The sequence below is a fragment of the Alteromonas sp. MmMcT2-2 genome, assembly GCF_022348305.1.
Lineage (GTDB): Bacteria > Pseudomonadota > Gammaproteobacteria > Enterobacterales > Alteromonadaceae > Alteromonas > Alteromonas macleodii.
The window spans coordinates 1-57,671 of the sequence record NZ_JAKRFA010000020.1; the positions used below are offsets into that span (position 1 = coordinate 1).

Sequence of the window (57,671 nt, forward strand, 5' to 3'; positions counted from 1 at the left end):
CTCCAAGCTGAAAGTAAACCACCTCCGCAGCCATTTATTGGTGTGGTCTACAGAGGATTATGTCTTTTTAGAGGGGAAAATCCCTAGAACCCCTAGATGGTCCAGAAGCCGAGCGTCGCTTTTACCTTTGGACAATGGGATTGACCGGCTATCCGTTGGTAGATGCCTGCATGCGAGCACTTAAGTATACCGGGTACTTAAACTTTCGAATGCGCGCCATGGTAACCAGTTTTCTGTGTCATCACCTAAATGTACACTGGCTAAAGGCAGCGCATTATTTGGCAACACAGTTCTTAGATTTTGAGCCAGGTATTCATTACCCCCAAATACAGATGCAGGCTAGCGTAACCGGCATTCACACCGTGCGGTTATACAACCCTGCAACACAATCTTCAAAATTAGATCCTGAAGGTGTATTTATCAAAAAGTGGGTGCCAGAACTTGCTAAATTACCCAGTGAAGCTGTTCACGCCCCTCACTTATTGCCGCCCCTAGAAGCGCAAATGTTAGATTTTGACGTTGAACGCGACTACGTTGAACCGCTCGTTGATATAACAGAGAATAATCGCATCACGGCAAAACGCTTATGGGACTATCGCGAGCGAGATGATGTGGTTAAAGAAGCGCATCGCATTGTTAAACGCCACACCATGCAAAATAGTCCGAGTCGTGCATGGCTGAAAACAAAAATTAAATAAACCGGCTAACGGTTATTTTTGCGAAGCCATTCATTCAGTAGTTTAATTTGTCCACATTTGTAAGCTGCGTACATAAGCCGCATGGCATTTGACATAGCTTCACTGTCAGTCCAGCCAGTTTTGTCGCGTATTTCGTCATAACATGCCTTTGCTTCAGGGCTAACATAGCCTCTTACAAGTTTCTTACCTGCGTCTTTTTGCCTTTCTCTGAATCTTCGTTGTTTATCAGCGTTGGCTTTAGCTCTATCTGCGGCACTCTTTTTAATGCTTTTTTTCGTTGTTTGTTCTGTCATAGTTTTCACACAATGTTACGTTACTGTAGAGCTTGTATTTAGAAGTAGTACAAAAATCACACGTGTAGAACGATGTTTGTACAAGCCAAAGTTGCTAAACCTATATTAGCATGCGTTTTTCTTCAGAAAAATGACTGTTCAGAGTTGTTTGGCGTACAACTGTTCGCTAAATTAGCAGCGTCACTTTAATAACAGCAACGAGTTGGGAATGTCAGAGAAGAAAAATAGTTTTAACAAAGAAGATTTATTGGCGTGTAGCCGTGGTGAAATGTTTGGCCCAGGTAACAGTCAACTTCCCGCACCTAACATGTTAATGATGGATCGCGTAGTTTCAATTACAGAAGATGGCGGTGAACATGGGAAAGGCGAAATTATCGCTGAATTAGATATTACCCCCGATTTATGGTTTTTTGATTGTCACTTCCCAGGTGATCCGGTAATGCCGGGATGCCTAGGCCTAGACGCGATGTGGCAGTTAGTTGGTTTCTTCTTAGGTTGGAGCGGCGGCCCTGGTAAAGGCCGAGCTTTAGGTGTAGGTGAAGTTAAATTTACCGGTCAAATCCTTCCAACCGCTAAGAAGGTAACGTATAAGATCACGATGAAGCGCGTGATAAAGCGTAAACTTTTCATGGGTATGGCAGATGGTTCAGTAGAAGTTGATGGCCGTGAGATTTACGTAGCGAAAGATTTGAAAGTTGGCTTGTTCCAAGATACCTCAAACTTCTAAACTGCCTTTATAGAGCTATAAGGTCAATTAACGTTGACCAACAAAAAAGCCCCTTTTCAGGGGCTTTCCTTTTTGCATAATCAGTTCATAAAAGAGAAGTGTTATTTAACACTTAAACCTAAGTGTCTGTCTTCTACTGCCTCGCGCCATCCACCTAACCACTGTGAACGTGCATCGTTTTGCTGAAATGGACAATTTTCCTTTGAACGACCGCTAATGCCAGCTTGATAGCCTTTCGAATGGGCGCGTGTCAGTTTATCTCTTTTTTGTCTTTTCATTGATTAGCCTCTTTTGTTTGTTGAAAGTACAACAAATCATTTTCTCGAGCGCTCTACATCATTTCGGTTGATAGTGCCGGAAAAGTGATTGCGTACAATACTGTGATAGTGCAATTAACTAAATGGTTCAAGAAAAATAAAAAATAAAAGGGCTTGACAAAATTTAAATAAATGAAGTTTCTATGAAATTTATGTTACATTTTTTATGCATAAATATGTCTTTTTTTACGTTTTTTAGGCATAAAAAAAGCCACGCATAGGTGGCTCTTTTAATATTGATTACATATTGTCCAAAGGGTCAGCTATTTCTTTATACGTCTACGCATAAATACTGCAGCAAATAGACCAAAAAATGCGAGTAAACCTGTTGCAGCTCCTTTTCGCTCATAGGGCTGTTCGTCCTCAGGAATTTCACATTCATCTATGGAACCATTCGATAATGGAGACAGTTTAACCGCCACTACGGAGTCGATTTCTTCTGTTTCACCGTCTGAATTAATTATATCGTTACCCGTTACATACTTGTTCGTAGCTTTAATTCTCGCATTCGCAATGATCTCATTATCATCGTTGATATCTACTGCTTCAATTAGCTCATATGGGTTATCACAAGAAACTAAATCATTTAAGTTAGTAAACTCTTCAGTATCAATGTTGTACATAAATGCCGCTGTATCGCGAAGCGTATCACTCGTTGCATCCACGTCTGCCTTACCCACTACGATATTATTATTGTTAATGGCATTCGCAGTCACACCAGCACTCACGAAGAAGCCATCAGGGTAATGCTGTTCTTGGGTATCAAGGTTGTATACAAACAAACGAGAGCGTGCGATATCGCTTTGTGAACGAAGCACTGCACCCGTCACCCAATTTTCATCATTAATTGCGATAGCCTGGCTAATGATATTTTCTTCGCGTGGAAGAAGTTCAATGGTTTCACCGTCTCTGAAAACCGTTGCAACTCGTTCACTTTCAGTCCTGCCTGATGTATTTGGGCGCGTTATCGTAATGCGATCTCCAGTAAGGCCTTCACCGACTGCGATACCTTGGTTATTTATGTCATAGGCATACGTGAAATAGTGGCGTGTATCGTCTTCATCAGGTTCAAATAATAACGGGTAGGTATCGGTGCTGATTACATCGCCATTGACATCGATCTGCCAAATGGTAGCGTTAACCTCAGACAGCAATACGAAGCTCGGTAAGTAATTTGTAGATGAATTAATGAAGTAGCTAGAAATACGTGGAACAGCAAAATCGCCATTATAAATAGTAAACAGGCAGCGACCTTCAGATGTGTAACCACGAGACTCATCGTCTGTACACGTTTCAACAGCATCGGCAACATCATCGCGGAAACTAACAGTACTGAAACCTGCAACCTGTAAGTTTGCGTTTATTGCTCGAGCTGAAGAGAACCCTCCTACAGTGTCATCAACAGCTGGAAGTACTTTAGTCTCTCCAGATGCTTGAACAAAGGCTTGTTGTGCTGACTCTGGATACGTGTAGTTTAATGTATCGCCATCTTCGTTCTCATATGGGTCTAGAACAACCAGTCCCGAAGAATCACCGACAATAAAGTTACCGTTCAAGCTGTCACGACCAGTCGATTCAACAGATCGCGTATAGTCATCAAATTTGTCTGTAACTTCATCAAGACCTGGTACTAATGATATATCTTGAGTGTCGGTTGCATAGGTTCTATACGACGCTAGCTTCTGTCCCGTTGTAAGATTTGGGTTCGATAGAAGATAGTTTACTACCGTGGTGTAGTCTATGTCTGTAAAAACACCCTGGCGTGCGTCATCTTCGTTTTCTAGACTCTCACCGAACTGGTCAAAAAAAGTCGTGTCTTCTTCAAGCTGCTCTGCGTCGATTGGTGGATTGAACTCCAGTTGAACGACAGACAACATTTTGCCTGAGTTATCAATCGAACGAGCAAAATTGTTTCTAGCGGTATCCTGTAAAGGAAGAGGCGTCACTGAATAGGTCGCGGCGAATGCCGAAACACTTCCTGTTGCCAACAGAACGGCGGCGGCAAGCTGAGTTCGTTTCATTTAAAATCCTATTTACTGCTGATTATCTTCCAGCATACTTTCTAGTTCATCCCAGCGCGCATATTTCTGGGAAAGTAATTCTTCTTTATCTGCCAACTCGGCTAACGCCTTGGCAGTAATGTCACTGTCTTGTTTGAAAAAGTCCGGGTCGTTCACTTTTTCTTGCATAGCCTCAAGCTCTTCCTCAAGTGTTTCTAGTTCTTTCGGTAAGGACTCAAGTTCACGCTGGTCTTTGTATGATAGCTTTTTCGTCTTACGGGGAGAAGACTTAGCACTAGGACTGTCTGAAGCTGAATTAGTTTCATTCTTTACCTTGGCTTTTTCTTCCTTTTCGATTTGCTGACGTTTTTCCTGTTGCTCTTTATACCAGTTTTCTACGTCAGTGAAACCCCCAATAAATTCGCGAAGCATTCCATTACCCTCGAATACCACGCTACTATTTGCTACGTTATCAACAAATTCCCTATCGTGACTGACTAAAAGCACGGTGCCGGTATATTCGTTGAGTAAGGTTTCGAGCATTTCCAAGGTTTCAACGTCTAAGTCATTGGTAGGCTCATCCAGCACCAAAACGTTGCTCGGTTTAAGCATCAGTTTTGCTAGCATCAGGCGGTTTTTTTCTCCACCTGATAGCGACTTAACCGGTGCATTAACGCGTTCAGGCGTAAACAAGTAATCTTGTAAATAGCTGATCACATGGCGTGGGTGGCCATTTACCATCAGATCGCGTTTACCGTCGCCTACCGCGTCTATCACAGACTTTTCTAAATCCAGCCCGTGGCGGTGCTGGTCAAAGTAAGCAACTTCAAGGTTAGTGCCTTGTTTGCAGTTGCCGCTATCGGGCTGGAGTTCGCCGAGTAGAAGCTTGATAAGCGTACTTTTACCGCTACCATTAGGACCAATGAGAGCAAGCTTGTCACCACGCAAAACATTCAGGTTTAACCCTTCAACAATAGGCTTGCCTTCAATGCTATAGCTTAAGTCTTTTACTTCAAACACCATCTTTCCAGAGCGCGCGCCCTGGTGTTGATTGACTACCGCATTGCCCTGAACCGCTCTTCTCGCTTTACGCTCCTCGCGTAGTTTTTTCAGCGCTCTTACTCGGCCTTCGTTGCGGGTACGGCGGGCTTTAATGCCCTGACGAATCCATACCTCTTCTTGCGCTAGTTTTTTATCAAATTCAGCGTTTTGTGAAGCTTCAACCTCTAAATCGTGCTGCTTCTTTTCTAAATAAGTTTCGTAGTTACCCGGATAGCTCGTAACCGAGCCGCGGTCTAGATCAATAATTCGCGTAGCCATGGCACGTATAAATGCACGGTCGTGGCTCACAAACACAATTGCGCCTTGGTAATTACTCAAGCTGGATTCAAGCCAGCGGATCATTTCAATATCAAGGTGGTTAGTTGGTTCGTCTAACAGGAGCAAATCCGGCTGTCGAACAAGCGCACGAGCTAGCGCTGCTTTTCTACGCCATCCCCCAGAAAGAGTAGATAGCGATATCTCAGGGTCTAGCTTTAGCATGGTTAGCGTCTGTTCAATTTGCTGTTCAAACTGCCACGCGTCTCTGGCTTCTAACTGTTCTTGTAGTCGCTGTAATTTATTTAAATTCGATTCGCTTGGATCTTCACCAACGATACGGGTTTGATGAAAGTAGGCTTTCAGTGTTTCACCTACGTCAGATAAGCCTTCGGCAACATAGTCAAAAAGCGTCACATCGGTAGTTTGGGGCGGGTCCTGCTCTAGGCGCGCAATGACCGTATTATTTTCAATTATACGCTGCCCATCATCGGCAATAATATCGCCAGCGATAACTTTCATTAGCGTTGATTTACCACTACCGTTGCGACCTACTAAGCAGACGCGCTCTTTAGGCTGTACAACCAGTTCGACACCGTCTAACAGCGGCGGATTCCCATAAATAACAGTGATGTTTTTTAACTGCAAAATGCTCACTGAAGAAACTCCTCTAAATCGGCGGTATTAAAAGGCCAGCCGATTTCTTTTTCATTATCTGCCCGTTTCAAAACGGGGATCCTTGCACCGTACAAATGATAAAGCTCAGTGCTAGTGCGAATGTTAACCTTCTCTATATTAAGCGATGAAAACATAGACGTTTGTTGAAGCTCAACATCGGCTAAGTCGCACAGGCTACATTGCGGCCCGGTGTAAAAATAAATTTTCATGAAGCTAGTACCCAGCACTGATGGATATTGCCTTTACGTGCAAAATCTTCTGGAATTGTGTCTTTGGTAATATTGTCTACTGACAAGCCCAGTTCACTCATGGCTGTCTCATCTAGCTTAAAGCCACGCTTGTTGTTAGAGAAGATGATGATCCCCTGCTCTTTTAAGCACGCTTTAGCATCGGTAAGCATTTTTACGTGGTCGCGCTGCACATCCCACGTATTTTGCATACGCTTTGAATTCGAAAATGACGGTGGGTCGATAAAAATTAAGTCGTATTTGCCTTTATGCGTGCCTAACCAAGTGGTGCAGTCAGCTTGAATAAAAGCATGAGGCGCAGTGAGTTTGTTCAGCGCTACGTTCTTCTTTGCCCACTCTAAATAAGTATTAGACATATCCACTGTCGTTACAGACTTTGCGCCACCTTTAGCGGCGAATACCGACACACTACCCGTATATGAAAACAAGTTAAGAACGTCTTTACCTTGGGACAACGCCTGCACTTTTTGGCGGGTATTGCGGTGATCTAAGAAAAGGCCTGTGTCCAAGTAGTCAGTAAGGTTAACCAGGAAACGAGCGCCATTTTCAAACACTTCCATCATGTCGCCAGTCTGATTAATTTTCTCGTACTGTTTTGTACCTTTTTGTTGGCTACGCACTTTAAGCGCTATCTGTTTTGGTGAAACACCTGTTACTGCTGGCAAATGAAGCAAGACTTCCTGCAGACGCTTGCGTGCTTTATCTTCAGAAACCGTTTTTGGCGGCGCGTATTCTTGAACGACCAGCCAGTCACCATATCTATCTACGGCAACGTTATAATCTGGCAGGTCAGCATCGTATATGCGGTAACAGTTAGTGTTAGCGTTCTTGATCCAGCCTTTCATGCGTTTGAGGTTTTTCTTCAAACGATTAGCAAACTCGTGGTTGCTAGCGTCCTCGCTAAACTGTACCGTGTTTTCTTCATCCAACACATAATTCGCTAAACGACATTCCAGCTTACCGTTATTCATGGCATAGTCTTTGGTGGCGCGAAGCTTTAAAACCCGAAGCAAATCACGATTGCTGCTAAGAAGCGACACATGCCATCCCTTCCAGGCTTCTTTAAAACGCTTACCCCAATCACTAAATAGCGGTATTAACGATGTTAGCTCGCCCAAACGTTCTCCGTAAGGAGGGTTTGAAACGACATAGCCTGGTGTGGCAACGGGCGGAGAAGATTTTGTTGCGTCTTGCTGTGAGAACGAAATATCGTTAAATACGCCAGCAAAATCAGCGTTTGCTTTTGCAATTGCTACCATTTTACGGCTGAAATCACCCGCGTAAATACCACTGCAGCTAGGCTTTTGCGCGGAAATAGCTTGTTCTACCAAATCATCCCAAAGCTTCTCTTCGTGGCCGAGCCACTTAGTAAAGCCCCAATACATACGCTTTATACCTGGCGCAATATTGCGAGCGATGTAGGCTGCCTCAATCGCGATGGTGCCCGAGCCACACATCAAATCGACCAATGGCGCATCAGTATTCTCTGTCCATCCACTACGCATTAGCATTGCGCTTGCGATATGCTCTTTAAGCGGCGCGTCACCGGTTTCTTGTCGGTATGCGCGTTGGTGCAGACTTGCCCCTGCTAAATCTATGCCTAAAATTACATTATCGCGATGTAGTCTTGCATACACAGAAATATCAGGGCTCTTTCGTTCTACTGATGGGCGCGGTAAGCCTTGCTCTACAAATGAATCTACTATGGCATCTTTAACACGAACCGCACCAAATTGAGTGTTTTTTATGGCAAAGTTTGTGCCGATAAACTGTACAGATAAGGTATGACGTGAATCCATCTGCATTTGCCAGTCAATACCCATAGCCGTGTTATACAGTGCATCTGCATCGCCTGCTTTACCTGATGCCAACACCCAAACTACGCGGTTAGCTAAGCGTGACCATAAGCAAAGTTTATACGCATCCTCTTTTGAGCCTTCAAACTGAATAGTGCCAGGCCCTTGCTTAACTTGCGCATCAGGGCAAAGGCGTAGCACTTCTTGTTTTAATAGTTCGTCAAGACCGCGACTGGTCGTAACCAGAATAGTATTCATTCATGTACCTGTTTTTGATGTACGTGCTTAAGAAAAAGCACGTACACGAGAGATTGGTTTGGGTATATTATAACGCGTTTACAATGCGTTTAACGAGCGATGGGCCTTGATAAATAAAAGCCGAGTAGACCTGCACCAGAGATGCGCCAGCGTTCAAGCGTGCTTGTGCCGCTTCGGGTGAGTCAATACCACCAACGCCAATAATGGGAATAGCGCGGTCAAGCGCTATGTTTAGCTTGCGTGTTACTTCTAAGCTCATATCTGTCATAACTGAGCCACTTAAACCGCCCATTTCCTCAGCGTGCTGTAATCCGGCAACGGCATCACGTGAAAGTGTCGTATTAGTAGCAATTACACCATCCATTTTGCTGTTAATTAGCGAAGCAGCAATACTGTCAATTTCCACATCGCTCAAATCTGGCGCTATTTTAATAAACAGCGGCACATATTTACCGTGGGTTTGCGTTAGCGTTTCCTGTGCTGCTTTTAGGCCAACTAACAGCTTATCGAGCGCTTCACCGTATTGAAGGTTTCTTAGGCCAGGTGTGTTCGGTGACGAAATGTTAATAGTGACATAGCTTGCGTAAGGATAAACTTTGTTTAAACAAATCAGGTAATCGTCGAGCGCATTCGCTTCTTCGGTATCTTTATTTTTACCAATATTAATACCAATAGGCCCTTTAAACTGAGCCTTTTTCACTTGTTCGACAAGATGATCAACACCTTTATTATTAAATCCCATGCGATTAATAATGGCGTGCTTTTCCGGAATTCTGAATAAACGAGGTTTTGGGTTTCCTGGCTGCGGACGAGGCGTTACCGTGCCTATCTCAACAAAACCAAATCCCATGCTGGCAAACGCATCAATACAATCGCCGTTCTTATCAAGCCCAGCGGCAAGTCCTACCGGGTTATCGAAGGTCATGCCTGCAACAGTAACGGGCTTCTTAATCGTCGGTGTGCTGTACATCCATTTCAGCGGTGTATGTTGGGTCTTGTTTAACCAGTTAATGGTGAAATCGTGACTTTTTTCAGGTTCACACTGAAGCAAGAATTTTTGCACTAGAGATTGCATGGTTATTATTACCGCTCGCTAATTAAGGGCCTGTTGATCATCAAGGTATATTGCGCTTGTATGAGGTTTGCTTTTACAAACGATGCTGCAAAAATGTACAACAATGTTCAGTCGGCCAATAAAAAGCCCTGATAAACAGGGCTTAAATCATTAAGGTGCGTGTATTCTAATGGTTAGACTTCACGCTTAAAAGCATCAATTCACGTAAAGCGACAGAAAATTTCGCAAATTCGTGCGTTGTACTGGTCTTAAACTCAGACATCATGTGATACCAGCGCTTAAGTAGGACCTGATTGCTTTCAATCCACTCATCAAGAATTTGATCTGCACTACTTACGTCTTCGCGAGAAGCTAGCAGGTTAGCTGCAATGGAACGCTGCTGCCAATCTAACTCTTCACGATACGAGGCGCGAGCTAACGCTTGCCAGTGGTTGCTTACCGCCTGGTTGTTTATCTGGTCTAAGAACCAGTGAAGTTCTAAACGAGAACCTAGCTGATAGTAAAGCTTAGCGACTACATCGGTATCGTGCTTATCTGCTTCAACGATTTGCGCAAGGTCAAAGCTAGAGAACATGTTAGAGAAGCTTGCAACCTGATAAGCGATGTCTTCTGGTACACCCTTATCAATGTATTTCTGCGTAGCGTTTTCAAGCTGAGTAAATTCGCTTTTAACCAAGTAGTTTTGCAGGTTCTTCGATAAAATATCGAAGGTACCACGGTAGCTCGCGATGGCTTCTTCAATGGATTGCGTCTTATTACCGTGGCGAATATACCAGCGCGAAGCGCGACGCATAATTCTACGTGCTTCATCTAACATTTTAAGCTGTAGCTGAGCTGGAATAACGTTATCCAGTTGTTCGATGCGCTCCCACAGCGTCTTCATATTAAAGATACCGTGAACAATTGCGTATGCGTCAGCAATTTCGCTCACACTTGCGCCAGTTTCTTCCTGCATTCTAAACACGAAGTTAAGGCCCATGTCGTTAACCATGTTATTGGTTAACTTAGTCGCAATAATTTCGCTTCTAAGCGGATGCTGTTGCATGTGTGTTGCGAATTTTTCGCGGAGCACTTTAGGGAAGGCTTCTACTAACAACTTACCGTGGTAAGGATTGTCAGTAATTTCCGGAATATTAAGCGAATCTTTAAGTACCATTTTGCCGTACGCAATCAATACACTTAACTCTGGGCGGGTTAAACCTTGATCCGTGGCTACGCGATCAGAAATCTCATCGTCACTTGGAATAAATTCCAATTCACGGTTTAGCTGACCTTCACGCTCAAGACCGTGGATAAAGCGAAGCTGTTCTTTAAGTTGCTTAACGCCAGATAACTCAGTAATAGAGATAGATTGAGTTTGACGATAGCAGTCTTTCAGTACAATTCGACTTACATCGTCGGTCATATCGTAGAGCAACTTATTACGCTGTTTAAGCGTTAGTTCACCGTCGTTAACTAGGCTGTTAAGCAAGATTTTGATGTTTACTTCGTTATCTGAGCAATCAACCCCACCTACGTTATCGACGAAGTCAGTGTTAACTCGGCCACCGTTAGACGCATACTCAATACGACCTAACTGAGTTAGACCTAAGTTACCGCCCTCGCCCACAATTTTAGCTTGTACGTCACGACCGTTGACGCGTAAGTCATCATTAGCACGGTCACCTACGTCTGAGTGAGACTCTTTCTTGCTCTTAATGTACGTACCGATTCCACCGTTCCACAGTAGGTCAACTGGCATTTTCAATATATTGTGAATTAGCTCATTAGGCGTCATGGTTAGCTGACGCGTACCTAACCACTTTTTCATTTCAGGTGTAAGCTTGATAGATTTAGACGCGCGGCTAAATACGCCACCGCCTTTTGAAATCAGCTTACTGTCATAGTCTTCCCAGCTTAGGCTTGGGTTCTCAAACAGGCGTTGACGCTCTTTATGACTTGCTGCAGCATCTGGGCTTGGATCGAAGAAAATATGTAAATGGTTAAACGCAGCGATTAGTCGCGTATGCTCTGATAGCAACATACCGTTACCGAATACGTCACCTGCCATGTCACCCACACCAACAGCGGTAAAGTCAGTGGTCTGACAGTCGATACCAATTTCTCTGAAATGACGTTTAACCGACTCCCATCCGCCGCGTGCAGTAATACCCATTTTCTTATGGTCGTATCCAATACTACCGCCAGATGCAAATGCATCGCCCAGCCAAAACCCAAACTCTTCCGCAATACCGTTTGCGATATCAGAGAATGTAGCGGTGCCTTTATCTGCAGCAACAACCAAATAAGGGTCGTCATCATCAAGGCGAACAACATCCTTAGGAGGAACAATTTCACCATTTACAATGTTGTCAGTAATATCTAACAAGCTGGTGATGAAAGTGCGATAGCATGCTTGGCCTTCAGCCTGAATAGCTGCGCGACCTTCGCCTACAGGTAGGTTCTTACAAACGAAACCACCTTTTGCACCAACCGGCACGATCACCGTGTTTTTAACTTGTTGCGCTTTTACTAGGCCGAGTACTTCTGTTCTGAAGTCTTCTTGTCTATCAGACCAACGAAGACCGCCGCGGGCAACTTTTCCGCCACGCAGGTGCACACCTTCAACGCGAGGACTGTAAACAAAAATTTCAAACTTAGGCAGTGGTAATGGCATGTCAGGAATGAGTTCAGGCATCATCTTAAATGATACATATGATTTCTCATTGCCGGCATCGTCTGCCTGATAGAAGTTTGTACGTAACGTTGCAGACATCATATCCAGATAACGACGAATAATTCGGTCGTCATCCAAGTTACTAACGTTGTCTAACTGTTCCTTAATAGTCTCAAGAATACCTTCCTCTTTTTTCTCATTGCGCTTTTTCTTAGGATTGAAACGCTGGTCAAAAAAGTCTACGAGTAAACGAGCAATGTCTGGATAGTTAGCTAGCGTGTTTGCGATGTAGTCACGGCTGAAAGAACTGCCGGTCTGGCGCATGTATTTCGCATAAGCACGGAGTACTGTAACTTTACGGCCAGTCATATTCGCGCCAAGGATAAGACGGTTAAACGCGTCGTCTTCTAGTGTCTTGTACCACACTTTGGCGAACGCATCTTGAAAGAGAACCTGGGCGTTTTCCATGTCAAAGTGCTGACCACTTTTATGTAACATGGTGAAATCCATGACCCAGTTACGTTCACCTTCTGAACACGTGACTTTATAAGGGCTTTCATCGATTACGCGTAACCCAAAATTCTCAAGCATCGGTAACACGTCAGACAGATGGATAGGCTCGGCACGGTGGAAAAGCTTAAGCTTAACTATCTGGCTGTCAGCGTCTTCTTCTTGTGGACGATAGAACAACATATCCAGTGTGTGGCTGTCGTCTAACATCTCTAGTTTGCCAATATCTACAAGCGCTGCTGACGGTAGGTTATGCTCCATATAGCTGCGAGAGAAAGCATTGTTGTATTTGCGTTCCAACGCTTTACCCGAAGCCTCACCGTGTGCCGCTGAAATAGCTGACGCGAGTCTGTCATTCCAGGTTTTGGTCAACTCAATAATGTTTTGCTCTATTTCCTTCACATCGAATTCCGCGTTGTTGTCGTTGACTCTAGCAATGTAATGCGTACGGGCATATACAGACTCTGAAAAGAACGTAGTAAATTCCACTTCTTCGGTTGCACCCAATGACGCTTTAAGTAGCGCTTGGGTTTCTTTGCGTAACTGGGTGTTATAGCGCTCTCTTGGCACAAACACCATGCACGAGAAAAATCGGCCAAAAATGTCTTTTCGAATGAATAAACGTGAAATTCCACGCTCTTGCATTTGAAAAATACCCATTACGATTTGCGCTAGTTCTTCTGCTGGCGTTTGTAGCAACTCATCTCGTGGGTAGGTTTCTATAATATTTGCAAACGCTTTGTATGCGTGAGTTCCAGGCTCGAAACCAGATAGCTCACAAATACGTTTGATTTTTTCACGTAAAATCGGAAGCTGAGTTACGCTGTTGTTATAGAAAGAGGCAGAGTACAGACCTAAGAAGCGGTGCTCACCAACAACCTGACCTTCTTTGTTAAACACCTTCACGCCTACATAGTCCATATATGCAGGACGGTGTACCCGCGCGCGTGAATTTGTTTTAGTCAGAATCAATGGGTTTTTGCTAAGCGCTTCCGCACGGGCTGATGCAGGCAAGCGAGACAACAAACGCTCCCGGTCGTTTACTGAGTTCTTAAGCAAACCCAAACTGGTGTCGTTTTGAGGGATCCATCTATGGTCCCCTTCAATGGCTTTAACGTCATAATAACGGTAACCCATCATTGTGAAGTTGTGATCGCCTAACCATTCTAAGTAAGCTTTAGTTTGCTTTTTGGCTTCTGCAGATACAGGCCAGTTAAATTTGGCATTGTTTTTAATTACGTCTTGCAAGGTATTTGTCATGCCTTGCCAGTCTTGAACTGCCAAAGAAACTTCATCAACGACAGAGTGCAGTTCTTGTGTTAGTGCATCGATGTCTTTTTTCGATGTTTGTCTATCGATTTCGATAAAGATGACCGTTTCTTTTTTCGCACCTTCAAGCGATTGGCCTGGCTCAGCAAACGCTTCAACTTTGTTCGCTTTGTCGCGCTTAATGCCAATTGGGCTGTGAAGGAATAAATGTGCGGTGATGTTCAAACGATTTAGCAACATGCGCACCGAGTCAACCAAGAATGGCATATCCGACACAATAATCTCAACAATTGTGTGGCTTGAGTGCCAGCCGTGTTTGGCAATTTCCGGGTTAAATACGCGTATGTATGGCGACGTATGTTCAAACTTCGCCAAGCCATTCCATAAACTAAGTGTTGCACCATAAAGGTCGCTGTCGTTGCGATTTTCTAGGTCATCGCTTGAAATATTTTTATACAACAGACGTCCGAATTGCTGCACAAGAGACTTCTGCTTGGTATCTACTTTTTTGTCGATAAGTGCAAATACATTGTCTAGCAGTACTGAGTGTCGCTGTGAGGTGACTGTCATTTGTTAACCTTTTTTGAATGTCGTAATACCAATCCAACTTGGTATAAGTGCCGAGTACCTAACTATTTTCTCTAATAAATGACGCTAATGAAAGCCCATTTTTAACCTTATATTAACAGCATAGATAAGTATGCAGAAAACACCCAAAAAAAAGGGCCTAAAGGCCCTTTTTAATGCTTAGCTATGCAAAAATATTTTATGCATTAGGGTCATTCTTGTTCCACCATAGGAATCTCGCTAGTGCAGGCAGTACAATTATTGCTCCAAGCATATTCACGACGAACATAAATGTAAGCAAAATGCCCATATCCATTTGGAACTTAAGCGAAGAGAACACCCATGTGCTCACGCCTATTGCCAGCGTAATACCGGTAAATAGCACAGCACTTCCACGTTCTTTTAAGGCAGCGAAATATGCTTCTTGAACGGTAGCGCCTTTCTTCAGCATTAAGCTCTTGGTAGAGAGTATATAAATACCATAGTCCACACCTATACCCACGCCAAGTGCGATAACTGGTAAAGTAGAAACGGTGAGGCCAATTTGAAGGTATGTCATTAGGGCTTGCGCCAGTACAGACACCACATACAGCGGAATAACAACAACTAACGTAGCACGCAGCGAGCGGAAGCTAATTAGACAAAGCGCTATAACGGCACCAAATACATAAAGCATCATAGGGTCTTGCGCTGCACTAACCGCTTCATTAGTTGCGGCCATCACACCCACTGGGCCAGACGCTAAGCTAAACTTCATATCGTCACTTTGGTATTCAGCGCGATATGGCTTAACGGCGTCAACGACGCGAGAAATCGTTTCAGCTTTATGATCTTCCATAAACAGGATTATAGGCATGACCGAGCAGTCGCCGTTTAATAGACCTGATGATGTTGGAACACGAGAAATAGCTTGAACTAAGGTTTGCTGGTTGCGCGGAATGACTTGCCACTTGACGTTACCTTCGTTGTAACCTGCATTTACAATTTTCGCTACCGAGGCCAACGATACTGCCGATTGAACACCTTGTACGTTTTCCATTTTCCACTGGAAGTCATCCATGGCCTTCATCACGCTATGCGATGTACATGCCTCTGGCGTAGTTTCTACCAAAATGGAAATGTAATCGACCGTAACTTCGTACTTGTCGGTAATAAGGAAAGTGTCTTGGTTGTATCGCGACGTCTCATGAAGTGCAGGTGCACCCGCGTGCAAGTCCCCTATCTTCATATTCTGAGCTTGGAAATGACCAAACACGAATAGGATAGCCGTAACGATAAGAATTATTGCCGCAGGCTTTTTACGTGAACAAGCTGCGATGACTTCCCAGAATTTCGAATTAGCGTTTTCTTTACCCGCGAATTTTTCGACATATTTCTGGTCAAGTTTTAAGAAGCTCATCAGCACAGGCAGCAGCAACAAGTTGGTAAGAATGATTACCGCTACACCCATACTTGCCGTAATCGCCAACTCGCGAATAATGCCGATATCGATTACCAATAACGTCATAAAGCCAACCGTATCAGATAACAGTGCAATTCCGCCTGGAACCAACAAGTTTCTGAATGCCGCCATAGATGCCCGTTTAGCACCAATACCGGTTACTGCTTGTTTTTCTACCGCGTTTATCATTTGTACGCCATGGCTCACACCAATGGCAAATACCAAAAACGGTACCAGTATTGACATAGGGTCCATACCAAAGCCAATAGAAGTAAGCAGGCCTAGCTGCCAGATAACGGCAATGATTGAGCATACTAATGGCAATAACGTAAGCATGATGCTGCGCGAGAAGAAATACACCATTACGGCCGTAATCGCGATAGCAATGGCGAAAAAGATCAACACGTCTTTTGCACCGTCGGCCACATCGCCAATCATTTTCGCAAAGCCAATTATATGAATAGACGTATTTTCGTTTTCATATTGACCGCGAAGCTGCTCTTCAAGCTCTGCTGCTAGCGCCAATGTATTGAGAGGCTCGCCAGTTTGCGGGTCAATATCGAGCAATTGTGCTGTTACCATTGCGCAGCTGTAATCACTGGATACTTGTCTTCCGACGATGTTTGCCTTTTCTACGTTAGCTGCCACCAACTCTAATGCTTCTGGGCTCGCAGAATTAAAGTCGGCAGGAATGACTGGCCCGCCTGCAAAGCCGCCTTCCACAATTTCAGTAAAGCGGGTTGAAGGAGAGAAAAGCGAAATAACTAACGAACGGTTCACCCCATTAATAAAGAAGAGTTGGTCGTGAACATTCTTTAAGGTATCGAAGAAGTTTTGATTGTAGATGTTATCGTTTTTATCACACACAGAAACTAATATATTGTTAGCGCCACCAAAATCTTGGCGGTGCTCAATGTACGTTTTCATGTATTCGTGATTTAGCGGTATGTTCTTTTCAAAACCTGCGTCTAAGCGCATTTGTGAAGCTTGGTAACCAAGGAAAACTGTGGCTATAGCAAACAAGGCTACGACAATTTTACGGTTTCCGAATACTAATTTTTCAAGAAAATGGGTCATTGTTTTTATACTGCCCTATTTTAAATTCAACGTTTTAATGCCATTCGCAGTAACGGCAATATTCTTACCATTGAACTGTGTTGCATTAAGAAGCGCGGCTTTGTCTTTAATTTGTGAAACGACAATGCCTTCATCAGCTTCGCAATCTGAAAGGTTTGCATAGGGGTCTCGCATACTGGTGGGTAAAGGTCGCTGTGCGCTTACCATCATCCCGTTGTTACCCAAAGCATAAACCTTCGATTCAGAACCAATTAGAATTGAATTTAGTGTGCTGGTTGAGCAAGTTTGTACGTATTCCCACTCACCTTCGTTTCTGTTAACAAATATATTTCCGCGAAGGCCAACCGCTAGAACGGTATTTTCATCAAGCGGCTTAATATCGAAAAACGATCCTGTATAGTCGACGTAATACCGTTCCCACGATTCTCCCATATTGGTACTTTTGGCTAGCAGACCGGCTTCGCCTGCTAGGTAAAGCGTATCACCATCAAGGGTAATTCTGTTTAAGTGGGGTAAAATAGATTCAAGTTCTTGCTGATAGAAGTCTTCATCTTCTTTTCGAATATCTTCAAGGTATTCTTGATCCATTGGGTCAAGCAGACTGGCATGACGTTCTGCCGTCCACGTTTTTCCACCGTCTAAGGTTCGATAGAACAAGCCATAGGCACCTGTAGCAATCCCCTGCTTTTCGTTGAAGAATAAAACGTCTAGAAATGGGCGCTGAAGGTCAGGTTGGAAATTTTGTATTTCCCACGTCTCGCCTTTATCTGAAGAATGAAGAATGACAGCGTCGTGGCCCACTGCCCAAATATTGTCGCCTACAACAGTTGTCGCTGTAAGCGTTGATTGTGTTGGTACGGCTTTTTGAGTAAATGCCTCACCATCCTCTGAAACTAACACGTGACCGCGTTCACCGACAATAACGACAAATGTATCAGCGTCTATGTCCAAAAGAACCGATTGCTCAACCAATGGTGCCATGAATGCTTCTTCGGCGATTGCAGTTGTAGAGTAATTAACTGCGAAAGTGGCGGCAATGCACGCTGCAATGGTTTTTTTCATAATTAACCATTCCCCCTATTTATAATTGTCTGCATACAAAAACGGCTGGCAATTGCCAACCGTTTGTTGTGTAAGGCGATTAGCGCATACCTTCTCGTCGTAACGCCTGAGGCGTAAATTCCACATCTCGTGGGCGTACGGTGAAGTCGTACATCTCTTCTTCGTTATCGAGGCCAATGGCCAGGTAACGACGTGAGTTCAAGTCATGGTACACATCCAGCGTAGACCACTGGGTAGGTACTTCATAATAGTTCACCCCATACGCTACACCAACACGATAAAGTTCGCCACGATTATCATACATATCAGCAACTTGAACTTGCCAGCTATCTTCATCAATGAAGAATACGCGCTTTTGATAAATATGACGGAAACCGTCTTTCAATGTGGCTTCTACTTCCCAAACGCGGTGTTTTTCCCAACGTGTTAGGTCTGGATTAACGTGGTTTGGCTTTAAGATGTCATCGTACTTCGCATTATCTGAATGAAGTGCATAGTTGTTGTATGCAACGAACATTTCTTTCTTACCCACTAACTTCCAGTTGTAACGGTTTGGTGAGCCGTTAAACATATCAAAGTCATCGGTAGTACGAAGGCCATCAGCTGCAGTTCCAGGTGTATCATAAGCAATGTTTGGCGCTAGACGTACACGGCGTTGACCCGTGTTGTAGGTCCATGCTTTACGCGGCTCTTTTACTTGGTCAACTGTTTCATGTACAAGCAGTGCTGTACCCGCCAAACGAGCTGGCTTTGTTACTTTTTGTTTAAACATGAAAAGGACGTTTTCGTCAGTAAGCTTTTCTGGTGTAGCACCTTCTTCTGCGTACTTAATTAATAACTGCTCGTCAAAACCGATTACGTTGTAATCACCGCCATTTGTTACTGCAGCTTGACCTCCATTACGCTGAACCGCTTCACCACGATAGCGAAGTATATGGTTCCAAATTGCTTCAAGACCATTTTGTGGAATTGGGAACGGAATACCGAGAACAGCCCCTTTAATTCCGTTACCGCCGTCTAATAGCTCAGCGCTAGTTGCATTTACCTTAGTTGCATCGTAGATAAACTGTGGATTAGACGCAGAACGACGCGTTGGGTAAACCGGCATTCGAAAGGTTTCAGGGTAAGCTTCGAAAAGCTTTTTCTGACCTTCAGATAGAAAGTCCGCGTATTCTTTGTAGTTTTGTGCCGTGATTTCAAATAGCACTTTATCTTCAGGGTACGGGTCTGGATGGTGATCACCCACTGTGTAGCCCGCTGGTGCTGAAGTAATACCGCCAGTCCACGCTGGGATACTGCCGTCAGCATTACCCGCTTTTTCTGCGCCAAGCGGCGTAAGTTCGTTACCTAATTTGTTTGCGTCTGCTTCAGACACTTTAGCCATAGCGCTTGCACCAGATAAAGCCAGTGACAAGGCAGCTGCAATAATTCCTACTTTTCTAATCATAAAAACCACTCTTAGATTGCGTATTTGATGTTAAATGAAATGAAGTCTCTGTCAGATAGCGCATTAGTTGTACCAATGCCGCCCCAGAACGCACTGTAAGACGCCGTTGCAGACCATTTACTTAAATAGTCGAACGTGAAAGAAAGTGCAGCAGACTTAACATCTTCTGTGAAAAGGAATAATGGATCTGGCGTAGTACCCTCAACGTCATGAGAGAAAGTACCGCGAACGCGAAGGTTCATACCAGCAAATATTGAGTTGTAATCAGCAACCGCCAATAAGCGATAGCCCCACGCGTCGTCTGTCGCAAATGGGTTAGTTTCAGGGCCGTCTGAAAGACCTTGATGTAAGCCTTCACGTGAGTTTCCGTTAATTGGTTCAAGTGACGGTGTGCGAGCAGTACCCGGTGCGTTCAAACGAATTACGTCTGGGTCTGGCATATCAACAACGTTTACATAACCTACTTCACCTAGAAGCACGAAATTGTCAGAGCCAAATTTAGGACCAAATACATGTGACGCGGTGAACTGCATTTGCCATGTATCAGAGAAAAGGAAACCCTCTGCAGTTTCACCTGGGCCAACCGCTCTACCAATGTTATTTAGCTGAGAGATTCCCTCAAGATCTGGACGTAGACCTGCGTTAGCTAACTGTTCAGGCATACCCATGTAAAGTAATTCTACATCATCTATTTGAAGTGGTTCATCTACGCGATAGGCAAATTCACCCGCAAGAGCCGTAGTACCGATATTAGTGTTAAAGCTCATACCATAAAGTTTGATATCTTCTGGGTAGAAGAACTCTGACTGTGTAAATGCACCCAGTTCAGTGATGTTGTCGCGAGTAACGGTATTAGATGCTAGGAACGCGAGATCTGCGCCAATACCTTCAGCAGTAAAGTCTGATGTCTTACCTGAAATAAGCGGGCGTTGGCTGTGGTAATTGATGTGATAGAAACTAAACTCTGTTTCATTCAAATTCTCGGCAAACCACGTCAAGCGTAAACCGTATTGACCCTGATCGTCGGCGTCGTTGTGCGCTGCGTCAGAAAAACCGCGGATAGCCACTTTGGTTGGATAAGCAAGGTAGGCTTGCGAAATGTCCTCTGGATTAGCGCCAGAGCGAAGTAAATCACCGTATCCGTTTAACGCAGTGAGAAGGTGATCTAAGTCGATGTCTGGGTTACCACTGAAACCAAGTTGGACGTTTTGGCGTTGACCGCCCTCACCTGCAAAGTCGTTGCCCGCGAAGTAACTGCCAGAAACAGGAAGCCAGCTGCGCTCCCATTCGTACTGGTAATAACCAGAAATACTCACTGTGTCAGTCAAACCTAAAGACGCGTACACCATCCCTACTGGAAGGAATACTTCTTTAAGTTCTGCACCTGGAGCACGAGCTCGTGTTACATCAACAGGGTTCGTTGTGTTAATACCGTGCTGGATGAATGTACTTTCACCCCAACTGATCACCTGACGGCCTACACGAAGCGTAAGTGGTTTGTCGCCAATCCACCAGTCGCCATAGAAGAATGCGTCGTAAAGACGTACATCGGTACACAGTAGGTCTTCTGCTTCAGGGTCTTGACACAAGTCGTATTGGTTACCCGTTATTGGGTTAGAGTATGGACGGTCGCCGTCCATTTGCTCAAAGTCGTAGAACCAAAAACCACGGGCGAAGAAACCATAGTCGCCAAAATTGATATCTAATTCATGAGTACCTGAAATTTGCGTTGCAAACGCGTCACCTGGATCGTGTGCAAGGTTACCAAGGTCACCATTGGTGGAATAACCGCCATCTGCTAAACCCCACACGTCGCCACTTGGGTATAAAGGATTGAAAGCTGCGTGATAACCGCTCCAGTCGAATTGAGGATGGTTACTGTTACCTATAAGGTCGTAATCTCTTGCCTCTGTTCGAATACTTGTAGCTAATGTAAATGTTGAATCTAAAGAAATATTTACATCACCCACTTGCCAATTCGCAGCGTGTGCTGGTACTGCAGCAGCACCCAGCAGTGAGAGAACTCCCGCTGCTACCGGTGATATCTTAAAAGCGCTAGGCCCGTTTTTCATATTTTTATACTCCCAAGTCGATGTGACTTAATACGTGACATCATGACCAACCATAACGATTAACAAAATCATTACATCATTTTGCCATAACCGCAAGAACTAATCCTACCAGTTAACAAAATTTACAACATTAGTCGTATCAAATAGTTATTGCTTTATTGTGAATATAAAAGGCATTTATAAACTTGCAGGAAAAATGTACAGAAATATTGCAGAACTGTTGCGTTAAGTATTTTGGAACGCTCAATGACAAAAGAAAACGCATAAGTGTCACGTATGGGAGTGGTGAAAGCTCGTATACCAAAGAGTAATTCGTCGCGTACAAAAAAGGCTCTATGCGAGCCTTTCAAAAGATTTTATTTTTTTGTTGGCATCAATAATCATCCTAAAACGACCTTTAATACCATTAGACGTAACAAATTGCCTGAGCCGGTTGGTCGGTACCTGGACGCTTAGGCCTGATTCACTGACCATGACCACATCTGGCATAGATGGAACATAAAGCACCTCACATTGCTTGTAAGGTGCATTTATTGAAAAGTAAAAAACCGAGTCAGTTTGGTTAATGCTTGTCATAAGCAAGGCTTTTACTTACTTTCTCAAACAAATCTTTACTTAAACCTTTGTGATTAAGCAAACGGCCAAGCTGTTGCTTCATATGAACCTGATGCTCGCTTGCAAAGCCCTGCCATTGCGTCAGTGGCGTTACAATACGGGCGGCAACCTGTGGGTTGACCGCATCGAGCTTAAGTAAGTAGTCGGTTACAAATTTATATCCACTGCCATCGAGTGCATGAAACCTTTCGCTGTTATAGAAAGCGAAGCTACCAATAACAGAACGAACACGGTTCGGGTTACTCATTGCGAACTGAGGGTGCTCACATAACATTGTAATAGTCGCAAAGATATCGTCTCGATTTTGTGTAGCGTGGAGAGCGAACCATTTGTCTAACACAAGCGGGTCATGATTCCACGATTCCTCAAACTGAGCCATCAAACTGTCGAAAGTGGTGGCGCTACAGTGTGGTGCGCTTCTCAACGCGCCTAGCGTATCTGTCATATTATCAGCGGTTTCAAACTGAGAAACCACAATATGCTCGTGTTGGGGTAACCGCGCTAAGTGTGCAAGCACGACATTTTTGCAGCGACGTTGATTCACCGCTTCTTGCGTGTAGCGATACGCGCTTTTCTCGATATTTTCGAAGACGTGTTTTAGTTCTTTTTCGAGTGCGCGAGCAAACTGGTCGCAAAACGCTTTTCTCGCTTTCGAAAGTGCGGAAACGTTTATGTTGCTTCGGCTTTGACACAGAGTCTCAAACGAAGGTATGACTAAACATTCACTCAGCAATTCAAGGTTGTTCTGCTCTTGGGCAATAGCTTGCTTGATACCGTTCCAGATTTCATTGCTGATACCAGACCCCGGCGATTCCTCTAATTGCTTCACACAGCGGTCATACAACGTTTGCATTGCATCCCAACGATTAAATGGATCCTTCGCATGCTTAAATATAGTAAGTAAAGACTCTGTCCCCAATGGGTTTTCTACTTTCGCTGGCGCTGAGAAGTTACCCAATACTACAGGTGTTAAATTAGTAGTTTTGGCTTCTACAGTAAAACGCATAGAATCATCTTTTAAAATGACCATGCCGTTTTGAATTAACGACTCGTTGTCTGTATAGCTTTTCCCCTCATCATCAATAATCTCGATATTTACAGGAATATATAGAGGAAGCTTTTCTTTCTGATCAGAGGTTGCAGGTGTGTGCTGCGACAATGTGAAGCTATGCTTAACAATGCCATCATCATCGACCTCAGTGCTGTGCTCGACAGAAATCACTGGCGTACCAGATTGACTATACCAGCGGGTAAACTGGGTTAAATCTAAATCAGTAGCAGACTGCATTGCTGAAATGAAGTCATCACAGGTGACAGCCTGACCGTCGTGTCTTCTAAAGTACTCGTCCATACCACGTCTGAAGCCGTCAGGCCCCAATAATGTGTGGAACATGCGAATAACTTCAGCGCCTTTGTCATAAACCGTCACCGTGTAGAAGTTGTTCATTTCAATGACTTCTTCTGGACGAATTGGATGACTCATTGCACTCGCATCTTCTGCAAACTGGTGTTCTCGCATAACACGAACGTGCTTTATACGATTACTTAACGCCGAAGTCATATCAGCGCTGAACTGTTGGTCTCTAAATACAGTAAGCCCCTCTTTAAGGCTTAGCTGGAACCAATCGCGACAAGTAACACGGTTGCCAGTCCAGTTGTGAAAGTACTCGTGCGCGATAACCGACTCAACATTGAAAAAGTCATCGTCGGTGGCACTTTTTTGATCGGCTAAAACAAACTTACTGTTAAATACATTTAAGCCCTTGTTTTCCATCGCTCCCATATTGAAGAAATCGACGGCAACAATCATGTAGATATCTAAGTCGTACTCTAACCCGAACACATCTTCGTCCCACTTCATCGCCCGTTTGAGAGATTCTAATGCGAAAATGCCTTGAGACTTTTTGCCTTTATCAACATAAAGTTCTAGCGCAACCTCTTTACCGCTAGTGGTGGTGTAGCTATCGGTAAGTAAATCGAAGTCACCGGCAACTAGAGCAAAAAGGTAGCAAGGTTTTGGATGTGGATCGTGCCATTTAACAAAATGCGTATTTTCGTCAACTTCGCCCTTGTCCACTGGGTTGCCATTGGCCAAAAGCATCGGTACTGATTTGTCGGCAACTACCGTCACTGTGTAGACCGACAAAACATCCGGGCGGTCCATGAAGTACGTAATGCGACGAAACCCTTCCGCTTCACACTGCGTACAATAGGCACCACCTGATAAATACAAGCCTTCCAGCGCTTTGTTGTGCTCAGGGGCAATGGTATTGGCAATTTCTAAGACGAACTCATCAAGTTCAGTAACTACGCTTAAAGCGCTATCTGTTACCGTGTATTCATTATCAGATAGATGCGTACCGTTAATAGAAATAGAATCTAGCGATAAATTATCGCCATCAAGTACTAAAGGACTATCGTGCGCGCCATTACGAGTGACGGACAACGTGCTGATAACTTTGGTTTGCGTTGGGTGTAGCGTTATATGTAGGTCAACTGTCGCTATTGAAAAAGCGGGCGGCTGGTAATCCGCCCGGCGTTTAGCTTGAACTGACATAGATCCTCCTGGAAGAAAGCCTACGTGGGTTTAATTGGAACTCTGTGTTAAACCGTATCTTTGCTGTTTACTTCAACATGCGGTGGCGTAATACGTAAAATCTTAATACCTAAATACGCATAAATAACGGCAAGGATCGGGTTGATTACGTTGAAGAATGCATAGAATACGTAATCAAATGGATTGACTAATAAAACACTGTGCATGTAAGCACCACAGGTGTTCCAAGGAATAAGTGGAGACGTAAGTGTGCCGCCGTCTTCAAGGCTTCGAGAAAGATTCAATTGGTCTAAACCGCGCTTTTTGAATTCTTCTTTGTACATACGGCCTGGCATCACGATTGAAATATACTGATCTGCAGTAACAAGGTTGGTACCAAAACAAGTAAGAATGGTTCTGCTCACCATATCCCCTGCGGATTTTGCACCAATTAATATGGCAGAAACTGCACGCTTTAATAGGCCAACACGCTCTAATACGGCACCAAAGGACATTGCACAGATGATCAACCAAATGGTATTTAACATAGAAGACATGCCACCACGAGAAAGTAAGCTATTTAAGTTCTCGTCAGGTGTTGAGAAGCTTACGCCATCGAATAGCGCAGTCCAAACTACCTTCAACGCGCCTACATTCACCGAGTCGTCACCATTTGCCATAGAAGTAACCACATCCCACTGGAATACAACTGCCCAGACTCCACCTAACAAAGCGCCGATAAAAACAGCTGGAAACGCAGGCATCTTTTTAATCGCTAAGGTGAGCAAAACGACAAGGGGAATTAACAAATGCCAACCTAAGTCAAAAGACTCGTTTAACAAAAGTTGCATCTGCTCAATGCGTTCTGCTTTGGCCTCACCCACTTCACTAAAGCCCAGTACTGTAAATAGAATAAGCGCAATAACAAAGCTCGGAATCGTCGTCCAAAGCATGTAACGGATGTGCTCAAATAAATCCGTGCCCGCAACGGCAGGCGCTAAGTTTGTTGTTTCAGATAAGGGCGAAATTTTATCGCCAAAGTACGAACCTGATACTACTGCGCCGGCGGTTATGGCTGCCGACATTTCCATGCCTGCAGAAACCCCCATTAGCGCAACACCCACAGTCGCCGCGGTAGTCCAAGAACTACCTATACTCATTGCAACAACCGCACAAATCAGACAAGCGGCAGCATAGAAAAACGAGGGGTTAAGCAACTCTAAACCGAAATAGATAAGCGTAGGCACGGTTCCGGCTAGCATCCATGTGCCAATAAGAGAACCTACCGCTAACAGAATTAAGCAAGCACCTAAAGACATTGAGATACCGTCTACAATGCCCTTTTCGATAGTTTTCCAGCTGTAGCCATTTTTCATTCCAATGATAGCAGCTAAGCCCATCGCTAAAAGAAGTGCAATTTGGTTTGGGCCGTAAGAAGAGTTATCGGCAAACAAATAAACTGCGCTTCCCATCATTATGACTAACGCAAGAATAGGAAGCATTGCATCGAGAAGTGACGGCGTTTTTATTTCTTTATTCGTCATTGTCGTTTTTTAAAACCTTATTATTGTATTTGTAACGCGTTAAGCGTGCTGTCCGCTTTTTACCAGAATGCTTTAGAAGGCTGAGCGGTAGAACATAAGCGCAATGATAACGGGACACACAAAGCGTACGTACCAAGGCCAAATCTTCCAGAAAATGCTGTGTTCAGCAAACTGATCACCTTGTTTAAGTTCATCGAGTATTGCATCTCTGCGCCACACCCAACCTGCGAAAATACACAAGGCGAGTCCTAGTAACGGTTGGCTATACTCGGTAGTTAATGCGATAACAAAGCCGAACAAGGTTTCAAAATTTAAAATGATGATGCAGCTTAATACAAAGATGACCGATGCCATTAATAACACGGCCTTTTTACGTTGAAGACCTTTACTTTCTACCATAAACGCAACGGGAACTTCCAACATTGAAATTGAAGACGTGACGGCAGCAATCGCCATTAGCGCGAAAAAGGTAAAAGCAACGAAAAGACCTACGCTACCAATGGTATCAAACAGTGCTGGTAGTACTTTGAAAATCAGCGTGTCACCTTGGATTAACGCGCCTTCAGGTGTGAAGATTTCAACGCCGTTGTTTAATGCAACGTACATGGCCGGGATAATAAGCATACCCGCAATAACCGCAACACCGATATCGACAAGCGCTACCGACGCACCAATGCTAGGTAGATTTTCATTTTTACTTAAGTATGAACCATAAACCAGCATGGTACCCACACCTAAAGACATTGAGAAAAAGGCTTGTCCCATGGCGTTAATTAATAAGTCTGGGTCTAGAACGCGAGAGAAGTCAGGTACTAAATATGCTGACCAACCTTCTACGGCACCAGGCTGTAGGCTCACATAAACAATCAGTGCAAGAATGAGAATAACCAATGTAGGCATCAAACGCACCGACCACTTCTCAATGCCGGACTTTACACCTCCGACAACGATAAATGCAGTTAAGCCCATGAATAAGAAGCAGAAAATAATGTTACGCGTAACTGATGAAGTGAGTAGCCAGTCGCTAGCACTCGTAAATCCCACCATGCTTACGGCTGCATCGGCGAAATAAACCAGCATCCATCCGCCTACAATAGCGTAGAATGCAAGGATAAGTGACACGGTAACACAGCCCCAAATGCCCGTTAGCCTTCCGACGAAATTGCCTGATATTTTACCTAAAGCGTCAACCATATTCGAACGTGAACTACGACCGATTATAAGTTCTGCCATAAGTACGGGATAAGCGAGTACAAAAGCCAGCAGTAAGTATACGAGAACAAATGCTGCGCCACCGTTACTTGCTACCTTTGTAGGAAAGCCCCAAATATTACCTAGTCCTACTGCCGAGCCTGCCGCTGCTAGCACGAACCCTATTCGAGAGGAAAATTCGCCTCTGATAGCCATGTTATTTCCCTTTATTATTGTTTTAATAATTTATAGACACAAAAAAAGGGCTGGCCCTAGACCAGCCCTTTTTTCTAATCACTTAATTTCTTGTGATAGCGTAACGGCCTGTTTCGATCATATCGAAAGTAATATTGGCTGCCTCGTCCAAGAATGGATCTAATTCTTCCATATCTTCAGGTAGGTCGTCCAATGTTGTGACAGTTTCCATTCCCAATCGCTGTAAACGTTCGTTAGCACGAGCAAGCGACTTCTCTTCCGCCTCTTTCTTCTCGCCTTCACGTACAGATTTAACTAATGAGATGAAGTTCTTGTCTTTATTTTCCTTATATTCCTTTATGTCGTCTTGGATATAAGAAAACTCAGGATCTTGTAAAATACGTTTGTTGTGCTTCGCTGTTAAAACATCAAGCGCAGCAGTACCGTCTGCAAACGTCGTATAGTTAGCGCGATTGATACTGTCCCATGGCAACGCATTTTCCGCTTGGCTTTCTCCCCATTCAGCTGGTTCAACCGCCGATGGATAAAGAATGTCAGGAATAACGCCTTTATGCTGGGTACTGCCGCCGTCAATGCGATAGAACTTGGCGATAGTAAACTGAACACTACCTAATGGGTTATCGTAAAGGTCATAAATTTTACCTAAACCGCGATGCTGCTGCACTGTCCCTTTCCCGAAGGTTTGTTCACCTACGATGAGAGCACGGTTGTAGTCTTGCATCGCTGCCGCAAAAATCTCTGAAGCAGATGCGCTATATCTGTCAACTAATACGGTTAACGGGCCATCGTAAGCCACTTCGCCATCTGTATCACGGTTAACGCTAACTTTGCTTTGACCGTATCGAATTTGAACCACCGGGCCTTTTTCGATAAATAGGCCAGTAAGTAACGTTGCTTCGGTTAGAGAACCACCGCCATTACCGCGCAAGTCTACGATAACGCCTTTAACGTTTTGCGCTTTCAAGCTTTCTATTTCTTTTGCAACATCCATACTAAGGTTGTTATAAAAACTTGGAATGGTGATTACACCTAGAGGTTCACCCGCGTGAGGACCAGTCTCTGGCACATATACTTCCGATTTGGCTGCGCGATCTTCTAACTTAATTTTATCGCGAGTAAGGCTAACTACCGACGTGGTTTTCGCGTCCGTGGCTCCTTTTTCAACCTGTAGACGAACAGTACTTCCTTTCGGGCCTTTAATTAACTCAACCACTTCGTCCAATCGCCAACCAATCACATCAACAAACTCTTCGTCGTCTTGTGCTACGCCAACAATTTTATCTTCTGGTTTTATTGCGCCAGACTCGTCTGCAGGACCGCCAGGTACAACGCTTTTGATTACCGTGTAATCATCTTCGCTTTGCAAAACCGCACCAATACCTTCGAACGACAAGTTCATGTCCATTTGGAAACGTTCAGCGTTACGCGGAGATAAGTAACTGGTGTGAGCTTCAATTGTACGTGCGAATGCATTCATTGCAGTTTGAAAAACGTCTTCGCTCTTTGCTTGCTTAGTGCGCTTAATCGCTCGCGTATAGCGTTTGGTAAGAAGTTCTTTCGCCTCTTCCCATGTTTTGTCTGCAAGTATTAGATTTAACGCGTCGTATTTAACGCGTTGACGCCAAATTTCATCCAGCTCAGCTTTATTAGCTGGCCATTCAGCATCTTCTCTGTCGTAAAAAAACTTATCGCCTTCTTTTTCAAAGTCGAACGGGCCTTTTTCTAACAGTGCAAGTGCAAATTCATAACGCTCAATGCGTCGTTTTGCGCTTACGTTATACATATCATAGGCAACAGAGAGGTTGCCTTTACTCAGCGCATCATCAAACAATGTGCGGTATTTCTCAAAACCCACAACATCAGACAGCAATAACACTTGTTTATTGTGATCTAATGAATCGATGAAGCGCTGGTAAACTCTAGCTGAGAGTGCATCATCCAACGAAATTTCCTTGTAGTGCGCCCTGGTAAAGAGTGCGCTTACTCGCTTAGCTGCAACACTGTGTTGAGATTCCTGTTGTAAAATGGGAAGCTCGTCTACCTCTGGTGTTGACGTAACTGCGCCTGCTCCTACCCCAACGGTAAGAAAAGCACTGGCGATGGAAATTCGAAGGATGTCTCTCATATTTTACGACCTCTTGGAGCGTGCCAAACGTAAAGCGTCTGCGTTTACTTTAACTACCATGCCTGAGTCTAATTGAACGTGAATGCCATCTTTAGCTACTTCGGTAATTACTGCAGGCATAGGTGCTTTACCTAATTTAACGGTAACTTGCGTACCTTGCTGTAAATCGCTATCTGTCAATTTCGCAGGTGGTGTATTGTTTGGTCTGTTATTTTTCGGTTTAGTTCCGCGCTTAGTATCAGCATGGTCCGAATTTGCAGATTTTTCACCTTTTGGACGATTAAATTGACGTTTATCTTTTCGCTTAGGCTGCTGAGCTAGCTTAGCTTTGCGCTTTTCAGCTGCTTTTGCTTTGCTTTCTTCTAACTGCTGCTGCGCGTGATCAGCGTGTTCTTTTTCAATTGCATCGCCTTCAACGCCGTCTAAATCTACACGGTTTGCACCTTCTTTGATGCTATGAAGATAGCGCCAGCTGTTGGTGTAATGTCGTAGTGTAGAACGAAGTAAGGTTTTGCTAACGCGTTCCTCTTCTTCTAAACGTGTGGCAAGATCTTGAAAAATACCGATCTTAAGTGGGCGGGCCTCGCCTTCAATGCTAAAGCATTTCGGAAAGGTCTCTGCAAGGAAAGCTATCACTTCCTTACTGTTGGTAAACTTCTCTGGTGATTCCATTAACTTTCTAAATTATTCAGGAGATTTCATCGTTACTTGCATCATCCCAAGTTGCCAGCGTGTGGTCAACCCAATCAAGCAATTCGTCGTCATCTATTTCTAATAAATGCTTATCTTGTTGCCAAGATTCCCATGCGTAGTGCAAAATTTGCTCTAAACGCTGTGTTTCAATATCTTCTTCTGCATTGTCATACACCGCATGTAAGATAAAGTTTAAACGTTCAGATGCCTCATCTGGGTCATCATGAAAGTCTTCCATATCCTCATACGTGGATAAAACAACGTGAATATCAACACTGGATTTCATAATTATTTCTGCGAATCCATAAGAATTTGAGCAATTTCAACGAGCCCTTTTTCGTCTTCTTCGGTAAAGCGTTCAAAAACAGGGCTGTCGATATCAAGTACGCCAACCAGCACATCGTTTAGCACTAGTGGAACAACAATCTCAGAGTTTGACGCAGCATCGCAGGCAATGTGTCCTTCGAACTGATGAACGTCTGCTATACGCTGAACAGTTCTGGTACTTGCACTCGTTCCGCAAACGCCTTTTCCAAGTGGAATGCGAATACATGCTGGTTGCCCCTGAAATGGACCGAGTACCAACTGCTCTTCTTTATAAAGGTAAAAACCTGCCCAATTCACCTCTTCGAGGCTATTGAAAAGCAGCGCACTTATATTTGCCATGTTAGCGATAAGATCGTGCTCGCCAGAAACCAAGCTCTTTGCTTGGTTTATTAACTGACCGTACTGTTGTTCTTTCAAACGAATTTCCTGCTATTGAACAATGTTAAAAGACACATTAACACGCGCTTCTATGCGCTCTTGGCCAGGTAAAGACATAGACATGTCTTTGGCAAAAGCTTCGGCGCGCATTACTGGAATCGGCATATTGCCACCAGATTCTGAGATTGCAACAACTTCACCTACTTCAATCTCTAATTCTTTTGCTAATAACTGTGCACGTTGCTTTGCGTCTTTTACCGCAGAAATAAGTGCTTTTTGATAGGCATCGCCTTCACCAATTGAAATAAAGTTGAATTGTTGTATGCGATCAACACCTCGTTTAAGCACGCCATCTAATACTTTGTCATAAGTTTCAAGGTCAGTAGATGTGACGGTGATATCTCGTGACAACGTGAAACCTTCTTGCTGACGGCCTTGAGGCGTATTGATATAGCGAGGTTGTAAGCGTACTTGCATACTCTGAATGTGCTTTTCATTTATGCCTTGATTAAGCAAGAACTTAACAATAGAGCGCAGGTCCGAATCAAGCTGAGTGTTCAGTTTACCTACTGTATTACCTTCTTCTTCAACAACGAGTGTGACTGAATATGCGTTTGGTGTCACTTCTACCGCTCCTACGCCTTGCACATTTATCACCGCTTCTTGTGCGGCCTGTGCAGAAACCATAGGTGCAGATAAGGCAATAAATGATGATGCTAACAATGCTTTTTTAACTACACTTTTAGCTGTCGAATAAGTATTGGTACGCGTGATCATTTTCATAGAGATTCCTTTTTTATGGTGCCTTTTAATTACGTTACCGAAAGGATAAATGTTTAAAACTGAATAGTTTATGAATATACGCAACAAAAGAAATCTTAGCACTGAACTGAAAATAGAAGAGATATAACTTCGCCGAGATGTGCTTTTTATGAGGCAAGACCCAAAAATGGATAAACAATACCAGTCAACTTGATGTTGAACCACTATACCTGCGGTAGCGCGCCGCGATTACGAACATTTTAAATCTCGCTGAGTGGGTAATGATCTATGCGGACTGGTATCAAAGCGCGATGTAAAATTGGTTTTATATGCTAAATGGTTAAAAGCCAACCGTTCAGCTAAGCATCTCGCTGAACGTGTTGACTGAAAAGATTAAAAGGCTCTAGGCTTTTTACTTAAGCACAGTGCGCAACGCTGCAAGGCAGTGATCGATATTACGGGGTTTACATGCGTATCCCATAAGACCGATTCGCCATACTTTACCGGCATGCTCGCCTAAACCGGCGCCTATTTCTAAATTGAAATCTTCAAGCAATTGCTTGCGAACGGCAGCATCGTCTACGCCGTCTGGAATTTTAACTACATTTAATTGAGGCAAACGATAAGCACTGTCTACCGTTAGCTCTAACCCAAGTTCACTTAGACCCTGCGCAAGTTTATCATGACCCAATGCATGACGCTGCCACGCATTTTCTAAGCCTTCTTCTTTTAAAATCAGAAGTGCTTCGTACATAGCGTACATACTGTTGACAGGTGCGGTATGGTGGTAGGCACGCTTGGCGCCCTGCCCCCAATAACCAACAATCAAGTTCATGTCTAGAAACCAGCTTTGCACTTTCGTTTTTCGGTTTTGAATAACGTTAACTGCTCTTTCACTAAATGAAACAGGAGAGATACCCGGCACGCAACTCAAACACTTCTGTGAACCTGAATAAATAGCGTCAATGCTCCAACCGTCAACATCTAACTCGATACCTCCTAGAGAGGTAACTGCATCAACAATGCTAAGACAATCATACTTTTTAGCCAGCTCACAAAGCGCTTTGGCTTCATTGCGTACGCCCGTAGATGTTTCTGCGTGAACAAAGGCAAGGATCTTAATATCCGGATTGGCTTTAAGGGTGTCTTCTACCACATTAAGGTCAGTTTGCTCGCCCCATGTATTGTTGACGGTAATAGCCTCACCACCACAACGCTCTACGTTTTCGACCATTCGATTGCCAAATACGCCGTTAATACACACGAGTACCTTATCGCCTGGTTCTACAAGATTAACAAAACATGCCTCCATTCCTGCTGAGCCCGGAGCAGAAATAGGCATAGTAAGTGCATTGTCAGTTTTAAATGCATATTGTAAAAGCTGTTTGGTTTGGTCCATTAACTCAATGAATAATGGATCGAGATGACCCAGGGTGGGTCTCGCCATGGCGTTTAGAATTCTGGGGTTAACATCGGATGGTCCTGGACCCATCAAAGTCCGTTCAGGGGGAATAAAAGTAGAAAATGATTGCATAATCCATCCTCGTATTAATGTAAGAGCCTGTTTTTAGAGTCAGTATCACGCATATTTAGCATGAACGTTGACGTCATACTACAAGGATAATGGCATGGTACAACCGTCTGTTTTCAACATAACTTACATGAATGAAAGTATGTCTATATATTTAACAAGGGTATACATTAACAACGCTTCATCACGTGGATAAAATGTGTGCAACATGTGGATATAAACTGTACACCTTTTTACTCAAAAAACACCACATCCGACCAGTCTTTAGTCCATTGATTACTAACGTATAAGTTCTACAATTAAATTGACTTTGAGAGTGTAAGATAAAATTCACACAAAAATTGTTTATAATTTAAACAAATGTATTCTATACTCATTGTCCGTTTAAAAGATTTTATTTAAACTCTCCTGTGTAAAAGTTAGCGCACGGCTCAGCAATGAGCCATTCCCCTAGGCCCGGAACGTTTGTTCTGGGCATTTTTTATGGGGATTCAAAATATCGCGAACAGCCTAGTCTTAAATTTCAGCTATCAACTGGCTGTAATGATGACTTATATGTTTTGGCGTTATCTACGTAATGTTCAGCGGACGCTTTTAGTTTGGGCTCGATCTTCTCATCAAATGTTCTAATGACTTTACCAGGCGCTCCAACTACTAAACTGTAATCAGGAATTTCCATGTTTTCCGTTATCAAAGCGTTAGCGCCAATGATGCAGTACTTTCCAATTTTTGCACCGTTTAATACGACAGCGTTAATTCCTATCAAGGAATAGTCACCAATCTCGCAGCCGTGAAGCATGACTTTATGTCCTACTGTTACCCCTTCACCTAGCACTAAAGGAATACCTGCATCGGTGTGTAATACGCTGCCATCTTGGATATTCGTATTTTTACCAACGGTTATCTTGTCCATATCGCCGCGTATAACCGCATTGAACCAAACGCTTGAACCCACTTTGAGTTCAACATTACCAATAACATGTGCGCCTGGCGCTATAAACGTACTTTCATCAACCAGCGGTGATGTAGAACCTAATTTGTAGCGCATTACCCTCTCCCTATTCGTCTACTTTTCTCATTAATCCTTCTTGCATGGTTGACGCAACAAGTTCACCATTTTGGTTAAATATTTGTCCGCGTACCAAACCTCTAGAGCCTCCGCTAAAAGGACTCTCCATTGCATACAATAACCATTCGTTCATATTGATTGGGCGGTGGAACCACATAGCATGGTCTATCGTTGCGATTCGAAGTGATTTATCGGTTACCGCAACACCGTGTGGTTGAAGCGACGTACTGAGAAAATGATAATCTGATGCGTAAGCAAGCGCAGCTTGATGAACAGTCAATGATGCATTCATTGTGTCTCTTGCTTTTAACCAAATATAACGCGTCGGTTCGCGTTTCGCTGACTGGTAAGAGTTAGCTGCATCTACCGTGCGAATATCTACAGGTTTATGATAGCTCAACGCTTCTTGCATAGGCCGTGCAATTTTATTGAAGTTAGCTTCATAGAATTCAATGTCAGACTGCACATCTTCCGGCGCAGGCACATCTGGCATTGTTGGGTTTTGATGCTCCATGCCATCTTGAGGAACCTGAAAAGACGCTGTCATGTAGAAAATATTTCTACCATCCTGAATGGCTTTAACCCGTCTAGCAGAGAAACTTCTGCCGTCTCGCACTACCTCAACATCGTAAACTACAGGCTTTTTAGCATCGCCTGGTAGTAAAAAATAAGTGTGGAATGAGTGTGCGACTCTACCAGCCTCCACTGTTTCGTATGCAGCTGCTAACGCTTGCCCCAAAACTTGTCCACCAAACAAGGCGCGGAAGCCTAAATCCCAGCTTTGACCTCGATAGATGCCAGCCTCCACTGTTTCGAGTTCAAAAAGTGACGATAGTTTAATCTCAGACATGTTGTACTTTCTCTTCAATTACTGCTTTTGGGTTTCGCGGGTAGTACTTTTCAGGCAATTTTGCTTTATGCTCGAAAAAGCGCGTATCTTTATAGGGTAACTTCATAAACCCTGAAATGCCTAGCCCTTTTATTTTGGGAATTTGCTGAACGAGTTGCGCTAATAATGCGTGGAAGCGCTCTTCTTGGCTGTGATCAAGCAACGTGTAATAGTTGTGAATTTTCAAATGCCGCGGTAATGCTTCAAATATAATACAACCAGTGTGATGTATTGTATTAAGTTGAACGATGGTATCGATAATCTCCTGAGGCAGCTTTAATAGTTCGTCCGGATCATCGCCATCTTCGAAATATGAGTGAGTCCGGCTTTCATCCTTTTGTGCAGAAACCCGTGATAGCTCGTAGGGAATAAACATGGCGCCGGCAGGTTTAAATTCTTCATCTTCACTTTCGCGTTCAATGTGCAGCGTGTTTTTGGCGTTGAACATACAACATTTGAACACCGCGGGCTTGTGAATAGCCCTTGCTAAATTAATGACATTATTCACTGCTAAATCAAACGCTGCTTTCATTGATTCATCATATAAGTTCAAGCTTGAATCGACATATATACCTTCTGGCTCCCAGCGCACAGCCATACCGCCAACTACAGGGTAACGGCCTAGTCTGCTTATTGCAGAAACAAATGCTTTTTCGGTATCCCCCATGCCTTGTAGATAGTTTTTGTAGTAGCGGTCAAATTGCGCATCGTCTATATAACGAAGTTCCTCTACGTCTTTTTCATCTAACGAGTCAGAGAGTCTTGCCTGTTGGCGTAGGTAAGATTTTCGAGAGCTGTAAACAACGGTTTCAATATCAGCACGGTTCTGAGTGTGGGCCAGCCATGTAGGGATTAACGGTGTATATTGCGTTGGCTTGTCTTGAGTGAAAACCATATTCTTCAAAACGTGGAGATGATTAAACAGGTAATCTCCGCCCTGCCTTCTCTTTTCTGGATCTTCACTGAGCATGTGCTCAAGGATATTAGCAAGCATTTTAGGAAGACCAAGGGATGAAGGTGTAATAACCTTGCTTCCGTAACGACACGATTGCCCTGATGCCAATGCATATAATGTACTGGCCAAGCCTTGTTCATCGAAGCGGGGGCTGGAGAGTGCGCCATTAAGCTGCTCCTCGCCAATAAAATAAACATCGCCAAGTCGAGCATTAGTTTGATGCAGTTCACCCGACATTAAATCCATTACATTGTTACCTACATATTGCCCAGTGATGTCAGTCTGTGCGAACACTGAAGAGCCCCAATCAATCAATCCAACCGATTCATTTTCGGCATCCCAAACCAGATTCGAGGGCTTTATGTCTCCGTGCACAATGGGTTTAATTTCTCCATTTTCACTGTATTGGCGAAAACTGGATAAAAGTTCGCCGACCTGCACTGCAATTTTGACGATAATACGGGGCGAAAGTGGGCCTGTTTTCAAGCTGACTTTTTCTAGGTCTTCGCCGGGTGCTCGCCCCATAACTAAGATGGATTGTTTGCGTATTTGTTGATATTCAATAAACCGCGGTACAAACTCATGATTAACGTGAGAAAGCATAAAAGCTTCCTCTTCTAGTCTATCTTGCACATGCTGCGGCAACGTTATTCGCGAAAACTTAAATACCCGTGATTCACCGCTTGGCGCGTTCCCTGCAAACGCAAACCCAAAGGCTCCTTTCCCTAAAAGTTCGATGTCACTGTACCCCAACCCTTCTAACTGCGAGATACAAAGGTTTACCCAGTCTTTTAGTTTTTTCGCATCCGCATGAGATAGCAGATATATCGACTGCTCATCGGGTATATAGAAATGTTTTAGGCCTTTGAGTTGCGACATGTTTTTTACTTCACGCTTTTAGTGACTTTTTGAAACAGATTAATCAGCAGCGATACGCTTACCATTGTTAAACTGCACAGCAATCAATTATCTTCGTTTATCCAGGTAACATGCGCTGTAGCGTGATAACCTGCTTCATTTTCACCTAGCATACCAACAACGCTTTCTAACGCGCTTTTTAAATTAGTATCTAGCTGCCAAGGCGGGTTCAAAACGAATACGCCCGAACCATACATTCCGGCATCAGCGGTATTTTCTTCCACGCATATTTCTGCTTTAAAACAGGGTTTACCCATTGCTGCAAGCTTTTCACACATAGCTTCACTTGCACCACTTTTGGCGCCAGCTCTCTCTGAAAGTAGTGGATACCACACTACGATTTGTGCCTGCTGCCAGCGTTTGAATACCTGCTCCACACCTTTAACAAGGTCGTTATATTCATTCGCGCGCTCGTAAGGGGGGTCGATTAAAATAGCACCGCGATTGGGTTTAGGTGGCGTAAGTGCACGAAGCCCTTCGTACCCGTCGCGTTTATGGACGTGGCTATTACGGGTACGTAAACGGGATACATTGCTGTCTAATTTATCGAATTCCGCAGGGTGAAGTTCCATTAGGTGTAAATTATCACCATCCCTTTTCGCTTTTGCGCTTATTGCCGGTGAGCCCGGATACTGCTGCTGCGCGAAAAAAGGTTCACACAACGATAGATAGTCGGCCAACAAGCTCGACAAGTCCTGAGCGCATTTGTCATCTGAAAGTAAACGAGAAATACCTGTCTCGTATTCTTTATTTTTTGACGACATGGCGTCGGTTAGATCGTACGTGCCTGCGCCTGCGTGTGTGTCGAAAAGGGTGAAAGGTTTATCTTTTTTCTTTAATGCGTTGATAACGCCAATCCAACAAAGATGTTTGATGACATCAGCGTGGTTGCCCGCATGAAAGGCGTGTTGATAACTAAGCACAAAACCTCAGTAAAATTCTTGTTTGTTTATATTGCGATATCATAACGCCATCGCGCTTTGAGGTATACAAAACAAAAAAAGGGCCAATAGTTTTTCTATTGGCCCTTTTAAAATATTGCTACTGCAAATCAAATTGCTTTGAATGATATCACTTAAGGTGCATCAACATTTTTTCTGGCTGAGTTAGGTAACTCATCCATAGATTATTGAATCGCACCATAGTCGCACCATCAATAATACGGTGATCGCCGGACCAATTAACCGCCATGATATTTTGCGCGCTAACGTTACCTTCATCGTCAAAGCGCGGAAGTTTCTGCGTTTTACCGAGAGCAACAATGGCTGCTTCTGGCTTATTGATTACTGGCGTTGCGGTAATACCACCTATAGCACCAATATTAGAGATACTAATCGTACCGCCTTTAAGGTGCTCGCCAGCCACGCGCCCTGCTCTGGCTTGCTCGATAATATCCTGCATCTGAACAGCAATATCTAAAAGCGAGAGGTCTTGAACGCGCTTAATATTCGGTACAAGCAAACCAATTTTAGAGTCTACTGCAAAACCAATATTGTGGTCTGCGAAGTAGCTTATTTCAGTGGCGTCTTCGTTAAGCTGACTGTTAATCACAGGGAATTCATTAAGTGCCAACGACATTGCTTTAACGAAAAACGGCATAAAGCTGAGTTTTACGTTCTTCGCTTCAAATTCAGGTTTAAGCAGCTTGCGTAGCGACATCAGGTTGTCCATTACTAACTCGTCACTGACTGTGAAGTGTGGGATAGTATAGACTGAAGCCGACATTTGCTTCGCCATAGCTGCCTGAATACCGCGTACTTTTTCTGTTCTAACGCTGCCTTTAAGCACAGTGCTTGTGCTATTCAAATCACCTTTTTCTGCGGTAGATGAGCTTGGCGCAGAAGATGATGTATTTTGAGACGACGTGTCAACATTCGAATGTTGTAGATTCAACACGTCAGACTTAAGGATCCGCCCCTTTTTACCCGAACCTTCCACAGAAGAAAGGTCGATATTCTTTTCTCTTGCAACACGTCTTACCGCGGGGCTAGCCAACACCTTACCTTCTATAGCAATAGGTGGCTCGTATTCGCCGTCGCTGAACTTTGAAGGAGCAACTTGCGCTGATTGCTGACTTGAACCGTTTGTTTGCGTGTTCACTGAACTTTGAGATGCAACGCTTGAAGCATTGTTGTTTGCCGATGGTGAATCGTCATTAGTACCGCTAGTGGTTGTGACTTCACCGGCAACTTCTAGCGCAAACAATGCACTATGCACTTTCGCTATATCACCTTGCGCGTAATAAAGACGATGCACTGTGCCCGCGTTTTTAGCAGGTATTTCTACCACTGCTTTATCGGTCATCACTTCTACAACGGCTTGGTCTTCTTCTATTTCATCGCCTTCAGCTACATTCCATTTCACAATCTCACATTCAACTATACCCTCACCAATATCTGGTAGAATAAAGTCTTCAATGTGTTTGCCGTTTGAAGCGCTTGAAGAAGCACTGTCATTCGCTGTCGCTGTTTCAGACGCATTGTCTTTTACTTCCGCTTGCGCGTCTTCTTGTGTATCTGAGTTAGCGTCGGCATCATCTGGCGTCATAGAGAATAACGGTGCGTGCACTTTAGCAATATCGCCTACCGCGTAATGCAGTTTATTAACCACACCCGCATGCATTGCAGGAATTTGCACGGTAGCCTTGTCGGTCATTACTTCCGCGACAGGTTGATCTTCTTCTATATGCTCACCTTCAGAAACTAACCATTCCAGAAGTTCGCATTCAACTATACCTTCACCAATGTCCGGTAAGATAAATTCAATTGTCATTTCATCGTCCCCCGGCTTAGTAGTGAAGCGTACGTTTTATGGCTTCGTACGTCTTCGTTTCATCTGGCATATATTCTTTTTCGTGCGCCAAAGGATACGGCGTGTCTAAACCACACACTCTCGCAATAGGCGCTTCAAGATATAAGAAACAACGTTCCTGAATGCTCGCTGCGATTTCACTCGCAAAGCCACCTGTTAGCGGTGCTTCGTGGTTTATCAATAAACGACCTGTTTTCATTACAGATTGCATAACCGTTTCAACGTCCCACGGTAATATACTGCGCAAATCAATGATTTCACATGACACACCATCTTCAAGCGCCATTTCTGCGGCTTTTTGCAAAATTTCTATTTGCGCGCCCCACCCTAGTAAGGTGATATCGCTACCTTCTTGAACAATATCTGCCTTACCTAATGGCAGTTCGTAATCTTCTTCAGGCACTTCCGATACAGAAGCACGGTAAAGACGTTTAGGCTCCATAAACAATACAGGGTTTTTATCGCGAATTGACGCAAGCAACAAACCTTTCGCCTGATATGGGTCACGTGGAATAACAATCTTTAAACCTGGGCAGTGAGCGAAGAATGCCTCTGGTGATTGACTGTGGTAGTGGCCGCCTGCGATACCGCCACCATAAGGTGTACGAATGGTTAGCGTACCAACATCGAACTGACCGCCTGAACGGTAGCGCCATTTAGCCGTCTCATTCACAATTTGATCGAATGCTGGGAAAATGTAATCACCAAATTGAATTTCAGCAACAGGTACAGAGCCTTGTGAGGCCAAGCCGTTCGCGAAGCCAATAATGCCTTGTTCAGTAAGCGGCGTGTTAAAGCAACGCGCCTTACCAAATTTTTCTTGAAGGTGACTGGTTGCACGGAACACGCCACCAAAATGGCCCACGTCTTCACCAAAGACCATTACTTTTTCATCTTCGGTCATGGCTGTGATGAGTGCATTATTAATTGCTTGAAGTAGATTCATCTTAGCCATTATTTTACTCTCCCTGCTGTTTTAGGGTACATCTTCGGGTACTTCTTAATATGCGCTTTCAATTCACTGAGTTGTTCTTTTAAGTGCCAAGGTGCTGTGTCATATACATCTTCGACAATGTCTTCAATGGCACATACGTCAGTCTTTTCACAACTCTTCATTGCTGCTAAAACGTCTTGTCTTGCTTTATCGACGCGCTTTTGGTTCTCAGCCTCGTCAAACCAGCCTTTGCTTTCTAACCATTTCGCCATACGAGCGATAGGGTCTTTTGCACGCCACTTATTTTCTTCTTCACGAGAGCGATAGCCTGTTGGGTCGTCTGACGTGGAGTGCGCCGCTAAGCGATAAGTCATGGCTTCAATAAGTACAGGACACTTTTCTTCAATGGCAATACGACGGGCTTCTTTAGTAGCTGCATAAATGGCTAACACATCGTTACCATCAACACGGATAGTTTTAATACCGTAACCTAAGCCACGAGAAGCAATGCCGTCACCCGCGAATTGCTCTTCTGCTGGTGTTGAAATGGCGTAGCCATTATTACGGCAAAAGAAGATAACTGGGCAGTTAAGTACCGCCGCCATGTTTAACCCTGCGTGGAAGTCTCCTTCTGACGCTGCACCTTCACCGAAGTAACAGATAGTAACCACATCTTTACCGGACATTTTCTGGCCATAAGCATAACCAGATGCTTGAGGGATCTGTGTGCCTAGCGGTGATGATATGGTCATGAAGTTGAGTGGCTTGTCACCATAATGGATAGGCATTTGACGTCCTTTGTTCGGGTCGTCTTTATTGCTAAACATTTGGTTCATGAATTGTTCTGTGGTGTACCCGCGATATGCTAAAGCGCCTTGCTCACGGTACTGAGACATAATCATGTCATCTTCTGATAGTGCTGCAGCACTTGCTACTGACGCCGCTTCTTCGCCTGTACTGGCCAAGTAAAAACTAATACGACCTTGGCGCTGCGCACCCACCATACGTTCATCTAATACGCGAATGTAATGCATGGTATTAAATATTTTTAATGCTTCTTCTTTGCAGAGGTCAGGTTCAACTGCTTTTTCAATGAGTTCACCTTCAGCAGAAAGGATTTGCAGCATTGGGATATCAACAACCCCTTTAGTAATAATTTCGACCTTATTTGTTGTTTTTACTTCGGCCAAATGATTTCTGTCTTTCACGTTTGTTCCCCTTAAATATGAGGGTTAATAGCGACTTATAGTGTTTGGAATATGCTAGATGAGGAGAAGCAGGAGTGTCTTACTTATTAAAAGGTATTTTTTTAAATGGGTGAAATGGCCATACTCAATTAGTCTAAATGAAAAGGATATTCGTCCTAAAAACGTAAACCCCATGTAAAAAATATGAAAACCGAGTAGGACAATCATTTCTCATTCACATCCAGTAATAGAGTTTCTAGCGTTTTAAAAGCTTATTTATCCAATAATCTACTGTTTAGAACTTCAATGAAAAAAGGGAGTTATCTATGCAACGACTAATCGTCGTTAAATGTAACAAAATGTGTAAATTGTGTATTGCAGAAACACACGTTACAAAAAGAAAAAAAGTGTGCTAGTAATAAATAGTCACAGCGATAAGTTGCGTTTTAAAAAAGGCGAATGACCTTTTAAGCAAACAAAAAAATCGTTGGGCTCCAGGGAACTATTCACACGAGAATAATTATGAAAAAAACAATCCTTAGTACGGTTATTGCTACCGCATTAGCAGGCTCAGCCTTTGGTGCACTAGCAATATCAAATCAATTATCTGGCCACAGCGTTGAACAACGTAACGCCATCGAAGCATCCTTCGACAAAAAGAATATTCTTGCAAATGCAATCCAAGCGGATAGTGATAGCGTACGTGTTATCGTACAACTTACTGACGTGCCTATGGCGCAATTCAGCGCAGTAAATCCAAGTGTAAGCAGCATGGCTGCCCACAAAGGTCAAAAGGTAAATTTCAAGTCAAATGCAGCGAAGGAATATCAATCTTTCCTTGAAGCTCAACAGCAATCGGTTATCCAGTCTATCAAGTCATTCGATAAGTCATTCAAAGCTGACATGTCTTACACAGCAGCATTTAATGGTTTTGCGGGTATCGTTTCAAAGAGTGCACTTGATAAGCTTTCCAGCCTTTCGACAGTAAAAGCGGTATACCCAGACTTAGTACACCATGCCCAAATGGACGCGAGTTTGGATCTGATCGGTGCAGTTCAAACGTGGGAACAGTTCGGCGGGAAGGAAAGCGCCGGTGCAGGCGTGAAAGTGGCGATCATCGATAGTGGTATTCGTCCAGAAAACCCTTTATTCAGTGGTGAAAATTTTACAGCACCTGATGCTGCGACACTTCCTACTGACGACTACTGTTCAGAAGTTCCTGATTTTTGTAACAATAAACTAATTGTTGCTCGCGCAGCAGACATCGTAGAAGGCTTCTCTGTTGTTGAAGAAGAATACGAGAGCCCGCTAGGATTCAATGGACACGGTACGCACGTAGCAGGTACCGCAGTAGGTAATTACGGAGTAATGGCAGAGCGCGATGGTGCAGAAGCTGAAATCTCTGGTGTTGCGCCAGCTGCTTATCTAATGGTTTACAAAGGTTTGTATGCCACACCAGCTAACCCTGCTTCTTCTAGCGGTGCTTCTTCAATGCTGCTTTCTATGCTTGAAGCTGCGCTTACAGATGGTGCTGACATTGTAAATAACTCGTGGGGTGGCGGTGCAGGTGGAAACCCTAACGGCTCAGTATATGAAGACGTACTTGAAGCCATGCACGATGCGGGCGTTGTTACCGTTTTTGCAGCGGGTAACGATGGTCCGGGTGCTGGCACTATTGGCTGTCCTGGTTGTTCAGAAGACGTAATAACGGTCGCAAATACAACAACGGGTCGTTTGTTCGCAAACGAGGTGACCGTTGAAGGCGACACCACTTTAGGTTCTATTCCGGCACTTTACTCAGTGGGCAACCCTGCCATTGTATTTGATAGCCCAATTACTGCACCTGTTGTTTATGCAGGCGAAGTAGATGCGGCAAACGTAGAAGGTTGTGATGCATTTGCTGCGGGCGCGTTCGATGGTGCAATTGCGCTTATCAGCCGTGGTACGTGTGGTTTCGTGACTAAAATTGAAAACGCAGAGGCTGCGGGAGCAACAGCTGTTCTTATTCATAACGTTGATGGACGCGGTGAAGCGCCAATATTAATGGGCGGCTTAAGTGAAGCTCAAACAATTCCATCACTTATGCTTCCTGCTACACCAGGTTTAGCGCTTGCTAACCTAGCTGAAACTACTGATGAGTCGCTAAATGTAACTATCGGTAGCGATATTGTTCGCGTTGTTTCAGATAGCCTTGCTGACATCATGAATGAAAGCAGCTCTCGCGGTCCTAACGGCGACCCGACGTTCCTTAAGCCTAATATTGCTGCTCCTGGTACTCGCATCTTCTCTGGCGAATCACCGGATGCACCAGGACACGAAGACCAGAACTTCTCGTTCAAGAACGGTACTTCAATGGCATCGCCACACGTAGCTGGTGCAGCTGCACTTCTTAAGCAAATGCATCCTGATTGGACTGCACAGCAGATAAAGAGTGCGCTTGTTACTTCTTCAATTCGCGATATTTTGAAAGAAGATGCGTCTACCGCAGCAGACAACTTTGACATGGGTGCAGGTCGTTTAGATCTTCCTCGTGCAACATCTGTTGAACTAACATACAGCGACCTAAGCCTTGTTTCATCTGAGTGTTATATCACGTGCGAAATGTCTATCACTGTGACTAATACAAGCGACGCTGATGTGACAGTAGACGCGACCACAATGTTTGATGATGATAATATTGTTGCTACGGTTACGCCTGCAATGGCAAGCCTACCTGCTGGTGCATCTGCACAAATCATGGTTTCGGTAGATGTATCATTGGCAGGTTCTGGCGAATGGTTATTCGGTGGTATCAACTGGGCGGACACTAACGATGAAACCACTGATTATTTCATACCTGTTGCTATTTACCCGATCAATACCGATGAACCTGAATTATTTAACAGCTCAGTAAGCAACACGTTTGCAGCTGAAAATGAAACAGTAGTTACGTCGGCATCGGTTACAAACTCAGGTGTAACAGGCCTAATTGGTGTAACTTCGACAGTTGATGAAAAGTACGATATCGACGTTTCTAGTATTTCAGCGGTCAAGAATGGCAACCAAGAGCCTGTGACCTACGATGCAGAAAAACGTGAAGTGCGCTGGGAAGGTGCTCTTAACACAGCGACGCTTGAGCTAGTTGAAACGGCTGCGCCATTTGGGTACTTGCCAATGAGAAATCTACCTTTTGTGGTAGACCCTATCGTATGTAGTGAAACCTGTGACGATGCAGCAATAACGGTAGAGTCATTCATTGACATAGAGTACATGGGACAGACCTACACAAACGTCCAAGTATCTTCTAACGGTTTTATCTCGCTAGGTACATCATCTGGTCAAGTGACTGAGTATCGTCCACAATCACTTCCAGGTGCGTCTGAGCCAAACAATGTTATAGCACCTTACTGGACAGATCTCGATCTAGATGGTACTGCTGATGACGATACTGGCACAGGTACAATGTATGCGGCGACGCTTAACACCAGTACTAACCAGTTCTTTGTTGTTGAGTGGGAAAACGCGATGCTGTGGGGCGACACTGGTTCTAGTGTAAACTTCCAGATATGGTACGACCGCAACGCTGCCTCATTTTCATTTGCTTATGGCCCAATGAGCCCTAATGGCACACCTACTGTTGTAGGCTTCGAAAATGCGTCAGGTACAGTTGGTTATACCCACGCTGCACAGTTATCTACTGGTATTGTAGGTTCTCTTCCAGTTGAGGGTGATGAGTTTGGTATCGTTACCATCCCTGGCGATCAGATTACCGTTAGCTACAGCGGTTCAGTTAAGCCATCAGGCGAACTAATGGATGATGTGCTTTCTGTTGATGAAGACGCCTCTATCACAGCGAACATCTTGGCTAACGAGATGGAAGATATGATTTTCAATACGTTTGAGATGGAATCACTGTCAGGTGACTTCAGAACTTATACGCCTATTGAAGTTGATAGAGAAGAGCTAGACCCATCAACGCTAGAAGTGGTTGCTGAAGCGCAAAACGGTACTGTAGCAATTAATGATGACGGTACGATAACTTATACACCTAATGCAGACTTCTTCGGTGAAGATTCGTTTACTTACACTGTGCGTGTAATGGGTACTACCACGGAAGAAGGTGAAGAAGTACTTGGTGAAGCTATCGGTGAAGGCACAGTAACTGTAGCGGTTGCAGGTGTGCAAGATGCTCCAGTTATTTCAATATCTGCTCCAACTAGCGTTGATGAAGGTCAGTCTTACACTGTAACTGCTTCTGCAACTGACGCAGACGGAGACGATGTGACTATCACCATTAACGGTGTAGAGCGCACTTCGTTCACTGATACAGCGCCTAGTAACGAACAGTCTAACCGTGTAACGGTTCAAGTAACGGCTTCAGATGGTATTGAAACTACTACAGAAAGCGTGACTATTCGCGTTAACGATAAGTCTGGTGGTTCAATGGGCTGGATTGCATTGCTTCTTGCTCCAGCAGTTTACCTACGTAGACGCATGAAACGTTCATAACGTTTTTTGATAAGAGAAAAAAGGCCGCAATTGCGGCCTTTTTTAATCGTCTTGAGAAAGTTGCTGTAAGTGCTGCGACATTCGCTTACTGGGTTGTACGCCAAGTTCTCTAAACTTTTCTATTTGCCTTACCAAGTTCCCTCTTCCATTGGTTAACTTATTCATTGCTTGTTCGTAGTTTGCGTGAGCGGTATCCATCGACTTACCTACTTTTTCCATATCCGTCACAAACCCAACGAACTTGTCATAAAGCTTTGCTGCTTGTTCAGCAATAAGCTGTGCGTTTTGATTTTGGTACTCATACTGCCAAATGTTATTAATAGTACGCAGAGCAACCAGTAAATTAGTTGGGCTAACCAACATGATGTTGTGATTAAGTGCCATTGTGACTAAATCTGGTTCTTCTTCGACAGCAATCAGAAATGCAGGCTCAATGGGAATGAAAAGTAACACATAATCCAGTGTCTTTATGCCTTTAAGCGTTTGGTAGTCCTTCGCGCCTAAGCCTTTGATGTGCCCTTTTATAGAAGCCACATGTTGACTTAAAAATTGCGCTTTCTCAGCTTCATCATCACAGTTGTAATACCTTTCATAGGCCGCCAAACTTACTTTTGAATCTATGATCACATCTTTATCATTTGGCAAATGCACCACGACATCTGGTTGAAATCGCTTGCCGTGCTCTGATGTTGCTGACATCTGTGTTTCAAATTCATGACCCTCGCGTAAACCAGATTCTTTGAGTATCCGCTCAAGCACTACTTCGCCCCAGTTTCCTTGCTTTTTATTGTCACCTTTTAGTGCATTAGTCAGCGCTGCAGCTTCTTCCGTAATTTTCTGGTTGAGAGCCTTTAAACTTAGAATCTCTGTCTTAAGTGAGGCTCGCTCCTGCCCCTCACGTATGTGTTGTTCTGAGATTTGACGTTTAAAACCATCTAACTCGTTTTTGAATGGCGCCAAAACAGCTTCTATATTGTGTTTTGTTTGTTGCGTGTAACGCTGTTGCTTTTCTTCGAATATGCGATTTGCTAGATTTTCGAATTGCGTATGCAAACGTTGTTCAGATGCATTCATAGACGCAAGCTTATCTTCATGCGCAGCATGGAGCGCCTGAATTCTTGCTTGGTGCGCATCGTTTTGTGCTTGAAGCTTGGCAATAGCAATACGCTCGCTATTCAAAGCATTTTGTAGCTGCTCATTGATTTGCGAAAGCTGCGCTATCTTGGTGGCATTCGCCTGGCCTCGAATAAATGAATAAAGTGAAAAAGCACACACACTTACGAAGGCTATTAGAAAGGAAATGGGTTCGCTAGAAATAAGGTTAATTAACATAGTGCACGTTCATACTGTTATTTTGTACAGCACTATAAACAAAATCAGATAAATATACCAACTGGTATAAATTTAAAATTAAATTGGGGCAAAACGTCTAGCACGTACACCTTTAAAAAAATGAAACTACACAAATGAAAACGGGTGCTATTGCACCCGTTTTTTATACTGTGATGAAAAACCTAATTAGCTTTCTTAAGCAGAACGGCTCATCTTAAGTTTTGCTTTTCTATCTATTTAGATAGCGAGGCATCAAGCTCTTCAATTTTTGCTTTCCAAATGGCCGGACCATTTTTGTGAGCATTGGCACCCGTGCTGTCTACTGCAACGGTTACTGGCATGTCTTCTACGTCGAACTCGTAAATTGCTTCCATACCTAAGTCCTCGAAAGCTACGACACGAGATTTCTTAATGGCTTTAGATACAAGGTACGCTGCACCTCCAACTGCCATTAGATAAACCGCTTTGTGTTTAGCAATTGATTCAACGGTTGCTGGACCACGCTCTGCTTTTCCAATCATGCCAATAAGGCCTGTTTTCTCTAGCATCATGTCAGTGAACTTATCCATACGGGTAGCCGTTGTCGGGCCAGCCGGACCAACCACTTCGTCACCTACAGCGTCAACAGGACCAACGTAATAGATAAAGCGGTTAGTTAGGTCAACGCCCTCTGGTAAACCTTCACCATTTTCCATCATGGTTTGAATGCGCTTGTGAGCAGCATCACGACCGGTAAGCATCTTACCTGACAGCAGTACCGTTTCGCCTACTTTCCACTCTTGGATATCTTCTTTTGTTACTTCATCAAGGTTAACGCGGCGAGTGTTTTCGCTCACTTCCCAAGTTACTTCTGGCCAATCTTCTAATTTAGGTGGCGTAAGCTCCGCTGGACCCGAACCATCTAGATAAAAATGTGCGTGACGAGTCGCCGCACAGTTAGGGATCATTGCTACAGGTTTTGACGCAGCGTGAGTAGGTAGCGACTTAATCTTAACGTCAACAACGGTCGTTAAACCACCTAGGCCTTGCGCACCGATACCCAATTTATTTACGCGGTCAAAAATTTCTAAACGAAGTTTTTCGTCGGTAGTTTGCGGGCCGCGCTCTATAAGTTCTTGGATGTCTACTGGGTCCATAAGGCTTTCTTTTGCAAGTACCGCTGCTTTTTCAGCCGTACCGCCAATACCTATTCCCAGCATACCTGGAGGGCACCAGCCTGCCCCCATCGTTGGCAAAGTTTTTACTACCCAGTCAGCAATATCATCGCTTGGGTTAAGCATTACCATTTTAGACTTGTTTTCAGAACCGCCGCCTTTAGCCGCGATCATCACTTCGATCTTTTCACCCGCAACCATGTCGATATGCACAACAGATGGCGTATTGTCTTTGGTGTTTTTGCGCCCACCGGCAGGGTCAGCAACGATAGAGGCGCGAAGCGGATTGTCTGGATTAAGGTATGCACGACGTGTACCTTCATCAACCATTTCTTGAACGGTCATGTCAGTTTTATCCCACGTCACACCCATACCAACTTTAACAAAACAGGTTACGATCCCCGTGTCTTGACACAAAGGGCGCTTACCCTCTGCAGACATGCGTGAGTTGATAAGAATTTGCGCCATCGCGTCTTTCGCGGCTTGGCTCTTTTCCTTTTTATAGGCTTCTTCTACGGCTTTAACGTAATCGAGCGGGTGATAATAAGAAATAAATTGCAGGGCATCTTCAATGCTGTCAATGAAGTCTTGTTGACGGATAACGGTCATGACATCCTCTTTTTATTTGGCTTTCGTGGTCTTAGCTAGCTAAAAAAGCGTATACTAGCGCATCTAAAGACAACGCACCATGTAAAACCATGTGCTTGTGGCTAATTCCAGTCATTTTTAAAAACTATGCTGAAGGGATATCTGAAAAAGCAGCTTAATGTCATCGGTTATTAGCCCTTATTTGTTAACGCCAGTTAAAAATAGAAGGAAGTTTGTGCTTAATTCAAGCACCAAACGCCCACGATAAAAAGAAGTACAGAAAACACCTATGTCACACGCAGATACTATTCACGTTCATGTTTCCCGTTTCACTGCAGAGGAATTAGCCGACAAATTAGCGCTAAATTGTGACGAGAACACAGCCGTTTTCAATGCACTGTTTAAGCGAGTCTCTACACACCCATACTCCCTTTTACTAGATACTTCTGGTTCGTCGAAAAGTGAAGGTCGCTTCAATATTATGGCAATTTCGCCTTCCGCAGTTATCGAAGCAAAAGGTGATAAGGTTCAACTCATAGAACTAAACACTTCAAAGCGCCAGGAATTAACATTGGCGCCCTTTGAAGCGGTGCAAGCACACTTACATGCGCGCGTTTCAAATGTAGAGATACATGCCAGTGTAAATACAGCGCACCTCCCTTTCATTATCGGTGTGGCTGGTATGGCAGGCTATGACACTGGGCGCTTTTATGAAACGATGCCAAGCATCGCCAAAGATGACTACGAAACCCCTGATTTTGCGGTTGGCCTTTATCTTCGTTCACTTATTGAAGATACAAAAACAGGTTACATCTATTATTGCTCCGTTGACAGTCAACCACTGACTCAGTTTTTTTCTTCGTTCAACGACGAAACACCTGAGCCAAACTTCAAGTTAACGTCGCGGTTCGAATCAAATTTGTCTAAAACGGAATATGAAGCTTGTTTGGATAAAATACACGCCTATTTGCGTGCCGGTGATTGCTACCAAGTAAATATGGCGCAACGTTTTAGCGCAGCGTTTGAAGGGAATATGTGGCAAGCATATTGTGAGCTACGCAATCAAAATCAAGCGCCATTTTCAGCTTTTTATAACCTGCCCCAAGGCTGTATTGCTTCCATTTCACCAGAACGCTTTCTACGCGTTAGAGATGGGGTTGTAGAAACAAAACCGATAAAGGGTACACGCCCGCGATTTAAAGACAAAGAAGAAGATGCCGCCAGTGCTCAGAGCTTGCTCTCAGCAGAAAAAGACCGTGCAGAAAATCTCATGATTGTAGATCTGTTGCGCAACGATATTTCAAAGCACTGCAAACCTCACTCGGTGAACGTACCCGCACTCTTTGCTCTTGAAAGTTATCAGGCTGTGCACCATTTAGTAAGTACGGTAACTGGTGAATTGAATGAATCTTCTTCGCCTTTATCGCTTCTGGCATCAGCATTTCCTGGGGGGTCAATAACTGGAGCACCGAAAATCCGCGCGATGGAAGTTATCGATGAGCTAGAGCCACATCGCCGGAATATCTACTGTGGTAGCGTGTTCTATATGGGTTTTCGTGAAGACATGGATTCAAGTATTTGTATTAGAACCGTATTGGCAGAGAACCGTCGATTACATTGCTGGGCCGGTGGTGGTATTGTGCTAGATTCTGTTTCTAACGAAGAATATCAAGAAACCCTAGATAAAGTGTCTAGAATACTGCCAGTACTTGAATCAATTAACCAATAGCACAGTATTTGTATGTAATGTGCTAGCACAAAGGTAAGCATATAGGTTGTAAACAAATATCTATGACAAAGAACGAATTTCTATCACAGTTTCACCACTTAAGGCAGCCTCACACCGAGCCAGATTTTCCGTTGCGAAAAACAGGGCGCCCTGCGGCAGTACTTATCCCCCTGATAGATTATGGCAATTCGCTTCAACTACTGCTTACCGAACGAGCGCACCACCTTAAGCATCATCCAGGTCAAATCAGTTTTCCAGGCGGAGCGGTCGACGAAGCTGACAATTCTTTTTTTGACGCGGCACTTAGAGAAGCTGAAGAAGAAGTTGGTTTACCCGCTACTCACGTAGACGTAGTAGGAATGTTGCCTAGATACCGAACAATCAGCGGATATGAAATTGCGCCAGTTGTTGGCTTTGTAAATCCTGACTTTACACCGATTATTGACAAAAATGAGGTAGAAAGCGCTTTTGAAGTGCCTCTCGCACATGTTTTAGAGAGAAGAAATCATTTAGTTCACACGACGCATCGCGATAAAAAGGCATTTCCAATTTACTTTATCCCATGGAAAAACCGCATGATATGGGGCGCAACGGCGGCAATGTTACGCAATTTATCTCATCATATTCACCCTTAGCCTTTGTATTTGCTTGACCGCTCTTGCGTGTACTATAAATTAAACTTTACAGCGTATTAGCAAAACTAATCCCTTTATTAGCTTTTCTGTATTGTGGTTTTTCCGTGGTGGATGCATGATCTTACTATTACTTTGTTTTAATTTTGAAAGTTTATGATCAGTGTATTTGATATGTTCAGCGTGGGCATTGGCCCATCGAGTTCGCACACCGTAGGACCAATGAAAGCAGGCGCCGAGTTTGTCACCGAACTCGCTCAGGAAGCTGCGCTTTTTGATTCAGTGGATAGCGTGAAAGTTGAACTGTTTGGGTCATTAGGCCAAACCGGTATCGGCCACGGAACAGGAAAAGCTGTTATCCTCGGTTTACTAGGAGAACTTCCAGACGTTGTCGATGTGGACAGCATCGAGACTAAACTTGAAGAAATACGCAACACGGAAAAGCTTTGCCTTAATGGCCAGAAATTAGTGCGCTTTCCTAACAAGAACGCCATTGTTTTTCACCGCCGTAAAACGCTCCCCAAACACGCTAATGCCTTAACGTTTTATGCGTACGCGAAAGATGAGCTTGTAAAACAACAAACTTATTACAGTATTGGCGGTGGTTTTATCATAAAAGACGAAGACTTCGATGCGACCAAAGCGCATGCAGCCAGCCTGCAAGCATCAGTACCCTTCCCTTTTAAAACGGCCGGTGACCTTCTTGCTCTGTGTAAAACTAACGGCTTAAGCATTAGTTCACTGATGCTACGTAACGAATCAACTTTCAGGCCCAAGCACGAAGTGAAGCAACAGCTACACAACATTTGGTTAGTGATGAAAGCCTGTATTCAGCGAGGTATCGAAAGCGAGGGTATTTTACCTGGTGGGCTAAAGGTAGTTCGCCGTGCGCCTGGACTATACCGTCGACTTCAAACTGAACACACAAACGACCCTATGCAGACTATGGATTGGGTTAACTTGTTTGCTTTAGCTGTAAACGAAGAAAATGCAGCTGGCGGCCGTGTTGTAACTGCACCAACAAATGGAGCAGCGGGCATCATTCCGGCGGTTCTACAGTACGTAGATAAGTTTATTCGACCTGTTGATGAAGAAGTAGCAAGCCGATTCCTGCTTACCGCAGGCGCTATTGGTATTCTCTATAAAGAAAATGCGTCAATCTCAGGTGCTGAAGTAGGTTGCCAAGGAGAAGTAGGCGTCGCTTGTTCAATGGCTGCAGGCGCGTTAGCTGAAATTATGGGGGGCACAGCTGCCTCGGTAGAGAACGCTGCGGAAATCGGTATGGAGCACAACCTCGGCCTTACTTGTGACCCCGTGGGTGGCTTGGTTCAGGTTCCGTGCATTGAGCGAAATGCCATGGGTGCAATCAAAGCCATTAATGCTTCTCGTCTTGCACTGCGCGGAACCGGTGAGCAAAAAGTATCACTAGATAAGGTTATTAAAACTATGCGCGATACTGGCAACGATATGAAGACTAAGTATAAAGAAACGGCGAGAGGTGGGCTCGCGGTAAATATTATCGAATGTTAGCGCCGCGCTCTAACTAGACAATATGTGAAACGCAAAAAAGGGGCAATTAGCCCCTTTTTAAAACGTTTTCAACAAGCGCTGCGTTTACTTTACTGGAAGCGTCACGCCTTTAAACATTTTTTCTACTTCTTCGTTATTTTTCAGCATCATAGCTTTCTCAACCTTGTCCTTGGTCAGGTGAGGCGCAAAACGCTCAATGAAATCGTACATATAACTTCTTAAGAACGACCCTTTTCTGAAACCAATTTTCGTCGTGCTGTAATCGAACAGGTGACTTGCATCTATCTTCACAAGATCATCATCTAACTCTTCGCTTACCGCCATCGACGCAATAACACCAATACCGACACCTAAGCGGACATAGGTTTTAATAACGTCGGCATCTGTTGCGGTAAACACGATTTTAGGTGTTAGCCCTGCTCTTTCAAACGCTTGATCTAATTCAGAGCGCCCGGTGAAACCGAAAACATAAGTAACCAACGGATATTTGGCAATGTCTGAAATATCGATAGTGCCCTTTTTCGACAACGGATGGTCTTTGTTTACTATTACACTGCGATTCCAGTGATAACAAGGAAGCATGACTAAATCGTTGTACAAGTGGAGAGCCTCGGTAGCGATAGCAAAATCGGCTTCGCCTTTGGCAGCCAGGTCGCTAATTTGAGACGGCGTGCCCTGATGCATGTGTAATGACACTTTTGGATACTTGCTCATGAAACCCTGAATAACATCAGGTAATGCATAACGGGCTTGCGTATGCGTAGTCGCAATATTTAGTTTACCTTGATCTGGAAGCGTGTGCTCCCTTGCTACCGCTTTAATACTCTCTACTTTGGCTAGTATTTCACGAGCTATATTGATTACATCATTACCGGCGTCTGTTACGTGTGTTAAATGCTTACCGCTACGGCCAAAAATCTGAACACCTAGTTCATCTTCCAACATGCGAACTTGTTTGCTGATACCCGGCTGTGAGGTATATAAACTTTCTGCTGTTGCTGACACGTTCAAATTGTTATTGAGGACTTCTACGATATACCGTAGTTGCTGTAGCTTCATATTTTACACCGTTTAATGCGATAGACTGACACTGTACTCCCTCCGTTATAACCAAAACCACCTTTTTTTACTAGTTGCTATTACGAAATTGGCATTATAAAGTTGAAAATAATTGAATTTTTACATTTTCGAGTGGGATTTATTCGCCTTTATCCGATTTCTTCTACATTATGGGTAGGTGATTAAAAAGCACGGTGTTAGATAGATAATGAGTAGCAGTAAACAAGTTACATCCACAATTGATTTTTCATCGGTGTTGGCAGCTGCTGTGCACGATATGAAAAATTCACTTTTTCTCCTTATTCAATCTATTGAAACACTCAGCGACGCCCTTTCTCCTCAAGACGAGAAAGCTAGAGAGCAGGTTGCGAGTGTTCATTATGAAGCATCCAGGCTCAACACCAATCTTGTTCAAGTACTCTCTTTGTACAGGGCTGAATTAGAAAGTTTACCCATTACCGTTGACGAAAGTTTCATCAAAGATTTGGTTGAGGATGTTGTTGGCTCTAATGCGTTATATGTATCGCAGAAAAATATTGATATAAGCATCGCTATCGAAGATGACCTTAGCTGGTACTTAGACAGTGAGTTAATTTATTTGTTATTAAACGATGTAATCATTAACGCAATGCGCTATGGAACATCCCAAATAATAGTAAGTGCCAAAGCAGACGAGAACGACTTCATGACCATTAAAATAGAGGATGATGGTCGTGGCTATCCTGAAGCGATGTTGACTAAAAGCCACGAAGAGCTATGTGACTTTGAGTTAAGCCAAGGAAGAACGGGATTGGGGTTATTTTTTGCGAAGTTAATTGCAAACGCGCATTCTCAAGGAGATAAAGTGGGCTCAATCGCCCTTTCCAACGGCGGGAGTCTCGGTGGAAGTGTATTTGAAGTAAAAATACCGTAAGATTGACCGATAACATTAAGTAATACAAAAAGTAACGCTCGTACGTAGTAATACGTTAACGTTATAAAAAATAAAAAACAGACGGAAACACACGCATGTACGTGATTATTATTATATTAATTGTTGTTTTGCTAATCGCAGCTATCTTTATCAATGCAATGCAACAACATCGTCAAAAGCAAGAGGCTGAGCGCAGAACTGAACTTGCCAAACAGCGTACTATTGTCGACGAAACTGAGAACGTTATTGCCGCCTGTGTAAACATGCCTGTTTCTTCGCGCATTATGGGCATACTTCACAATCGTATTCTAAATGCCTTGAAAGCAATGAACGATTTATCGAGTACATCTGAACTAAAACAGCGTATCTCAAGCAGTGAGCAAGCAACCGCTGCTGCTCTTTCGGACAATAGCGGTATCACTAACGATTTCGCGTTACCCGACAACGACAAAATGATCATTCAATACATTCAGGCCGTTAAGAAACTGCGCATTATTCTTCGTTCAGAACATAGCAAAGGGCAAATTGATTCTAAAGTATTCATGGATGAAGATAAGCAGCTTGAACGCTTGCAGGTAAAAGTAAATGTAGAAACATTGATTAAGCGCGGCCGCGCTGCACTTCAAACTAATATGCTTGGGTCAGCCAGACAGTATTTTGAAAAGGCGAAAAACGCACTAGAAAATCAAAACCCTCAAGACGAATACTCAACGTCTAAACTTGCTGCACTTAACGAGTGGTTGCACGAAATCCAAAGTAACCTTAAGAGCGTGAACGAAAAAGATCGCGCCAAGAAGCAAGAAGAAGAAAGGGACGAATTAGACGAGTTGTTCGCACCTAAGAAGAAGTGGTAGGTCGAACCTTTTCTTAGAAACTATAAAGCGCATTATTTCACTCATAATGCGCTACGGCCATGTTCCACATTGATTGAGCCGGCAGCGATAACCCTTTTCGCGCATTTCGAATTATTCCAATATTTTTCACCAGAGGCATGTCACTAATTTCTTTTGTTACTAGCCCCAATCCCTCCATTTGCGCTTTACAAATCGCCGGCATAATAGATATACCTAAACCATTTAGAATAAGCTTTCCTAGTGTAGATAGCTGCCCCGTTTCCGCGATTATATTTAGCTCACCATATTGTGCTAGCTTAGATTGAGTCCAGTGGCGTACCGCAGATCCCCTATTCATCATTACCAATGGAAGTTTTAGACAGTCCTGCCAATGCAACTTGTCCCCTAAATGGGCTGATTGTGCTTTGTTGGTCACAACAACAAACTCATCAGCAAAAAGGCTTTTAAACACTAAACCATCTTTGCGCTCTGGCTCAAACGAGAACCCAATCTCGCTGCGTCCAGTAGTAACTTCATGAATTACCTGTTCCATTACTACATCGACAATTCGTAAGTTTACGTTTGGAATTCGTTGATGAAATACTGACAAGATATTCGGTAAATGAGACTCGGCAAATGACGGCATAGCGCAAATGGTAAGCTGCCCTTTCGCCATAGCAAACAAATTTTGAATATCAGAAAAAGTATTGTCCCAGTCGTGCAGTAGCCTCAAAGCATTTGGAAACAACACCTCTCCTTCTGGTGTTAGGCTTACATTGCGTGTATTGCGTTGGAATAACTTACCGCCTAACTGCTCTTCCATTTTTTTAATTGCCGATGACAAAGCTGGCTGTGTTAAATGTAGATTTACCGCGGCTTCAGCAAAGGTTGATGACTTGGCCACTTCTACAAACGCTTTTATTTGACGGTATGAAACATCCATAAACTTTTCAACTGATCTCAGCGATTAATAAATAGTTTTTATTAATTGCAAGATTAATTCGATTTTACAAATGAAGCAACAATGTCGATACTTATTTTTAACAAATGCATTGGAGATAGAGAATGGCGGGATTTAACAAAGTTGTATCCTCATACGAAGAAGCAATGGCTGGCCTTGAAAATGGTATGACAGTTATTGCGGGCGGTTTCGGATTGTGTGGTATACCCGAAGGACTGATAGGCCAAATTAAGAAAATGGGCGTATCTGGACTTACGGTAGTT

General features: G+C 43.8%; 41 protein-coding genes and 1 pseudogene (1 of these 42 running past the window's edge). 9 read left to right on the plus strand and 33 right to left on the minus strand.

Features of this window, described 5'->3' with window-relative positions; all coding sequences use genetic code 11:
* Window positions 1-122: 122 nt before the first annotated feature.
* Window positions 123-698 (plus strand): annotated as a pseudogene (locus tag MHM99_RS12575) (FAD-binding domain-containing protein); the annotation flags it as partial.
* A 5-nt stretch (window positions 699-703) separates the two neighbouring features.
* On the opposite strand, the gene MHM99_RS12580 reads toward MHM99_RS12575, so the two are convergent.
* The gene (locus tag MHM99_RS12580; protein ID WP_014976601.1) at window positions 704-991 is read right to left on the minus strand and encodes a hypothetical protein; all 288 of its coding nucleotides are present in this window, start codon (window positions 989-991) and stop codon (window positions 704-706) included.
* A gap of 208 nt (window positions 992-1,199) precedes the next feature.
* Here MHM99_RS12580 and fabA point away from each other — a divergent pair, with 208 nt between their 5' ends.
* Window positions 1,200-1,718, plus strand: coding sequence for a bifunctional 3-hydroxydecanoyl-ACP dehydratase/trans-2-decenoyl-ACP isomerase (gene fabA, locus MHM99_RS12585; RefSeq protein WP_014949559.1), 519 nt, complete (start codon window positions 1,200-1,202; stop codon window positions 1,716-1,718).
* A 101-nt stretch (window positions 1,719-1,819) separates the two neighbouring features.
* On the opposite strand, the gene rmf is transcribed toward fabA, so the two are convergent.
* From rmf to MHM99_RS12725, 28 genes are all read right to left on the minus strand, one after another.
* Window positions 1,820-1,996 carry a ribosome modulation factor gene (gene rmf / locus MHM99_RS12590; RefSeq protein WP_014949558.1) on the minus strand — a complete coding sequence of 59 codons (177 nt, stop codon included), beginning with the start codon at window positions 1,994-1,996 and terminating at the stop codon, window positions 1,820-1,822.
* Between the two features lie 302 nt (window positions 1,997-2,298).
* Window positions 2,299-4,056, minus strand: a complete 1,758-nt coding sequence (locus MHM99_RS12595; protein ID WP_239219601.1) for a DUF3466 family protein — start codon at window positions 4,054-4,056, stop codon at window positions 2,299-2,301.
* A 12-nt stretch (window positions 4,057-4,068) separates the two neighbouring features.
* Entirely contained in the window at window positions 4,069-6,009 is a 1,941-nt protein-coding gene (locus MHM99_RS12600) for an ABC transporter ATP-binding protein (protein WP_049586295.1), read from the minus strand.
* Window positions 6,006-6,239: a glutaredoxin family protein gene (locus MHM99_RS12605; protein WP_014949555.1), complete on the minus strand. Its 234-nt coding sequence runs from the start codon at window positions 6,237-6,239 to the stop codon at window positions 6,006-6,008. The genes MHM99_RS12600 and MHM99_RS12605 overlap by 4 nt, the downstream gene beginning before the upstream one ends.
* Complete coding sequence (gene rlmKL, locus MHM99_RS12610; RefSeq protein ID WP_049586294.1) at window positions 6,236-8,332, minus strand: bifunctional 23S rRNA (guanine(2069)-N(7))-methyltransferase RlmK/23S rRNA (guanine(2445)-N(2))-methyltransferase RlmL; 2,097 nt, start codon at window positions 8,330-8,332, stop codon at window positions 6,236-6,238. Before rlmKL ends, MHM99_RS12605 begins: the two co-directional genes overlap by 4 nt.
* 67 nt (window positions 8,333-8,399) lie before the next feature.
* The gene (gene pyrD / locus MHM99_RS12615; protein WP_049586293.1) at window positions 8,400-9,407 is read right to left on the minus strand and encodes a quinone-dependent dihydroorotate dehydrogenase; all 1,008 of its coding nucleotides are present in this window, start codon (window positions 9,405-9,407) and stop codon (window positions 8,400-8,402) included.
* Between the two features lie 166 nt (window positions 9,408-9,573).
* Complete coding sequence (locus MHM99_RS12620) at window positions 9,574-14,412, minus strand: NAD-glutamate dehydrogenase (protein WP_239219602.1); 4,839 nt, start codon at window positions 14,410-14,412, stop codon at window positions 9,574-9,576.
* Window positions 14,413-14,608: 196 nt separating this feature from the next.
* Window positions 14,609-16,927, minus strand: coding sequence for an MMPL family transporter (locus MHM99_RS12625; protein ID WP_239219603.1), 2,319 nt, complete (start codon window positions 16,925-16,927; stop codon window positions 14,609-14,611).
* A 15-nt stretch (window positions 16,928-16,942) separates the two neighbouring features.
* On the minus strand, window positions 16,943-17,989 hold the full coding sequence (locus MHM99_RS12630) for a YCF48-related protein (RefSeq protein WP_039227706.1): 1,047 nt from the start codon (window positions 17,987-17,989) through the stop codon (window positions 16,943-16,945).
* A gap of 79 nt (window positions 17,990-18,068) precedes the next feature.
* On the minus strand, window positions 18,069-19,436 hold the full coding sequence (locus MHM99_RS12635; RefSeq protein WP_202942867.1) for a DUF1329 domain-containing protein: 1,368 nt from the start codon (window positions 19,434-19,436) through the stop codon (window positions 18,069-18,071).
* A gap of 11 nt (window positions 19,437-19,447) precedes the next feature.
* Window positions 19,448-21,508 carry a DUF1302 domain-containing protein gene (locus MHM99_RS12640; protein ID WP_049586288.1) on the minus strand — a complete coding sequence of 687 codons (2,061 nt, stop codon included), beginning with the start codon at window positions 21,506-21,508 and terminating at the stop codon, window positions 19,448-19,450.
* A 333-nt stretch (window positions 21,509-21,841) separates the two neighbouring features.
* Complete coding sequence (locus MHM99_RS21220; RefSeq protein WP_049586285.1) at window positions 21,842-22,084, minus strand: DUF2835 family protein; 243 nt, start codon at window positions 22,082-22,084, stop codon at window positions 21,842-21,844.
* A complete protein-coding gene (gene pepN / locus MHM99_RS12650; RefSeq protein ID WP_239219604.1) occupies window positions 22,071-24,680 on the minus strand; it encodes an aminopeptidase N in 2,610 nt (869 codons plus the stop codon). Before pepN ends, MHM99_RS21220 begins: the two co-directional genes overlap by 14 nt.
* Before the next feature lie 47 nt (window positions 24,681-24,727).
* Complete coding sequence (gene nhaC / locus MHM99_RS12655) at window positions 24,728-26,203, minus strand: Na+/H+ antiporter NhaC (protein WP_171337039.1); 1,476 nt, start codon at window positions 26,201-26,203, stop codon at window positions 24,728-24,730.
* A 72-nt stretch (window positions 26,204-26,275) separates the two neighbouring features.
* The gene (locus MHM99_RS12660) at window positions 26,276-27,610 is read right to left on the minus strand and encodes a sodium-dependent transporter (protein WP_239219605.1); all 1,335 of its coding nucleotides are present in this window, start codon (window positions 27,608-27,610) and stop codon (window positions 26,276-26,278) included.
* Window positions 27,611-27,692: 82 nt separating this feature from the next.
* Window positions 27,693-29,735, minus strand: a complete 2,043-nt coding sequence (gene prc / locus MHM99_RS12665) for a carboxy terminal-processing peptidase (protein ID WP_014949543.1) — start codon at window positions 29,733-29,735, stop codon at window positions 27,693-27,695.
* Window positions 29,736-29,738: 3 nt separating this feature from the next.
* Window positions 29,739-30,407 carry an RNA chaperone ProQ gene (proQ, locus tag MHM99_RS12670; protein ID WP_014949542.1) on the minus strand — a complete coding sequence of 223 codons (669 nt, stop codon included), beginning with the start codon at window positions 30,405-30,407 and terminating at the stop codon, window positions 29,739-29,741.
* Between the two features lie 16 nt (window positions 30,408-30,423).
* Window positions 30,424-30,714 (minus strand): hypothetical protein, encoded by a 291-nt coding sequence (locus tag MHM99_RS12675; RefSeq protein ID WP_014949541.1) that lies wholly within the window; start codon window positions 30,712-30,714, stop codon window positions 30,424-30,426.
* Between the two features lie 2 nt (window positions 30,715-30,716).
* Window positions 30,717-31,172: a GAF domain-containing protein gene (locus tag MHM99_RS12680; RefSeq protein ID WP_014949540.1), complete on the minus strand. Its 456-nt coding sequence runs from the start codon at window positions 31,170-31,172 to the stop codon at window positions 30,717-30,719.
* 12 nt (window positions 31,173-31,184) lie between these two features.
* A complete protein-coding gene (locus MHM99_RS12685; RefSeq protein ID WP_061095038.1) occupies window positions 31,185-31,916 on the minus strand; it encodes an SIMPL domain-containing protein in 732 nt (243 codons plus the stop codon).
* 391 nt (window positions 31,917-32,307) lie between these two features.
* Window positions 32,308-33,429, minus strand: coding sequence for an alanine--glyoxylate aminotransferase family protein (locus MHM99_RS12690; RefSeq protein ID WP_239219606.1), 1,122 nt, complete (start codon window positions 33,427-33,429; stop codon window positions 32,308-32,310).
* Between the two features lie 520 nt (window positions 33,430-33,949).
* On the minus strand, window positions 33,950-34,474 hold the full coding sequence (locus MHM99_RS12695; RefSeq protein WP_110289107.1) for a gamma carbonic anhydrase family protein: 525 nt from the start codon (window positions 34,472-34,474) through the stop codon (window positions 33,950-33,952).
* A 10-nt stretch (window positions 34,475-34,484) separates the two neighbouring features.
* Entirely contained in the window at window positions 34,485-35,345 is an 861-nt protein-coding gene (gene tesB, locus MHM99_RS12700; protein ID WP_014949536.1) for an acyl-CoA thioesterase II, read from the minus strand.
* Window positions 35,338-37,218, minus strand: coding sequence for a phosphotransferase (locus tag MHM99_RS12705; RefSeq protein WP_239219607.1), 1,881 nt, complete (start codon window positions 37,216-37,218; stop codon window positions 35,338-35,340). The genes tesB and MHM99_RS12705 overlap by 8 nt, the downstream gene beginning before the upstream one ends.
* An 83-nt stretch (window positions 37,219-37,301) precedes the next feature.
* Window positions 37,302-38,180, minus strand: coding sequence for a 23S rRNA (adenine(2030)-N(6))-methyltransferase RlmJ (rlmJ, locus tag MHM99_RS12710; protein ID WP_049586271.1), 879 nt, complete (start codon window positions 38,178-38,180; stop codon window positions 37,302-37,304).
* Between the two features lie 148 nt (window positions 38,181-38,328).
* Entirely contained in the window at window positions 38,329-40,029 is a 1,701-nt protein-coding gene (locus MHM99_RS12715) for a dihydrolipoyllysine-residue acetyltransferase (protein WP_202942876.1), read from the minus strand.
* Between the two features lie 16 nt (window positions 40,030-40,045).
* The gene (locus MHM99_RS12720; protein WP_061095031.1) at window positions 40,046-41,023 is read right to left on the minus strand and encodes an alpha-ketoacid dehydrogenase subunit beta; all 978 of its coding nucleotides are present in this window, start codon (window positions 41,021-41,023) and stop codon (window positions 40,046-40,048) included.
* On the minus strand, window positions 41,023-42,210 hold the full coding sequence (locus MHM99_RS12725) for a thiamine pyrophosphate-dependent dehydrogenase E1 component subunit alpha (protein WP_239219608.1): 1,188 nt from the start codon (window positions 42,208-42,210) through the stop codon (window positions 41,023-41,025). Before MHM99_RS12725 ends, MHM99_RS12720 begins: the two co-directional genes overlap by 1 nt.
* 501 nt (window positions 42,211-42,711) lie before the next feature.
* Here MHM99_RS12725 and MHM99_RS21225 point away from each other — a divergent pair.
* A complete protein-coding gene (locus MHM99_RS21225; protein WP_049586340.1) occupies window positions 42,712-46,677 on the plus strand; it encodes a S8 family serine peptidase in 3,966 nt (1,321 codons plus the stop codon).
* A 42-nt stretch (window positions 46,678-46,719) separates the two neighbouring features.
* On the opposite strand, the gene rmuC is transcribed toward MHM99_RS21225, so the two are convergent.
* Both rmuC and MHM99_RS12750 read right to left on the minus strand, forming a co-directional pair.
* Window positions 46,720-48,009: a DNA recombination protein RmuC gene (rmuC, locus tag MHM99_RS12745; protein ID WP_239219617.1), complete on the minus strand. Its 1,290-nt coding sequence runs from the start codon at window positions 48,007-48,009 to the stop codon at window positions 46,720-46,722.
* A 233-nt stretch (window positions 48,010-48,242) separates the two neighbouring features.
* Window positions 48,243-49,772, minus strand: a complete 1,530-nt coding sequence (locus tag MHM99_RS12750; protein ID WP_239219619.1) for a fumarate hydratase — start codon at window positions 49,770-49,772, stop codon at window positions 48,243-48,245.
* A gap of 268 nt (window positions 49,773-50,040) precedes the next feature.
* Between MHM99_RS12750 and pabB the strand changes: the two genes are divergently transcribed.
* The 3 genes from pabB to MHM99_RS12765 all read left to right on the plus strand — a co-directional run bounded on the left by pabB (window position 50,041) and on the right by MHM99_RS12765 (window position 53,642).
* Complete coding sequence (pabB, locus tag MHM99_RS12755; RefSeq protein WP_239219621.1) at window positions 50,041-51,480, plus strand: aminodeoxychorismate synthase component I; 1,440 nt, start codon at window positions 50,041-50,043, stop codon at window positions 51,478-51,480.
* Window positions 51,481-51,542: 62 nt separating this feature from the next.
* A complete protein-coding gene (locus MHM99_RS12760; RefSeq protein ID WP_171337043.1) occupies window positions 51,543-52,115 on the plus strand; it encodes a CoA pyrophosphatase in 573 nt (190 codons plus the stop codon).
* Between the two features lie 153 nt (window positions 52,116-52,268).
* Entirely contained in the window at window positions 52,269-53,642 is a 1,374-nt protein-coding gene (locus MHM99_RS12765) for an L-serine ammonia-lyase (RefSeq protein ID WP_014949525.1), read from the plus strand.
* An 84-nt stretch (window positions 53,643-53,726) separates the two neighbouring features.
* Here MHM99_RS12765 and cysB read toward each other — a convergent pair whose 3' ends face one another.
* Window positions 53,727-54,701, minus strand: a complete 975-nt coding sequence (gene cysB / locus MHM99_RS12770) for an HTH-type transcriptional regulator CysB (RefSeq protein WP_014949524.1) — start codon at window positions 54,699-54,701, stop codon at window positions 53,727-53,729.
* Window positions 54,702-54,909: 208 nt separating this feature from the next.
* On the opposite strand from cysB, the gene MHM99_RS12775 reads away from it, so the two are divergent.
* On the plus strand, window positions 54,910-55,614 hold the full coding sequence (locus MHM99_RS12775; RefSeq protein WP_171337044.1) for a HAMP domain-containing sensor histidine kinase: 705 nt from the start codon (window positions 54,910-54,912) through the stop codon (window positions 55,612-55,614).
* 95 nt (window positions 55,615-55,709) lie between these two features.
* Window positions 55,710-56,468 (plus strand): hypothetical protein, encoded by a 759-nt coding sequence (locus MHM99_RS12780; protein WP_014979324.1) that lies wholly within the window; start codon window positions 55,710-55,712, stop codon window positions 56,466-56,468.
* Between the two features lie 37 nt (window positions 56,469-56,505).
* On the opposite strand, the gene MHM99_RS12785 is transcribed toward MHM99_RS12780, so the two are convergent.
* A complete protein-coding gene (locus MHM99_RS12785) occupies window positions 56,506-57,390 on the minus strand; it encodes a LysR family transcriptional regulator (RefSeq protein WP_171337045.1) in 885 nt (294 codons plus the stop codon).
* A gap of 122 nt (window positions 57,391-57,512) precedes the next feature.
* Here MHM99_RS12785 and MHM99_RS12790 point away from each other — a divergent pair, with 122 nt between their 5' ends.
* Window positions 57,513-57,671: the 5' end (the start) of a CoA transferase subunit A gene (locus MHM99_RS12790; protein ID WP_039232997.1), read on the plus strand. It continues 549 nt past the right edge of the window; only the first 159 of its 708 coding nucleotides appear in the window; its start codon is at window positions 57,513-57,515; the stop codon falls past the right edge of the window.

Excerpts from the sequence above, each read along its gene's own strand:
- MHM99_RS12580 (WP_014976601.1), bottom strand. The coding sequence starts at position 991 with ATGACAGAACAAACAACGAAAAAAAGCATTAAAAAGAGTGCCGCAGAT.
- fabA (WP_014949559.1), top strand. The coding sequence starts at position 1,200 with ATGTCAGAGAAGAAAAATAGTTTTAACAAAGAAGATTTATTGGCGTGT.
- rmf (WP_014949558.1), bottom strand. The coding sequence starts at position 1,996 with ATGAAAAGACAAAAAAGAGATAAACTGACACGCGCCCATTCGAAAGGC.
- MHM99_RS12595 (WP_239219601.1), bottom strand. The coding sequence starts at position 4,056 with ATGAAACGAACTCAGCTTGCCGCCGCCGTTCTGTTGGCAACAGGAAGT.
- MHM99_RS12605 (WP_014949555.1), bottom strand. The coding sequence starts at position 6,239 with ATGAAAATTTATTTTTACACCGGGCCGCAATGTAGCCTGTGCGACTTA.
- rlmKL (WP_049586294.1), bottom strand. The coding sequence starts at position 8,332 with ATGAATACTATTCTGGTTACGACCAGTCGCGGTCTTGACGAACTATTA.
- pyrD (WP_049586293.1), bottom strand. The coding sequence starts at position 9,407 with ATGCAATCTCTAGTGCAAAAATTCTTGCTTCAGTGTGAACCTGAAAAA.
- MHM99_RS12620 (WP_239219602.1), bottom strand. The coding sequence starts at position 14,412 with ATGACAGTCACCTCACAGCGACACTCAGTACTGCTAGACAATGTATTT.
- MHM99_RS12625 (WP_239219603.1), bottom strand. The coding sequence starts at position 16,927 with ATGACCCATTTTCTTGAAAAATTAGTATTCGGAAACCGTAAAATTGTC.
- MHM99_RS12630 (WP_039227706.1), bottom strand. The coding sequence starts at position 17,989 with ATGAAAAAAACCATTGCAGCGTGCATTGCCGCCACTTTCGCAGTTAAT.
- MHM99_RS12635 (WP_202942867.1), bottom strand. The coding sequence starts at position 19,436 with ATGATTAGAAAAGTAGGAATTATTGCAGCTGCCTTGTCACTGGCTTTA.
- MHM99_RS12640 (WP_049586288.1), bottom strand. The coding sequence starts at position 21,508 with ATGAAAAACGGGCCTAGCGCTTTTAAGATATCACCGGTAGCAGCGGGA.
- MHM99_RS21220 (WP_049586285.1), bottom strand. The coding sequence starts at position 22,084 with ATGACAAGCATTAACCAAACTGACTCGGTTTTTTACTTTTCAATAAAT.
- pepN (WP_239219604.1), bottom strand. The coding sequence starts at position 24,680 with ATGTCAGTTCAAGCTAAACGCCGGGCGGATTACCAGCCGCCCGCTTTT.
- nhaC (WP_171337039.1), bottom strand. The coding sequence starts at position 26,203 with ATGACGAATAAAGAAATAAAAACGCCGTCACTTCTCGATGCAATGCTT.
- MHM99_RS12660 (WP_239219605.1), bottom strand. The coding sequence starts at position 27,610 with ATGGCTATCAGAGGCGAATTTTCCTCTCGAATAGGGTTCGTGCTAGCA.
- prc (WP_014949543.1), bottom strand. The coding sequence starts at position 29,735 with ATGAGAGACATCCTTCGAATTTCCATCGCCAGTGCTTTTCTTACCGTT.
- proQ (WP_014949542.1), bottom strand. The coding sequence starts at position 30,407 with ATGGAATCACCAGAGAAGTTTACCAACAGTAAGGAAGTGATAGCTTTC.
- MHM99_RS12675 (WP_014949541.1), bottom strand. The coding sequence starts at position 30,714 with ATGAAATCCAGTGTTGATATTCACGTTGTTTTATCCACGTATGAGGAT.
- MHM99_RS12685 (WP_061095038.1), bottom strand. The coding sequence starts at position 31,916 with ATGAAAATGATCACGCGTACCAATACTTATTCGACAGCTAAAAGTGTA.
- MHM99_RS12690 (WP_239219606.1), bottom strand. The coding sequence starts at position 33,429 with ATGCAATCATTTTCTACTTTTATTCCCCCTGAACGGACTTTGATGGGT.
- MHM99_RS12695 (WP_110289107.1), bottom strand. The coding sequence starts at position 34,474 with ATGCGCTACAAATTAGGTTCTACATCACCGCTGGTTGATGAAAGTACG.
- tesB (WP_014949536.1), bottom strand. The coding sequence starts at position 35,345 with ATGTCTGAGATTAAACTATCGTCACTTTTTGAACTCGAAACAGTGGAG.
- MHM99_RS12705 (WP_239219607.1), bottom strand. The coding sequence starts at position 37,218 with ATGTCGCAACTCAAAGGCCTAAAACATTTCTATATACCCGATGAGCAG.
- MHM99_RS12715 (WP_202942876.1), bottom strand. The coding sequence starts at position 40,029 with ATGACAATTGAATTTATCTTACCGGACATTGGTGAAGGTATAGTTGAA.
- MHM99_RS12720 (WP_061095031.1), bottom strand. The coding sequence starts at position 41,023 with ATGGCTAAGATGAATCTACTTCAAGCAATTAATAATGCACTCATCACA.
- MHM99_RS21225 (WP_049586340.1), top strand. The coding sequence starts at position 42,712 with ATGAAAAAAACAATCCTTAGTACGGTTATTGCTACCGCATTAGCAGGC.
- rmuC (WP_239219617.1), bottom strand. The coding sequence starts at position 48,009 with ATGTTAATTAACCTTATTTCTAGCGAACCCATTTCCTTTCTAATAGCC.
- MHM99_RS12750 (WP_239219619.1), bottom strand. The coding sequence starts at position 49,772 with ATGACCGTTATCCGTCAACAAGACTTCATTGACAGCATTGAAGATGCC.
- pabB (WP_239219621.1), top strand. The coding sequence starts at position 50,041 with ATGTCACACGCAGATACTATTCACGTTCATGTTTCCCGTTTCACTGCA.
- MHM99_RS12760 (WP_171337043.1), top strand. The coding sequence starts at position 51,543 with ATGACAAAGAACGAATTTCTATCACAGTTTCACCACTTAAGGCAGCCT.
- MHM99_RS12765 (WP_014949525.1), top strand. The coding sequence starts at position 52,269 with ATGATCAGTGTATTTGATATGTTCAGCGTGGGCATTGGCCCATCGAGT.
- cysB (WP_014949524.1), bottom strand. The coding sequence starts at position 54,701 with ATGAAGCTACAGCAACTACGGTATATCGTAGAAGTCCTCAATAACAAT.
- MHM99_RS12775 (WP_171337044.1), top strand. The coding sequence starts at position 54,910 with ATGAGTAGCAGTAAACAAGTTACATCCACAATTGATTTTTCATCGGTG.
- MHM99_RS12780 (WP_014979324.1), top strand. The coding sequence starts at position 55,710 with ATGTACGTGATTATTATTATATTAATTGTTGTTTTGCTAATCGCAGCT.
- MHM99_RS12785 (WP_171337045.1), bottom strand. The coding sequence starts at position 57,390 with ATGGATGTTTCATACCGTCAAATAAAAGCGTTTGTAGAAGTGGCCAAG.